The sequence below is a fragment of the ANME-2 cluster archaeon genome, from assembly GCA_014237145.1.
Taxonomy (GTDB): domain Archaea; phylum Halobacteriota; class Methanosarcinia; order Methanosarcinales; family Methanocomedenaceae; genus Methanocomedens_A.
Window position 1 is genome coordinate 57,672 of record JAAXOC010000100.1, and the last position, 41,495, is coordinate 99,166.

At 44.6% G+C, this 41,495-nt stretch carries 42 protein-coding genes (1 of these 42 only partly in view); 30 read left to right on the forward strand and 12 right to left on the reverse strand.

Annotated features, from left to right (window positions below; all coding sequences use genetic code 11):
- The 14 genes from HF974_13910 to HF974_13975 form a co-directional block, all read left to right on the forward strand.
- Nucleotides 1–1,645 carry the 3' portion of a type II/IV secretion system ATPase subunit gene (locus HF974_13910; GenBank protein ID MBC2699395.1) on the forward strand. 446 nt of this gene lie to the left of the window's left edge, so the window shows 1,645 of its 2,091 coding nt (coding positions 447–2,091); the start codon falls outside the window, past its left edge; its stop codon occupies nt 1,643–1,645.
- Nucleotides 1,635–2,561, forward strand: coding sequence for a secretion system protein (locus tag HF974_13915; protein ID MBC2699396.1), 927 nt, complete (start codon nt 1,635–1,637; stop codon nt 2,559–2,561). Before HF974_13910 ends, HF974_13915 begins: the two co-directional genes overlap by 11 nt.
- Nucleotides 2,562–2,565: 4 nt before the next feature.
- Nucleotides 2,566–3,882 (forward strand): type II secretion system F family protein, encoded by a 1,317-nt coding sequence (locus HF974_13920; GenBank protein ID MBC2699397.1) that lies wholly within the window; start codon nt 2,566–2,568, stop codon nt 3,880–3,882.
- 61 nt (nt 3,883–3,943) lie between these two features.
- Nucleotides 3,944–5,272 carry a signal recognition particle protein gene (gene ffh, locus HF974_13925; protein ID MBC2699398.1) on the forward strand — a complete coding sequence of 443 codons (1,329 nt, stop codon included), beginning with the start codon at nt 3,944–3,946 and terminating at the stop codon, nt 5,270–5,272.
- A gap of 236 nt (nt 5,273–5,508) precedes the next feature.
- On the forward strand, nt 5,509–6,117 hold the full coding sequence (locus tag HF974_13930) for a hypothetical protein (GenBank protein ID MBC2699399.1): 609 nt from the start codon (nt 5,509–5,511) through the stop codon (nt 6,115–6,117).
- A complete protein-coding gene (locus HF974_13935; protein MBC2699400.1) occupies nt 6,117–6,437 on the forward strand; it encodes a transcriptional regulator in 321 nt (106 codons plus the stop codon). The genes HF974_13930 and HF974_13935 overlap by 1 nt, the downstream gene beginning before the upstream one ends.
- 556 nt (nt 6,438–6,993) lie before the next feature.
- Nucleotides 6,994–9,048 carry a S9 family peptidase gene (locus HF974_13940; GenBank protein ID MBC2699401.1) on the forward strand — a complete coding sequence of 685 codons (2,055 nt, stop codon included), beginning with the start codon at nt 6,994–6,996 and terminating at the stop codon, nt 9,046–9,048.
- 257 nt (nt 9,049–9,305) lie between these two features.
- Entirely contained in the window at nt 9,306–10,103 is a 798-nt protein-coding gene (locus HF974_13945; protein MBC2699402.1) for a PhzF family phenazine biosynthesis protein, read from the forward strand.
- A gap of 284 nt (nt 10,104–10,387) precedes the next feature.
- Entirely contained in the window at nt 10,388–10,654 is a 267-nt protein-coding gene (locus HF974_13950; GenBank protein MBC2699403.1) for an AbrB/MazE/SpoVT family DNA-binding domain-containing protein, read from the forward strand.
- A 44-nt stretch (nt 10,655–10,698) separates the two neighbouring features.
- Nucleotides 10,699–11,544, forward strand: coding sequence for a class I SAM-dependent methyltransferase (locus tag HF974_13955; GenBank protein MBC2699404.1), 846 nt, complete (start codon nt 10,699–10,701; stop codon nt 11,542–11,544).
- Between the two features lie 142 nt (nt 11,545–11,686).
- Nucleotides 11,687–11,869, forward strand: coding sequence for a hypothetical protein (locus HF974_13960; protein MBC2699405.1), 183 nt, complete (start codon nt 11,687–11,689; stop codon nt 11,867–11,869).
- 6 nt (nt 11,870–11,875) lie between these two features.
- A complete protein-coding gene (locus tag HF974_13965) occupies nt 11,876–12,151 on the forward strand; it encodes a DUF4258 domain-containing protein (protein ID MBC2699406.1) in 276 nt (91 codons plus the stop codon).
- Complete coding sequence (locus HF974_13970) at nt 12,148–12,372, forward strand: hypothetical protein (GenBank protein ID MBC2699407.1); 225 nt, start codon at nt 12,148–12,150, stop codon at nt 12,370–12,372. The genes HF974_13965 and HF974_13970 overlap by 4 nt, the downstream gene beginning before the upstream one ends.
- Nucleotides 12,373–12,413: 41 nt before the next feature.
- Nucleotides 12,414–13,217: a class I SAM-dependent methyltransferase gene (locus HF974_13975; GenBank protein ID MBC2699408.1), complete on the forward strand. Its 804-nt coding sequence runs from the start codon at nt 12,414–12,416 to the stop codon at nt 13,215–13,217.
- Nucleotides 13,218–13,357: 140 nt separating this feature from the next.
- Here HF974_13975 and HF974_13980 read toward each other — a convergent pair whose 3' ends face one another.
- The gene (locus tag HF974_13980) at nt 13,358–13,873 is read right to left on the reverse strand and encodes an acylphosphatase (GenBank protein MBC2699409.1); all 516 of its coding nucleotides are present in this window, start codon (nt 13,871–13,873) and stop codon (nt 13,358–13,360) included.
- Nucleotides 13,874–14,197: 324 nt separating this feature from the next.
- Between HF974_13980 and HF974_13985 the strand changes: the two genes are divergently transcribed.
- The 4 genes from HF974_13985 to HF974_14000 all read left to right on the forward strand — a co-directional run bounded on the left by HF974_13985 (nt 14,198) and on the right by HF974_14000 (nt 16,896).
- Nucleotides 14,198–14,533, forward strand: a complete 336-nt coding sequence (locus tag HF974_13985) for a heat-shock protein (protein ID MBC2699410.1) — start codon at nt 14,198–14,200, stop codon at nt 14,531–14,533.
- Nucleotides 14,473–14,958 (forward strand): YjbQ family protein, encoded by a 486-nt coding sequence (locus HF974_13990; GenBank protein MBC2699411.1) that lies wholly within the window; start codon nt 14,473–14,475, stop codon nt 14,956–14,958. The genes HF974_13985 and HF974_13990 overlap by 61 nt, the downstream gene beginning before the upstream one ends.
- 261 nt (nt 14,959–15,219) lie before the next feature.
- Entirely contained in the window at nt 15,220–15,531 is a 312-nt protein-coding gene (locus HF974_13995) for a hypothetical protein (GenBank protein ID MBC2699412.1), read from the forward strand.
- Nucleotides 15,532–15,603: 72 nt separating this feature from the next.
- A complete protein-coding gene (locus HF974_14000) occupies nt 15,604–16,896 on the forward strand; it encodes a bifunctional hexulose-6-phosphate synthase/ribonuclease regulator (GenBank protein ID MBC2699413.1) in 1,293 nt (430 codons plus the stop codon).
- A 558-nt stretch (nt 16,897–17,454) separates the two neighbouring features.
- Here HF974_14000 and HF974_14005 read toward each other — a convergent pair.
- Entirely contained in the window at nt 17,455–18,780 is a 1,326-nt protein-coding gene (locus tag HF974_14005) for an ATP-binding protein (GenBank protein MBC2699414.1), read from the reverse strand.
- Between the two features lie 104 nt (nt 18,781–18,884).
- On the opposite strand from HF974_14005, the gene ade reads away from it, so the two are divergent.
- A complete protein-coding gene (gene ade / locus HF974_14010) occupies nt 18,885–20,636 on the forward strand; it encodes an adenine deaminase (protein ID MBC2699415.1) in 1,752 nt (583 codons plus the stop codon).
- A 119-nt stretch (nt 20,637–20,755) separates the two neighbouring features.
- Nucleotides 20,756–21,115 carry a hypothetical protein gene (locus HF974_14015; protein ID MBC2699416.1) on the forward strand — a complete coding sequence of 120 codons (360 nt, stop codon included), beginning with the start codon at nt 20,756–20,758 and terminating at the stop codon, nt 21,113–21,115.
- A gap of 132 nt (nt 21,116–21,247) precedes the next feature.
- On the opposite strand, the gene HF974_14020 is transcribed toward HF974_14015, so the two are convergent.
- Both HF974_14020 and HF974_14025 read right to left on the reverse strand, forming a co-directional pair.
- On the reverse strand, nt 21,248–22,594 hold the full coding sequence (locus HF974_14020) for an ATP-binding protein (GenBank protein MBC2699417.1): 1,347 nt from the start codon (nt 22,592–22,594) through the stop codon (nt 21,248–21,250).
- Nucleotides 22,595–22,689: 95 nt separating this feature from the next.
- The gene (locus HF974_14025; GenBank protein ID MBC2699418.1) at nt 22,690–22,863 is read right to left on the reverse strand and encodes a hypothetical protein; all 174 of its coding nucleotides are present in this window, start codon (nt 22,861–22,863) and stop codon (nt 22,690–22,692) included.
- A gap of 82 nt (nt 22,864–22,945) precedes the next feature.
- Here HF974_14025 and nadA point away from each other — a divergent pair, with 82 nt between their 5' ends.
- The 5 genes from nadA (at nt 22,946) to HF974_14050 (ending at nt 27,629) form a co-directional block, all read left to right on the forward strand.
- A complete protein-coding gene (gene nadA, locus HF974_14030) occupies nt 22,946–23,872 on the forward strand; it encodes a quinolinate synthase NadA (GenBank protein ID MBC2699419.1) in 927 nt (308 codons plus the stop codon).
- A complete protein-coding gene (locus tag HF974_14035; protein MBC2699420.1) occupies nt 23,872–24,747 on the forward strand; it encodes a geranylgeranylglycerol-phosphate geranylgeranyltransferase in 876 nt (291 codons plus the stop codon). Before nadA ends, HF974_14035 begins: the two co-directional genes overlap by 1 nt.
- A 128-nt stretch (nt 24,748–24,875) precedes the next feature.
- Nucleotides 24,876–25,091: a histone family protein gene (locus tag HF974_14040; GenBank protein ID MBC2699421.1), complete on the forward strand. Its 216-nt coding sequence runs from the start codon at nt 24,876–24,878 to the stop codon at nt 25,089–25,091.
- A gap of 380 nt (nt 25,092–25,471) precedes the next feature.
- Nucleotides 25,472–26,545, forward strand: coding sequence for a thiamine-phosphate kinase (thiL, locus tag HF974_14045; protein MBC2699422.1), 1,074 nt, complete (start codon nt 25,472–25,474; stop codon nt 26,543–26,545).
- Nucleotides 26,546–26,570: 25 nt separating this feature from the next.
- Nucleotides 26,571–27,629 (forward strand): hypothetical protein, encoded by a 1,059-nt coding sequence (locus HF974_14050; protein ID MBC2699423.1) that lies wholly within the window; start codon nt 26,571–26,573, stop codon nt 27,627–27,629.
- 337 nt (nt 27,630–27,966) lie between these two features.
- Here HF974_14050 and HF974_14055 read toward each other — a convergent pair whose 3' ends face one another.
- On the reverse strand, nt 27,967–29,097 hold the full coding sequence (locus HF974_14055; protein MBC2699424.1) for a cytochrome-c peroxidase: 1,131 nt from the start codon (nt 29,095–29,097) through the stop codon (nt 27,967–27,969).
- A 766-nt stretch (nt 29,098–29,863) separates the two neighbouring features.
- Between HF974_14055 and HF974_14060 the strand changes: the two genes are divergently transcribed.
- From HF974_14060 to HF974_14070, 3 genes are all read left to right on the forward strand, one after another.
- Complete coding sequence (locus tag HF974_14060) at nt 29,864–31,204, forward strand: MgtC/SapB family protein (GenBank protein ID MBC2699425.1); 1,341 nt, start codon at nt 29,864–29,866, stop codon at nt 31,202–31,204.
- Nucleotides 31,205–31,312: 108 nt separating this feature from the next.
- Complete coding sequence (locus tag HF974_14065; GenBank protein ID MBC2699426.1) at nt 31,313–31,474, forward strand: hypothetical protein; 162 nt, start codon at nt 31,313–31,315, stop codon at nt 31,472–31,474.
- A gap of 109 nt (nt 31,475–31,583) precedes the next feature.
- Entirely contained in the window at nt 31,584–32,171 is a 588-nt protein-coding gene (locus tag HF974_14070) for a DUF2284 domain-containing protein (protein ID MBC2699427.1), read from the forward strand.
- A 267-nt stretch (nt 32,172–32,438) separates the two neighbouring features.
- On the opposite strand, the gene HF974_14075 is transcribed toward HF974_14070, so the two are convergent.
- The 3 genes from HF974_14075 to HF974_14085 all read right to left on the reverse strand — a co-directional run bounded on the left by HF974_14075 (nt 32,439) and on the right by HF974_14085 (nt 35,296).
- On the reverse strand, nt 32,439–33,074 hold the full coding sequence (locus tag HF974_14075; protein MBC2699428.1) for a small multi-drug export protein: 636 nt from the start codon (nt 33,072–33,074) through the stop codon (nt 32,439–32,441).
- 188 nt (nt 33,075–33,262) lie between these two features.
- Entirely contained in the window at nt 33,263–33,943 is a 681-nt protein-coding gene (locus tag HF974_14080) for a 2,5-diamino-6-(ribosylamino)-4(3H)-pyrimidinone 5'-phosphate reductase (protein ID MBC2699429.1), read from the reverse strand.
- Nucleotides 33,944–34,090: 147 nt separating this feature from the next.
- On the reverse strand, nt 34,091–35,296 hold the full coding sequence (locus HF974_14085; protein ID MBC2699430.1) for a potassium channel protein: 1,206 nt from the start codon (nt 35,294–35,296) through the stop codon (nt 34,091–34,093).
- A 62-nt stretch (nt 35,297–35,358) separates the two neighbouring features.
- On the opposite strand from HF974_14085, the gene HF974_14090 reads away from it, so the two are divergent.
- Entirely contained in the window at nt 35,359–36,612 is a 1,254-nt protein-coding gene (locus HF974_14090; GenBank protein ID MBC2699431.1) for a divalent cation transporter, read from the forward strand.
- Nucleotides 36,613–36,659: 47 nt separating this feature from the next.
- A complete protein-coding gene (locus HF974_14095; GenBank protein MBC2699432.1) occupies nt 36,660–37,385 on the forward strand; it encodes a 1-(5-phosphoribosyl)-5-[(5-phosphoribosylamino)methylideneamino]imidazole-4-carboxamide isomerase in 726 nt (241 codons plus the stop codon).
- Nucleotides 37,386–37,536: 151 nt separating this feature from the next.
- On the opposite strand, the gene HF974_14100 is transcribed toward HF974_14095, so the two are convergent.
- The 4 genes from HF974_14100 to HF974_14115 all read right to left on the reverse strand — a co-directional run.
- The gene (locus HF974_14100; protein ID MBC2699433.1) at nt 37,537–37,884 is read right to left on the reverse strand and encodes a hypothetical protein; all 348 of its coding nucleotides are present in this window, start codon (nt 37,882–37,884) and stop codon (nt 37,537–37,539) included.
- 1 nt (nt 37,885) lies between these two features.
- A complete protein-coding gene (locus HF974_14105; GenBank protein MBC2699434.1) occupies nt 37,886–38,251 on the reverse strand; it encodes an ATP-binding protein in 366 nt (121 codons plus the stop codon).
- Nucleotides 38,252–38,970: 719 nt separating this feature from the next.
- The gene (locus tag HF974_14110; GenBank protein ID MBC2699435.1) at nt 38,971–39,636 is read right to left on the reverse strand and encodes a hypothetical protein; all 666 of its coding nucleotides are present in this window, start codon (nt 39,634–39,636) and stop codon (nt 38,971–38,973) included.
- Nucleotides 39,637–39,684: 48 nt separating this feature from the next.
- The coding region (locus HF974_14115) for a PGF-pre-PGF domain-containing protein (GenBank protein MBC2699436.1) at nt 39,685–41,495 on the reverse strand (1,811 nt) is incomplete at its 5' end.

The following is a 41,495-nucleotide window of genomic DNA, read 5'->3' on the forward strand; positions in this document are numbered from 1 at the left end:
AGAGGAAGAAGTGGTTGCCAAACCTGAGGTAGAAGAAGAAATTATTGAAAAACCAAAATTTATCCAGCGTATTATCAATCATTTCAAGCCAGAAAGAATCGTCCTTGAAGATTATGATCCTGAAAAACACGGTGCTCTGGTCGAACTCACATTAGATGATGATTATTCTCTCGAGGAAGTTGAACTTTATCCTGTAAATGAACCTTATTCATATGTCAGAATTTCATATAATCCAGGTACTCATACTTATCTTTATGAGGTACTTGAACCTGAAATGGAGCCGGGAGAAAAAGAACTGTTTGCAGAAATAAAAACAAGGCTCACGGAAACACTTGATGTTAGCTTAAATGAGCTTGAAGAAAACGGTGCAAAAAAATACCTGAAGGATAAAGTATATGATATTTTATGGGATTACCAGATAAAAATCGACACGGTGTCCTTTACAAAGATTTTATATCATATCTACAGAGAATTCATGGGATATGGAAATATAGATCCCATGATGCATGATCCATACCTTGAGGATGTTTCCTGTGATGGGCCTTATACACCATTGTACGTGTACCACAGGAAGTACGAATCAATAGAAACAAACACTACTTTTGATGATGAGAACAACCTTGATGCCTTTGTTGTGCGCATCGCGCAGATTTGCGGAAGGCACATCTCCATAGCAGATCCACTACTCGATGCTACAATGCCAGACGGTTCAAGGATACAACTGACCCTTGGAAGAGAAGTAACAACCAGGGGAAGTTCCTTTACTATAAGGAAATTCAAGGAAAGCCCGCTGACCCCGCCAGACCTCATCGACTACCATACCTACTCAACTTCAACAATAGCATACCTTTGGCTGGCTGCTGAAAATAACAAGAACATAATTTTTGCAGGAGGTACCGCATCCGGGAAGACCTCTTCCATGAATGCAATATCGTTGTTTATCCCACCCGAGACTAAGATCGTATCAATTGAAGATACCAGGGAGTTGAACCTTCCCCATCCCAACTGGATAGCAGGTGTGACCAGACAGACTTTTACCGGGGGTGAAACCGGGTCCATCGATATGTATGACCTGTTAAGGGCAGCCTTGAGGCAGAGGCCTGAATACATGCTTGTAGGCGAGGTAAGAGGTGCCGAGGCCTATGTCCTGTTCCAGGCTATGAGTACCGGTCATACCACATTTTCAACCTTACATGCGGATTCCGTACAGTCTGTTGTTCACCGGCTTGAAAATCCGCCCATAAATGTTCCCAGGATAATGCTGCAGGCCCTTGACATGATAATTATACAGGTCCAGGTCAGGATTGGTGAACAAAGAGTGCGAAGGGCCAAATCCATAACTGAGATTGTGGGTGTCGATCCCAGGACAGGTGAATTATTAACAAATGAGGTGTTTACATGGTTGGCCTCAAAGGACGAATTTACTTATTCAGGTAGGTCTTATGTACTGGAATCGGTGATGCATAGCCGTGGGTGGGATGATGCCCGCATCAAGGAAGAACTAAAGAAAAGGCAGGAAATCCTGGAATGGGCGCGTATGAAGAACGTGAAGCATTATGAGGATGTTGCCAAGATAGTCGTAACTTATTATCGTGAACCTGAGACCCTGATGGAAATCGTGAGGAAGGAATTATATGGTAGTTAGGTATCTTTCCTCGTATTCATACCGTTTATTCGGCAGCTATTTTAGTAAGAGACGTGCCCAGTATTTTGACCTCAGGCAGGAATTGCTAAAGACCAGATTCAATATCAGTTTTGATATGTATCTTTCCCTTGCGGTTTTATGTTCACTGTTAATGATGGTGGTAGGATTCTTATTTGCAATTTTAGTTGTATCTGCCTTCAGTACTCCTGATATTTTTGTGACCCGTTCGTTTTTCACTGATATTTTTGAAAGTTTCCAGGAATATAAAAACCTGGCATTTAATATTATTTCCGTTGTCGTTATCACGGGTATTTTCACTGTAGGTACATTTATTGCATTCCTGAACTATCCAAAGATGATTAACAGCAACAGGAAACGTAGTATTGATACGATACTTCCTTATGCTGTGCATTACATGTCTGCAATGTCAGGCGCAGGCGTCATTCCTGTGGATATATTTTCAAGTCTTGCCAAGAACAAGATATATGGGGAAGCTGCAGTAGAGGCTTCATATGTGGTAAGGGATATCAAAGTACTGGGCAATGATCTTGTCCAGGCCATGAAGAATGTGGCATCTACTACACCATCATATCGGCTGCAGGAATTCTTACAGGGCGCAGTAACCATCGTATCTTCCGGTGGTGACCTGGAATCATTTTTAAAGCTTAAGGCAGACCAGTTTGTTATAGAAAGCAAGCGGGAACAAAAGGAGTTCCTTGAAACGCTCGGATTAATAGCTGAGACCTATGTGACCGCATTTGTGGCAGGACCCTTGTTCCTGCTCGTCATGATGTCTGTCATGACTATCATGGGCGGTATGAACCTGATGATCATGTACCTGTTGATATACCTGGTAATCCCTGTGGGAAGCATTGTGTTTGTGGTGCTTGTCAGTAGTATGACCCCGGAGGTGTGATATTTTGGAGAACAGAGGACCCATTGACGAAAAGGAGGAACAACTCCCGGAGGATACTATTACAATTGACGAAAAAGGGGAAACACCTCCAGGGGATACTATTGCAATTGACGAAAAAGAGGAGACACCTCCAGAGGATACTATTGCAATTGACGAAAAAGAGGAGACACCTCCAGAGGATACTATTACAATTGACGAAAAAGGGGAAACACCTTTTGGGGACACTGTTCCAATTGATGAAAAAGAGGAGACACCTCCTGAGGATACTATTGCAATTGACGGAAAAGAGGAAACATCTCCTGAGGATACTATTGCAATTGACGAAAAAGAGGAAACACCTTTTGGGGACACTGTTCCAATTGATGAAAATAAAAAAATATTTACAGAAGATGACCTCCTACTTGAAAAAGATAAAGTACATCTCCAGATGGAAGCGGCAAGAAAATGGATCGATCTCCGCCATTTCATAAAATCACCCCAACAGGAAATTAAAAAAGAACCAGCTTACGCATTATTGATCAGTATACCTATTGCCCTGATCTTCCTGATACTTGGAGGTCTGAAGACAGGCTTTACACCTGCATTTGATGACGTATTGCTTTTCACGGTTCTCATGGCCATAGTCCCTCCCGGATTTCTTCATTATTTAAAAAGACGTAGAGTAAAAAGGATTGAACAGTATTTCCCAAATTTCCTAAGGGACGTTGCCGAGATGAACCGCTCAGGTATGACACTGACAAAATCGGTTGGCATGGTGTCTAAAGGTGAATATGGAGATCTCACTATTGAGATTGCCAAGATCAATGCTATGCTTTCATGGGGTATATCATTCGAAGATGCCCTTGACAGATTTGCAGACCGGGTTGCTACGCCGCTTATATATCGTTCAGTCGCATTGATCAACCAAGCCAGCCGGGCCGGCGGTAACGTACCAGATGTGCTGGAAGTAGCTGCCAAGGATGCCTATGTCCTTAAAATGATGGAAAAGGATCGTGCAAGTAACATGATCATCTACGTGATAATCAGTTACATGTCATTTGGGGTATTCCTGTTTGTAATTGGGATTCTTTCGTATTCCTTTATTCCGGTGATGGCAGAAGCCAGTATAACAGCCAATGCAGCTGGCGGTGGAGCAGAAGAGTTTATTGGTGTTTTCAATCCAGAGATGTTCAGGCGCCTGTTCTTCCATGCATCATTGATACAGGGTTTTTCATCCGGACTTGTGGCAGGACAGATGGGTGAAGGCGAGGTTATAGCCGGGTTGAAACATTCTGTGATCCTTACACTGATTGCCTGGTTCACCTTTACATTCTTCATCTAATAGTAGATATTTATCTATCTTGGGAACACTCTTTGAAGGCATTCACTATTGAGAGATAATCATGGTATTGGATAAACTTGGAAGCTCATTGCAGGATACCCTTAAAAAATTAGCCGGAGCAGGCAGGATCGATGAAAAAGTGGTCAACGCTGCCGTTAAAGAGATACAGCGTGCCCTGCTCCAGGCTGATGTAAATGTCAAACTGGTGATGGAACTATCTACACGGATCAAGGAACGTTCTTTAAAAGAAGACGTTCCCACTGGGTTGAGCGGTAAGGAACATGTGATCAATATCGTATATCATGAACTCATTAACATCATGGGTAAGGGGACCGATGTTAAACTTGCCGGACAAAAGATAATGATGGTGGGCCTGCAGGGAAGCGGTAAGACCACTACCACAGCAAAGCTTGCCAGGTTCTTCCAGCGAAAGGGCCTGAAACCTGCTGTGATCTGTGCTGATACATTCCGGCCCGGAGCTTATGAACAGTTGAGTACTCTTTGCAGCCGTTTGAATGTTACATTCTATGGCGAGAAAAACAATAAGGATGCTGTGGAGATCGTACGCCACGGACTGGAATCTGTTGAAAAGTACGATGTGTTGATAATCGATACTGCCGGTCGTCATGCTCTTGAAACTGACCTGATCAAGGAAATGGAAGATATCTTTGCCATGGCCAAACCTGACCAGAAACTGCTTGTCATCGATGCTGCTATTGGCCAGCAGGCAAGTGAACAGGCCAAGGTGTTCAACCAGTCCATTGGTATCACTGGTGTGGTTATTACTAAACTGGACGGTACGGCCAAAGGCGGCGGCGCGCTGTCTGCCGTGTCAGAGACCGCATCTTCGATCGCGTTCATCGGTACAGGGGAGAGACCAGAGGATTTTGAGAAATTTGAGGCTGACAGGTTCATATCCAGGCTGCTTGGAATGGGGGATATCAAAACCCTTATCGAGCGGGCCCAGGAAGTGATCGATGAGGATGAGTTCGATATAGATAGTATGATGCGGGGCAAATTCACGCTCAAGGATATGTATAAACAACTTGGGGCAATGAATAAGATGGGGCCGATAAAGCAGATCATGCAGATGCTTCCCAATATGCCCATGCTTCCAAAGGGAACTGACCTTTCTGATGAACAGTTCCAGACGACCCAGAGTACCCTTGAAAAATTTAAGATCATTATGGATAGTATGACAGAGAAGGAGCTGGAAGAGCCAAAGATAATAGGCAGCAGCCGTATCAAGAGGGTTGCCATTGGTTCCGGGACTTCACAGGAGGATGTCAGGCTTCTTATTAAGCAGCACAAAATGATGCAGCAGGCATTCAAGGGACTGCGGGGCGGCAAGTTCAATATCCAGAAAATGATGAAAAAAATGGGCGGATGAAACTTAATTTGTATTGCTTTTTTTCCAGTATGTCCGAATACCTTTACTGCTGATTGGCAAACATGAGTTGCCATGTACAGCCAGAGATGCAATAAATGGAGTAATTGAAATTTAGAGGTAGCATTAGCAACTGCCTGTCATCATTACAATCCACATGCTATTATCCAAAACAACTTTGTAGTGCAAAGTATTATATATTGCAAACACCTTTATGATAATATGCCGAGGTGATTACAATGACACAAAATATCAATCTAAAGGAAATAGAAAAAAAGGCATATTGTGATTCCCAGCAGGATGGCTTGATGGAAGTCATGATGGGGCTGATCCTCATGACATTCGGAGGGTTCTTCCATTCCCCAATCTTTGCGTTCTATATATTGCTAATAGTATTTGCCGGAAGGATTGTGGAGTTTATCCGTAGGCGGTACACCCATCCCAGAATCGGTTTTGTCAAATTCCATAAGGATGATTCAAAGGATGCCCTGACAGGTGTATTTCTCTTTGAGGTCACAGTTATCGTGATCATGTTCACTCTGATCTCTCTTTTTGGCAATGTAAAGGATTATTCCCAGTGGGTAGACTGGGCGCCATTGTTCTTCGGGATGATTTTGGTCGGACCCTTTGCTCATGCACAATCCAGATCAGGGAATGTCCGTTATACCGGATATGCGATACTTTCGGTGATTCTGGGTCTATTCTTTTCCCTGACAGAATTTGCTTCCGGGAGTACAGGGTTGATACTCTATCTGGTACTTATGGGGGGATTTCTTTTCATTAGCGGGCTTTTCATCTTCACCAGGTTCCTGCGCAGGTATCCGCTTGCCACTACAGGAGGCGCTTGATGCCAGTAAGTGATTCCGGTAGCAGTGAAGAGCTCCAGCAAATCGCGGGAATCGACCGCTTGATCCACGAACCTGCAAGGCTTATGATCATGGCATACCTCTACGTTGTCGAAAGCGCAGATTTCCTTTTCCTGATGCGCCAGACCGGGCTTACTCCCGGCAATCTCTCCTCACATACGAGCAAGCTTGAGGCTGCAGGGTATGTCGAGATTGTGAAGGAGTTTGTAGATCGAAAGCCGCATACAATGCTCCGGCTGACTGATGTGGGAAGGGAGGCTTTTCAGGAGTATCGGGAGCGTATGATGAAGGTGCTTGGGTGATCTGCCTGCTTGAACCAACAGCCACCCTTCGTCATATTTGTAATTATGTCGTGAAGTTCTGCATTATATAACCTTATAATTCGATATATCGAGACCGTCACATTACATGTTGGTATTATCAAACTAACCGCAAACGAACGCAGATAAACGCGGATACGCTACCTGAAAATCTGTGTTCATCTGTGTTTATCTGTGGTTTAATTAAATTCACCAACACGAATTGTAACGGTCTCGATATATCAAAATATTTAAGTACTAATACTTTGGAAGCATTATTAGACCGATCAACCAAAAGACCAGTCTGAACAAGAGGGGGTAACATCACTCCGACGACCACAATGATCTGCAGCAAAATGAAAATTTAAAGCTGCGGAGAATCGTGAACATCAGGAAGAGTTGCCGCTTCGGCGGATTGTAAGTGCCGAGATACACTAATGACACCGATCACCACCAAAAGGGGATTCGCATTTCAGGAAGGTTTGGGACCACACATTCCGATTTATGGTTATAGATTCCTAACTAAATAAAGGTTCAACATCCAGAGGAAGGACAAAAGATGAAAAAGCTACTAATATCAGTTCTGATAATCGCTGCGTTGCTGGCGTCCGGTTGCATCAGTGACAAGGATGCCACAACAGAAGAACCGACTGAAAATATGAGTCAGATAGACGCCGCCCCGCTCATCCCGCGTGAGGTCTTATTCGGCAATCCGGACAAGATCACAGTCCGTCTAAGCCCGGACGGAGACCGGATCAGCTACCTTGCCTCTGTAGACGGTGTACTGAACGTCTGGGTAGGACCTGCTGATGACCCTGATTCTGCCGTGCCGGTCACAAACGACACCGAACGTGGCATACGCAATTACTTCTGGGCTTACACAAACAAGCACATCCTGTATCTCCAGGACCAGGCTGGTGATGAGAACTGGCGGGTCTACAGCGTGAACCTGGAGACTGGCCAGACCACTGACTTAACCCCGCTTGAGGGCGTGCAAGCCAGAATCCAGGCAGTCAGCCAAAAGTTCCCTGGCGAGATATTAATCGCTCTCAATGACCGCGATCCCACACTTCACGACATTTACCGTGCCAACATCACAACTGCCGAGATGAGTCTTGTCATGGAGAATGAAGGTTTTGTTGGATTTACAACTGACGACGAGTATAACCTCCGCTTCGCAGAACAACTCACAACAGACGGCGGAAACAAGATATTCCAGGCAACACAAGATGGTGGCTGGGAGCTATTCATGGAGATCGCAATGGAGGATTTGCTCACAACAGGTATCGTAGGATTTGACAAGACCGGTACTGTTCTCTACATGATCGATAGCCGCAACCGTAACACTGCTGCGTTCTTTGCGCTGGACCTTGGAACAGGTGAGCAGACCTTGATCGCTGAGGACCCGCGTGCAGATACTAGTAATATCATGATACATCCGACTGAAAAGATTGTCCAGGCGGTTGCTTTCACCTACGAGCGCAAGCACTGGCAGATCATTGACGATACCATCGCTGGTGACCTTGCCTACCTGAAAACAGTTGCTAATGGCGATGTAGAGGTAGTTAGCCGAACACTTGACGATGAGTACTGGATGGTCGCCTACGTGTTGGATGATGGGCCGGTGCAGTATTATTGCTATGACCGCGGAGAAAAGAGTGCAGAGTTCCTGTTCACGCATCGCAAGGCACTGGAAGGTTTGTCTCTTGCAAAGATGCATCCTGTGGTCATCAAGTCGCGTGATGGACTGGACCTGGTCAGTTACTACACGCTGCCGGTTGGAAGCGACAGTGATTTCGATGGGCGTCCGGATGAGCCATTGCCGATGGTGTTGTTCGTCCATGGTGGACCATGGGCACGCGACAACTGGGGCTACAACTCCGTACATCAATGGCTTGCAAACCGAGACTATGTTGTTTTGAGCGTTAACTTCCGCAGTTCCACGGGATTTGGCAAAGCGTTTATCAACGCGGGCAACCTGGAATGGGGCGGCAAGATGCACGATGATCTCATCGACGCGGTCAACTGGACAGTTCAGGAAGGGATCGCGGACCCGGATCATGTGGCCATCATGGGGGGCAGCTACGGTGGATATGCAACACTCTGGGGCATGACGAATACATCAGATACGTTTGCCTGTGGCGTAGACATCGTGGGTATATCGAACCTGGTTACACTGCTTGAGACGATCCCACCGTACTGGGAACCACAGATCGAGTTATTTGCAACGCGTGTGGGGGATCATCGAACAGAAGATGGCAGAGCGTTCCTCACCAGGCGATCCCCGCTGACCTATGTGGACCAAATCGAAAAACCGCTCCTGATCGGTCAGGGCGCAAATGACCCGCGTGTCAACCAGGCAGAGTCAGACCAGATCGTCCAGGCGATGCAGGATGCAAACATCCCTGTTACATATCTACTGTACTCAGACGAAGGACACGGCTTTGCCAGACCTGAGAACAGACTCTCGTTTTACGCCGTAACCGATGCGTTCCTCGCCCGGCATCTGGGCGGGCGGTACGAGCCTATTGGCGATGATTTTGAGGGATCGAGCATCATGGTTAAGTCTGGCGCTGAAGAGGTGCCGGGACTCGCAGAGGCGATAGCTGATTAGCTACAAATGAATCGATTACCGCTGGCTGCACAGGGTGCTGTGTGTCCCTGGGTGGCTGGCGGATTGTTGGCTGGAATTGGGCATGGGTAGTGTGTTTAGGGAGTATCGGAAGAGCATTGTGCAGGTGCTTCACTGACCTGACCTGACCTTACTTTATCCCATATCACCCGGAGTAACATCTATTTACCAATTAGAACAGACAGGACAGTGGCGATACAATGGACGAGAAGAAGAGTATAGGAATGAGAAACAAACGCATGAAGATATTTCAGGTCGATTCATTCACAAGCAAGCCATTCACAGGAAATCCCGCTGGAGTATGCATCCTATCAGGGAATATTTTGGATTTTGATATGTTAAAGATCGCAAACGAAATGAACCTGCCTGAAACCGCATTTCTTAAGGAAAAGGACGGGGGCTATGACTTACGATGGTTCACCCCACAAGCCGAGGTTGAACTCTGCGGTCATGCAACTCTGGCTTCTGCTCATGTCCTGTGGGAGATTGGGGCGCTGGACCCGGATGAAGTAGCAAGTTTTGATACGCTAAGCGGCAGATTAACAGCGAAGAAGAATGGTGCGTGGATTGATCTGGACTTTCCGGCTGAATTCGAGACAAATGCTGATGCTCCTGTTGAACTTACACGGGCATTAGACGTAAAACTGAAATATGTGGGTAAGAACCGGTTTGATTATCTTGTGGAGGTTGAATCGGAAGAAAAAGTGCGGGATATGAAGCCGGACTTTGATCTGCTGAAGAAAGTTTCGTGCCGCGGTGTCATTGTGACCAGTAAGGCAGATGCCGGCAGATATGATTTTGTCTCTCGATTTTTTGCACCCGCAATCGGGATTGATGAAGACCCTGTGACAGGTTCGGCTCACTGTTGCCTGGGTCCTTACTGGGAATCCCGGCTGAATAAATCTGAGTTTGAGGCGTTCCAGTTGTCTGAAAGGGGCGGAGTTGTCCGGGTTAAAGTCGTGCCCGGGTCCGGTCGGGTTACCCTGAGCGGCAGGGCAGTTACAGTGATCAAAGGAGAGCTTGTATATGGATGTTAAGTGCGGGATTCGTAATCGAGAGCGCCGAGTATTGTGACGGATTCCAGGGAACATACGTCTGCATCAGGCGATAGGGTATGACCAGCAGGTAGAATGCTTACCCGACATGAACTCCTGCACTTGCAAACTGTATCTCCCCTGTTTATTGGGAAGGTTTGCCATTCGCTTGGAGATTATGCGCATGGGCGTCCCAGGCAAGCGGGGTACTTAACGTAGGCTGTGAGAGAAAACCCCTCGAAAGATTAAATATTCTGTAAGACCGATCTTACATGGTGCTATATATGATCAATATCGCAATAACAAAACTCAGTTTAAAAGGGCAGATAGTAATTCCTTCGGAAATGAGGGGTGATTTTAGTGTTGGGGAAAAACTTGTCATAATAAAGAACGAAGAGCAATTAATCTTGAAAAAAGCGAGCGATCTGGACAAAAATTTCGAAGAGGATCTTGCTTTTGCCAGAAGAACGGAAGAAGCTCTAAAGAGATATGAAAAAGGATTCTACAAAGAGATGAACACCAGAGAGTTTACTGATGAACTTGAAAAATGGTAATTGTTGTTTATGACCCTGCATTTAACAAAAAGGAGCGTGCAGGAATGGGAAACGAAAAGAATAGCACCGAAAGCACTGTACATGACACAGACACCTATCTACAGAGCCTAATTGTAACAAATCCCCTGCAAGAACCCATATTTCGCCGTGCAATCCGGGCGCTCAACCTCCCGCCGGGAAGCCGGGGACTCGACGTTGGATGCGGGATCGGCTTGCAGGCCATCATGCTCGGAGAGGCAGTGGGACCTGGCGGGCATGTTACAGGCGTTGATCTGTCCCCGGAATTCCTGGATTGTGCAAGAAGCTTTGCAGAGAAGGCAGGAATCTCTGAGCAGGTCTCCTTTCAGGAAGGGAACATGAACAACCTCCCCTTCGACGACGATACTTTCGACTGGGTGTGGAGTGCGAACTGCGCAGGATATGCACCCGGAGAGCCCTTGCCGCTACTAAAGGAGCTTGCACGGGTGGTAAAGCCTGGCGGAAGTGTGATCATCCTTGCATGGTCGTCTCAACAACTGCTCCCGGGCTATCCAGTGCTTGAGGCACATCTGAATGCGACATCTTCAGGGATCGCCCCGTTTGTAGAGGGGACGGCGCCTGAGCTGCATTTCCCGCGCATGATGGGGTGGTTTCGGCGTGCGGGCATGAAGGAGGTTACTGCCCGGACATTCGTGGGTGATGTCTGCGCCCCGCTATCTGAGGAGATACGGAGTGCACTTACTGCGCTTATCGAGATGCGGTGGGTGGATGTGGAGGCTGAGTTGTCAGAAGGAGACTGGGCGGAGTTCCAGCGGCTGTGTATGCCAGAGTCGCCGGAGTTTATTCTGGATATTCCGTATTACTACGCGTTCTATACGTATTCGATGTTTTGTGGGCGGGTGAGTGGGTGAGCCGTTTTAGGGGTATGACAGCCTAAAACTAATTCACGGAGGGCGCTAATCCGCTTCGGCGCACACGACCCAAGCCCGCAGACGCAAAGCCACGACGGCAACACCACCCCATGATCCGACATTTTGGCCGGGCGGCGGCGATATGCACATACCGCACGCCATGGTCGCCGTACTTGGCTGTGTTTCGCCCGGAAAACCCCGCCGCCGCCCACGAAATTGTGGCACCCACCCAACCGCCAGAGTCTGTGCCGCATCCGATGCCGCAGAAGACGAAAAAGCATGGAGCTTGAATAGAGAGGTTTATGTATCAATAATTCAGGAATGATCAACGATGAAAATTCGGTTTTACATAGACCCGAAGACAAATGATCCACACATCCATCGCCATAAAGTAACCGAACAGGAAGTAAAAGATGTCCTATCGCATCCCGGTGAAGACCGCTTTGGGCACGAGGGGACACGAGTTGCCATTGGTCAGACCAGGTCTGACAGGTACCTTCGTGTTGTTTATGTGCCAGAACCAGAGGGTATATTTGTAATAACAGCATACGATTTATCTGGAAAAGCACTGATAGCTCACCGAAGACGTATCAAAAAGAGAAAATGAGACAGAATAAACTCCCACCAGGATGGAATGAAGAGCGGGTACAGCGTGTCTTAACGCATTATGAGGGCCAGACTGACGAAGAAGCCGTTGCCGAAGACGAAGCTGCTTATGAAGATTCCGGAGATACGCTTATGGAAATTCCATACAAATTGGTCCCCATTGTCCGTGATCTGATTGCGCAGACGAGTTCTGTTGAACATGTGAAAAAGTTAGACATGTAGTAATTTGTGGTCTTACCCCCATTTCAAATCTCTTTTTATCTATGGATAGTTACCTGCAGAGCCTGATTGCAACAAATCCCCTGCAAGAACCCATATTTCGTAGTGCAATCCAGGCGCTCAACCTCCCGCCAGGAAGCGGGGGACTCGACGTTGGATGCGGAATCGGCTTGCAAGCCATCATGCTCGCAGAGGCAGTGGGGGTTGGCGGGCATGTCACAGGCGTTGATCTATCCCCGGAATTCCTGGTTTATGCGAGAGACATTGCAGAGAAGGCAGGCATCTCTGAGCAGGTCTCATTTCAGGAGGGGGACATGAACAACCTCCCATTCGACGACGATACTTTCGACTGGGTGTGGAGTGCGAACTGCGCAGGATATGCACCCGGAGATCCCCTGCCGCAGCTTATGGAACTTGCACGGGTGGTAAAGCCCGGCGGAAGTGTGATCATCCTTGCATGGTCATCTCAACGACTGCTCCCGGGCTATCCAGTGCTTGAGGCACATCTGAATGCGACATCTTCAGGGATCGCTCCGTTTGCCCGCGGGGCGGCGCCTGAGTTGCATTTCCCGCGCATGATTGGGTGGTTTCGGCGTGCGGGCATGGAGGAAGTTAGTGTCCGGACATTCGCAGGCGATGTCTGCGCCCCGTTATCCGAGGAGATACGGAGTGCACTTACTGCGCTTATCGAGATGCGGTGGGTGGATGTGGAGGCTGAGTTGTCAGAAGGAGACTGGGCGGAGTTCCAGCGGCTGTGTATGCCAGAGTCGCCGGAGTTTATTCTGGATATTCCGGATTACTACGCTTTTTTCACATATTCGATGTTTAGAGGGCGGGTGAGTAGGTGAACGCGTATCCACTTCAAATCTAAGGGTAATTTTAAAATTAGTAGACAAGATTAACAGGATCGACAGGATATACCGCAACGTCAATATCCTGTAAATCCGGTCAAAATACCATGCTTTTTGAAGTGGATACGAAAATACGGCTATTTCTCAGCTAGTTTTACAAGGATGTCCTCAAGGCGCTGGTTGCGTTTATCCATGCGCTGGTTATATTCTTTCATCCAATGGTTGTGTTCATCTTGCTTTATTACAAATGCTTCAAGCGTTGTATTTATATTCGTAAGAGATTCTTTCATATCCCCAGTATCTATTTTTATTCCATCAAGAAAATCGATACCAATATCGAATTTTTTTCTAAATTCATAATAATCATCGGTTGCTAACCTGCTGAATACAGACGGTAAATAAAGTTCATCATGGACTTTCTTTTTCTCAATACTATCAATATCCGACCTGGCAAATTCGCTAAGGCCATTTATGAAAACATCTATCGACTTCTGAAGACCTTCACATGCAATCTTAACGCTACCATCAACATCATTAAAAACATAACCTTTTAAATTTAACTTTCTTGCAGTGTCTTCAATAATTCCACGATAACCAATATGCTGAACATTTCCTCTTAATAAGATATTATATCGTTTTATCCTGGTTTGCATAATGAAATTATACATCCTTAGCAGTATTAACTTTGCCCTGATCCAAATTTTATATTCCCAGGCTGAACTAAATCCCCTATCCGGACATATCTCTGGAAGAGTGCATAGAAGCTATCAGGGACGATCCTCTTTTTACACCATAATAACCCAGGGAGAATAAATGATGGATATTGCATGATCCCTGGCAGTTTTCCAGGGAAATTAATAAATACTGCTTTGAATATAATTTAATGTTACATTAAATTGGAGGGATGGATCATTCAAATTAATCTTGAGAATTACTTTTTAAGGACACTGGTAACTGTGGTGGGAATGTCACTTGCCATGATCTCTGTGGCTCTGGGCATAATATATCTGTTCGAAACGGGTCTGCCAATGCCGGCACCTTTGATATTCCTTATTTTTGCAGTATTGTTCATAGTGAGTACGACATTCTTAGAAAGCAGGGGTGCTGTTCATCCATGGTCACTTATAGGCGGTGCCGTATCGTCCATAGCTATTACATTTATTATTACGTCCATTACCGGCGGTATACTCTATGCGGCGACAGGTGGCTTGTCAGCTATATCTCTTGGAACGGTCCTGTATTCACTTTCTGCATGTTTGATCGTAAGCATGGTTACACTAAATTTTGCTCACTACAAGCTTCAGTATATTTAAAGTCCCCTGGTATTTGCTCAATAAGAGGTATTACAGTGAACATCCGGACGAACGAGCGGATTGAACTGGTGAATATTACCAAAGAGGTTAAGAGTGAGGTACATAAAAGCGGTATTGACAATGGCATATGTGTTGTAAGTACCAGCCATACCACGACCGCGATTATTCTAAATGAGAATGAGACGGGCTTGCGTCATGATATCCTGGATTTTCTGGAAAAACTGATACCTCACTCAGCAGGTTACCAGCATGACCGGATAGATAACAATGCCGATGCTCACCTGAAAGCTGTGATGCTGGGTTCAAGCGAAACCATTCCTGTAATGGACGGTGAGCTTGTGCTGGGTACCTGGCAGCATATACTTTTTGTTGAACTGGACGGGCCAAGGCAGAGGACAGTGAATATTACGTTAGTCAACCAATGAAAATATCAATGATAGTAATTGTTAGACCGCTTCTATAGTAGACTTTTTATTTTATTCTGGTCAAGTACGATAAATGGATCATGATACATAAGTTCAACCACAGAGAACACAGAGAACACGGAGCGTTATTGTCTCCTCTGTGCTCTCTGTGCACTCTGTGGTTATAAATCGTTCCAGGATGTAATAAAAAGTCTCTTCTATAGCTACACAAATGTTAATATCCCATAAAACAAGATTCTTAAACCTAGAGGTAAAAATATCATGGCATTCTCTCTTACCATTATCATCATTCTGATCGGCATATCTTACGGTTTCTCCAAAAAAGGAACAGAAGACTATTTCCATATATTACTAAAAGGACTAAAGATCGGATTGGTCCTTGGCCTGATCCTGGGACTGGTGTCATTTTTTATCGTTGGACTGTCAGGAGGAATAGAATCAGCCATTGCAGGAGGACTTATCGGCGGATTTACCGGCTCGATTGTATTTATAGTAATCATGGGAATAGTGACAGTAGAATTCATTATCGGGGTCCTGATCGGAGACATTATTGAAAAAGTACTGCGTAAATGATGATTGTGATATAAACACACCGTCCCGGGTCAAACAAATAAAGTTTTGCCGCATTAGCAATATCTATCATCCATGAACTATGAGCACCCCATACTGCAAGTAGCCCTTGACATTCTTGAGCTTGACCGTGCAATCCAGATAGCCCGCGAGGCCGTAGAGGGCGGCGTAGACTGGATCGAGACAGGCACACCACTCATCAAGAGCGAGGGCATGAATGCTGTCAGGGCACTGAAAGATAATTTTCCCGGACACACCATCCTTGCCGACATGAAGACCATGGACACCGGTGCTCTTGAAGTGGAGATGGCAGTTAAGTCAGGTGCCGATATCGTTATTTTGCTGGGTAGTGCAGACGACTCCACCATTGCCGATGCCAAGCGTGCTGCCGACAAATACGGTGCAAAGCTCATGTGCGACCTCATCTCTGTACCCGATCCCGTTGCAAGGGCAAGGGAACTGGAAGATATGGGGATGGACATCATCAACATCCATGTGGGCATCGACATGCAGATGATGGGCATCACACCCATTGAGCTACTCAGGCAAATGAAAAATGAAATACACATCCCAATAGCAGTGGCATGCGGCCTGGACGCCAACTCATCAGGAGAGGCAGTTTTAGCCGGTGCCGATATTGTGATCGTTGGCGGTAACATCGTGCGCTCCCCTGATGTGACAGCCTCTGCTCGCAATATCCGCCAGAACATGGATGCACCCATGCCCGCTGCTGAGGATAGAGGCTCAATCGAAGCCGAAACCAGGCAGTTGCTGACCCGTGTATCCACACCCAACATCAGTGATGCCATGCACCGAAAAGGTGCCATGCACGGACTTTTTTCCCTGAACCCGGGCCATAAGATGGTGGGGCCTGCAGTTACTGTCCAGACATTTGAGGGTGACTGGGCCAAGACCGTGGAGGCAATTGACACGGCACAGCCCGGTGACGTCATCGTGATCTATAACGGCGGCAGTGACCAGGTGGCACCCTGGGGTGAACTGGCTACCTTGAGCTGCATCAACAAAGGAGTATCAGGAGTGGTTATCGATGGGGCAGTACGGGATATTGATGATATCAGGAAACTGGAATTCCCAGTCTATGCCAGGGCCGTTGTACCGAATGCCGGCGAACCAAAAGGTTTTGGCGAGATCAATGCCGAGATCAGTTGTGCGGGACAGACTGTGCGCCCCGGAGACTACATCGTGGGCGATGACAACGGTATTGTGGTAGTACCTAAGGAGCGGGCCTACGAAATTGCAAGGCGCAGCGTTGAGGTTGAAAAGAACGAGAGCAGGATACGCGATGAAATAACTAGAGGTTCCACTCTATCAAAGATATTGCGGCTTGAAAAATGGGAAAAAAGGTAGGTTTTCCCATTTAAGGGGATTATTTATCTACAAAAATCCCCTGGTTATTACCTTTACCATAAGTACGATTGCCAGCAAGGCGATAAAATAATTTTAGTATTGTATCTGTACTGTTATTTGCTGTATGGGTCATACTACATACCATAGCGTCAGGAATGGCTTGGATTTACAGTTATAAGCATCAGCAAACTGCTTCTACGCTCATTTCTGCCCCTAAAATGGCTTGAAGAGTAGAAATCAATTCACCCGATGGTTTAGTAGACTCTAAAACTTCAATAAAATCTCCCGAAACACATATTCGCTTGACATCAGCGATTGGTATAGCAGGTCACCTTCTTATTTCACGGTATTCTTTTCGGAATCCTGCAAGATACTTCACAAACGGGCTTAGAGAACGTCCAAGATCTTCTGTATCAAATAAAATTTTTTTCAGATAGGTCTCATTGTGTAGTATATATACACTACATGATGTATAACTTATTCTGTTTTGATCGTTAAGCAATTCTGGGGCGCAGGCTAAGCTTTTATAATAAAGAATGGGGTGGGTAATTTAGGAAGTTACAAGCCATTCCTGACGCTATGGCATTCTAATGTCATCCACATCCAAAGCGGTATAAACCTGATACTCTTTCCTTTATGCTCCTCCACTGAATCGTAATCCCCGGTAATAACAAGCAGGTCATCACATTCCAGCTGGTCACTTGCCTTAACCAGGGCCCTTACCTCCCGTTTTTTAACATCCAAATCCTCAACATCCCTGCACACCTGTATCAACTGCTCAACCCTGCCCCCTGTCTGCACTACAAAATCAACCTCTTCTTGCTGCGGGTTCTTCCAGTAGAAAATATCTGTCAACGCCCTCTTGCGCCGCTCAAGCTCCAGGAATACCACATTTTCCATCTTCCTGCCATAATCCCTGGAGATCTCTGTAAGTCTGGCAAACCCTACATCACATAAATATACCTTGTGGATGGACAAATCCCTTTTCCTGATAGAATAATCGAATCTGGGCACAAGAAACACGAACACTGAATCCTCAAGCATGGACAGGTATGAGTACAGGGTATTTTTACTTACCTTGATTCCCTTTGACTTCAGGGTCAGATACTGCTTATGTACGCTGAATTCTTTGGAGTATGAAACTGTCAGGGACTTTACAAGCCATTTGATCAACTGTGTATTTTTTATCTTATATCGCTCAACAACGTCCCTGTACACCACCAGGTTGAAATATTCACTTAATATCCTGAGCCTGGTTTCAGGATTCTCTTCCAATATGATCTCAGGGAAGCCGCCGAATTCCAAGTACTGGTCCAGCAATCCTTTCAGTAGCGATTTTTCCATTGAGCCTAATCTATTCGGGTCAAAACCCGGATGTTCCATTTCCAGGAATTCCTTAAAAGAGAAGGGCAGCAAGAGATAGGACAGCGTCCTGCCGCGAAGGGATGTGGATATCTCTCTACTTAATAACCGGGAACTGGAACCGGTAAGATATATTTCAAAACCTTCATCGTGCAGTGCGCGTACTGCAATCTCCCAGTTATCTATCATCTGTGGTTCGTCAAAGAAAATAATGCACTTTTTACTTATTGAAGCCGGATACAGCTGCCAGTGTATTTTTATGATATCCCTGATTTCCTTGAAATGCACATCCACAAGTCTCGGGTCTTCAAAGTTAAGATACAGGATACGTTCTTTTTCAACTCCGGATACAATCAGTTCACCAATCTTTTTTAACAGGAACGAGGTTTTCCCTGCCCGCCTTGGACCGATAATGGATTTGATCTTTTTGCTTTTGTTTACTTCCAGTTCTCTTTCTGCCAATTCGGGCAGTGCTCTTTTCTGGAAGTCAAGCAAATATTCCTGTATCTCTAAATGGTCCATGATCAATTAAGAGGGAAATAAATATATAAATATTTCCCTGTTAGTTGACCTTATTCCATAAAATATAGGTAAATTCTTACTTCATAAACTCCAATACCTAGTCCATGCAACTCACAGAAAGAATCTTCGCGGGCAAGGGAGATATCAAAGCCGACACTGTCCTTGAACACTGCAGAATAATCAATGTCAACACCAAAGAGATCCTCAACGCTGACATTGCCATCCAGTCAGGTTACATCGTCGGTATCGGCGACGTATCAGGCCTGAGAGATGCAAGTACCAGGATCATCGACGTAAACCACAGATACGTATCCCCTGGTCTGCTGGATGGGCATGTACATTTCGAATCCACCATGGTCACACTGTCCCGGTTTGCACGAAAAGCACTGGAGCACGGTACTACAGGCGTTGTTATCGACCCGCACGAGATCGCAAATGTACTTGGCAGGCAGGGCATCGAACTGGTAATGGAAGAGGCAAAGAGCCTGCCGTTGAACATCTTTGTTGCCGTATCCTCGTGCGTACCTGCCACACCATTTGAGACGTCTGGAGCTTCCCTTGACGACGTCGATGTGCAGGCACTGATCGATAATGAGATGGTAGTGGGCCTGGGCGAGGTAATGGATTTCCCTGCCATATTGAACGGCGATGCCGGCAAACTTGCCATGATACAGGCGGCCCGGAAGCGCAGGCTGGTAGTAGACGGACATGCACCAGGCTTAAGTGGGCCTGACCTGTGGGGCTATATGGCTGCCGGTATTTCCAGTGACCACGAATCCCTCACCTACGAGGAGGCACTGGAGAAACTGCGTCTGGGAATGAAGCTGATGCTAAGGGAAGGTTCGGCAGCAAAGTCCCTTGACTATTTTTTGCCTCGTTTACTTAAGGAGGGTGTGTCCCTGGAGAACGTGTTCTTTGTTACTGATGACAAGCACCCTGAGGATTTGCTGGCAGGCTACATGGATGCAATTGTGAGAAAAGCCATTGCTCTCGGCCTGGACCCCCTGGATGCAATATCCATGTGTACCATAAACACAGCCCGGCATTACCGTATCGACCACCTGGTGGGTTCCATCAGCATAGGCCGCAGGGCTGACCTTGTCATCCTTGACAACCTGGAAGGATTCAGTATACATTCAGTGATCGCCGGCGGTACTACTATTGCCCCAATTGAGACACAAACTCCTGTTTTAAATTACCCGGATCATGTGCTTGATACGATCAGGTACAGGGAGATTAAGCCACAAGACCTGAAGATAATTAATACCCCCGGTAGCAGCGTATCAGTAAATGTGATCAAGGTTTTTCCTGACCAGATATTTACAGAAAAGGACAATGCCGAACTTGTTACTGACGGGTCAGGCATCCTGCTGCCTGATCTGTACAGGGATATCCTGAGTACGGCCGTTATCGAGCGCCATGGTAAGAATGGTAACATCGGACTGGGGTTTGTCAGTGGGTTTGACCTGAAGTCGGGTGCTTTTGCACAGAGCATCGGGCATGACAGCCATAATGTGGTTGTGACCGGAACCAACCATGCCGATATGGCACTGGCAGCAAATGCTATTAAGGAGATGAAGGGGGGCATTGTGCTGGTGCAGGATGGAGAGGTGCTGGACAGCCTGTCGCTGCCCTTTGCCGGGTTGTTGAGCCCTGACCCAGTGGAAGAGGTGGCCCTGGAACTGGATGGATTGCATGGAACAATTAAGGAAATGGGGTGTACTCTGCCTGCGCCATTTATTACACACTCTTTCATTGCACTGCCTGTGATTCCTAAGCTGCGGCTGACAGACATGGGGCTGTTCGATGTAGAAAGATTTGAGATGATCGAGGTTATTATTGGGACTAAAAAATAGAGTACTATCTCATCCAGCCAATAATATGACATTAAGGTACAAATATTTGGATATTAAAATAAAATCAATATTTTTATTTACCAGTATCTGAATTTCACCCTCCTGAGGAGGCACTAAGCATGTCTAATAAATTCAATCTCATAATATTAATATTATTACTGTTCATCATACTGGCAACATCTGGTTGTACTACAAATGTGGGAAAATACGAGTTAGAATATAATGAACGGGAACTAACAGAAGAAAACTGGTGCCCGGAAGGGACAATTTTTAGTATCTCTAACGACCAGACCGATGAAGGATATTTAATGCGATATGCTGGAATTGAAAAAATAGATGGTATTGATATGTGCAATCTATGTAGCGAGATTACTAATGAGAACGGCACTATGCAAATAGATTGTCTTTCTGACTATTCTGGTGATTATTTTATATTCAGAATCCTGGACGAAGACGGTAAAGTCCTGATGGTCTTATAAGAATTTACTAATAGATACTTAAGTATGAATATAATGGTAGTTTTAACGATACATACCGCAATAACTACCATGCCGACATGGCACTTGCACCCAATATCACTGAGGAGATGAAGGGGGGGGCATTGATACTGGTTACGAAGCTATCAACAAGAACAGCCATGCCGGTATAAATAAAATATTCCCATCCTCTTTCAGTATATCCTTTGTCACCACAATCCCCTTCGCATCAAATTCCTCGCAGAACTTAACCATCCCCTTCAGGTCGCGTTTATCAATCTCATTTGAGTACTTGACTTCAATAGGAACAACCTCATTTTTTAATGTGGCCACCATATCCACTTCATTTCTCGACCTGTCCAGCCAGTAGAATATCTTTGGGAACAATTCCCGCTTTTTCAGGGAAAAAATATGTAAGAACACAAGGTTCTCCACGATCTTTGTTTTCTCAAGTTCATCAATTTCCTTCATTAAAAGAGAATTACGAAGACCACAATCCATAAAGAACAATTTTTTCTCCTTCCGTGTGGATGTTACCTGCTTTTTCGAATAAAAATAAGCAGTATAAACTAAGAAACATTCCTCCAAATACGAAATATAATTCTTCACAGTATCCACCTTCACACCCAGCACCTGTGCAAAAGTGGAATAATTCATTCTCCTGGACATAACATCAGAAAGCAGGTCTGTCAGGTCACTCAATACCCGCGGCTCTTTGATATCTTTCAGGTCCAGTATATCCCTGTTGATGGTCAGGGTCTTATACTGCTTCAGTACTTCATAGGCCCTTTCCACATCCTTGATGTAAAAAACTTCAGGGTACCCGCCCTTTATGATATATTCATCCAGTGTAATAAACAGCTCCTGTTTTTCCAGTATAAGACTGTCGTGTGCCTTCTTGATGTCATTATAATCCCTGAAGTCCGCTTGAACATCTATGCCGGTAAATTCCGAAAAATTCAGGGGCAATATCAGATGAAAATTAATCCTTCCAAGCAGACTCTCCCCACTGCCCTTTAGAATCCTCAGTGAAGAAGAGACGGAAACTATAAATTTTATATTGAGGCCCAGGTCCTGCCAGTACTTCAGCATATTTCCCCAATCGTCCAGCTTGTGGATCTCATCCAGGAAGATATACACTTTACTGCTCAACCGATCTATTGGTTCCTTGACAATGGTGTTGGAAAAATCCCTCATAGTATTGTCAAAATCATGCTGCATCTCCAGCCTGATCTTTGGGTTATCAAAGGAAATGAATAAAATGTTTTTCTCGCTGACCCTATTGTTGAGTAAATGGTCTATCAGGTCATACATCATCGTAGTTTTACCCGTCCTCCTGGGTCCCAGCAGGCATGTTAACTTGTCATCTTCAAGTTCTTCCAGCAGATTGCTAAATTCTGCTCGTTTGAGCCTGCCCAGTTTCGACCCGCTGACACTTTTTGTCTTCCACCATAAGTTCTGAATTATAATTTCTTCATACATAATTCCAGTATAAAGTATGTATTATACATCAATCTTTCCATTGTAGAGTATAAGTTTATAGTATTTTTTTCCGTTTTGAAGTAGAAGATACCGAACTACTGTCGCACCCCGGGAAAAAAGAGTGGTTTAACTTCCAGGATACTCTGGGGTGATACTATCCCCTGTGTCACTATCGCCAGTGTCACTATCCCCTGTGTCACTATCGCCAGTGTCACTATCACCAGCGTTACTATCGCCAGTGTCACTAACCCCAATATTACGACAGGCAAACGATAACCTCCATTGGAAAGTGTTTTATCTCATCTCAATAAAAAGGATTGAATGGTAATATTGAATTCACAGGTAATTTCAATGAGTCAACAAAATAAAGATGAGCTAATAACAAAGATCCATGAACTAAAAGAATCGCGTAATGCCGTCATCCTGGCCCATAATTACCAGAGGGGGGAAATCCAGGATATTGCAGATTTCGTTGGGGACAGCCTGGGATTGAGCCAGCAGGCTGCAAAACATGATGCCGATGTCATAGTATTTTGCGGCGTGGACTTCATGGCTGAAAGTGCTGCCATCCTTAGTCCGGACAAGACCGTCCTGATGCCTGAATTATCATCACAATGTCCCATGGCGGCCATGATCACACCTGAAGAACTGGTAAAAATCAAAAACGAATATCCAGGAGCTGCAGTAGTGACCTATGTGAATACCAGTGCAGCAGTGAAGGCAGAATCAGATATCTGCTGTACATCCTCTAATGCTGTCCAGATAGTGAACAGCCTGGATGAGGATGTGGTGATATTCACACCTGACAAGAACCTTGCCCTTTATGCGGCGCGCTACACTGATAAGACGATCATACCCTGGGACGGGTACTGCCCCACACACCACCAGATACTTTCAGGAGATGTATTGCTGTTGAAAGAACAACATCCGGATGCAGAGATCATAGTGCATCCTGAATGCAAACCCGATGTGATCGACATTGCAGACGCGGTATTAAGCACAGGTGGAATGGTGGATCATGTAAAAGAGTCCAGATATAAAGAATTTATCATAGGTACCGAAGTGGGTATGCTGCACAGGCTGAGAAAGGATAATCCGGATAAGATATTCTATCCGGTATCAGAGTATGCCGTATGCCCGAATATGAAGATGAACAGCCTGGAAAATATCATTACTGCACTGGAAGAGAACAAACATGTCGTTACTGTGCCCGCGCATGTGCGGATGAAGGCGAAAAAAGCGCTTGACCGCATGCTTGAGGCCGGACGTGGCGACTGATGCCGTCCAATTCTTTTCGTACCTTTGTTGAGCTGATCAGGTGGGCCAATTGTGCCATGGCAGGTATTGCAGCCCTGGTAGGCACACTGATAGCCTTCCTGGCATTGCCTGATTCCATGCAGGTGCAGCTTGTATATGAGCCGGTATTGGTTTTTTCTGTTGTGTTCCTTATCACCGGGGCAGGCAATGCAATAAATGATTATTTTGACCACGAGATCGACAGGATAAACCGCCCCAGTCGCCCCATTCCATCAGGAAGGGTAAACAGGAAGACAGCGTTGTACTTTTCATTGCTCCTTTTCGGGATAGGTATCGTACTGTCATACTGGCTGGGACCTGTATGCCTGTTACTGGCCGGATTCAATTCCTTAATGCTGTTCCTGTATGCCAGTACCCTGAAACGCATGGCACTGGCAGGTAATATAGTCGTGGGATACCTCACAGGTTCCACATTCCTGTTCGGGGGTGCACTGGAAATATTTGACGGTACAGGTATCCAGTCGACCATGATATTGTTCCTGCTGGCGGTCCTGGCTACTATGGCCAGGGAGATTGTGAAGGACATACAGGATATTGAAGGGGACAGTAGGGCCAAAGCCAGGACACTTCCCATTGTTATAGGTAAGATGAAAGCTTCACGTCTGGCGGCTGTACTGGGAATAACAGGAATTGTACTGAGCCCGATGCCCCTGGTCTTTAATGTGAACAATGCATTCGGCGCATCTTACATGGCTGTGATCTTTGTGGCAGATATACTTTTTTTGGTCTCAATTAACGAAATTCTACTGAGGGATAATGCAGAAAAAGCTTCAAAATTGCTAAAGATGGCTATGTTCGTGGCTTTAATAGCTTTTATAGTCGGTACAGTAATATGAAGCTGAATTTAAGGTGTTCAGATTAGTTTGTCGGGATAATCAAAACATAATTTTTAAATAGGCGTATCTATAAGATATATTCATATTTTACCTATGGTTTAATATTATATTTAAGGAGGAAATAAAATATGAATGATAAACTCTTACCAACAGCAGCAGTTGAACGCGTGATCAGGGCAGCGGGTGCACACAGGGTCAGTGCCACAGCTAGTGAAGAACTGGCAAAACTTCTTGAAGAATATGGCATTGAAATAGCAACCAGGGCCAACAGGCTGGCAATCCATGCCAAGAGAACCACGGTCAAGGGTGAGGATATTCTTGAAGCGCTAGAACAGATGGAGTGACTTTGGAAAAGATCAGATTAATCTGTTGATCTTTTTTGAAACATCATCCATCCGGGTTATTGCAAGGTCCATATCAGTACCAGGTTTCATCAGAACAAGGAACAACGCATTCTTATCAATCTTCTTAAAGGGCGATAATACCGTCTTTAGTGAATGTTAAGTTATGATCATACCCATTGAAACCAAGACGTTCGGAATGGTTCCGGGTATGGTTATGCACTATCGATGAAACTGCATGAGCCATGTTCGCATTGATATTACTACCAAAATGACTTGATATTCCAAAGTCCATTTGAATAAGAAATATCTGTATCCAATACTCCTTCTACTTTTAAGCTATTATAAATATTTCAGTGGATTGTCTAAATTAATCTATTATTATGACTGTAATAAATAAATTCCGGGAACGAGATATTATTTCACTTATCACTGAATTGCTTGAAGCTAAATCAAAAACCGGATCGATCCACCGTCCGGTGGTAGGACCGGGAAATGATGACTGTGCGGTCATCGATATAGGTGATTCAGGACTTCTGGTAGCTACAACTGATATGCTCCACAAGAAGGCCGATTTTCCTTTAGGAATGACACCGTACCAGATGGGATGGATGAGTATTGCAGTAAACCTGAGTGACATTGCGGCCATGGGGGCCAGGCCTATAGGTATCATGACAGCACTTGGACTGCCCTCTGGATTGGAAGTGAATTTTGTTAAGGAACTGGTGAGCGGGATGAGTGATTGTGCCTGCAGGTATGGTACACAAATTATTGGCGGGGACGTTGACAGGCACGATGAACTTACCATAGTGGGGTCTGCGCTGGGAATGGTTGATGCAGGACAACTGGTTATGAGGAAAGGAGCCAAACCCGGTGATCTGGTCTGCGTGACCGGTGAGTTAGGCACTGCCGGGGCCGCACTTGAGGCATTACAACAGGGAAGGGAACTTGACCCGGAAGTACTGGAAAAATTCTACATGCCAGTGCCCAGGATAGCAGAAGGTATGGCTTTGGCAGGTTCGGGCTGCCTGACATCTATGATGGATATCAGTGACGGGCTGGCACTGTCCGTGCACGACCTTGCCGCTGCCAGTGGTGTGGGGTTCCATATAAAAGCAAGTGATATACCGGTGCACAGGTCTGTGCGTTATATGGCTCCAGTTGGGGACATGGTCGTTAATGATAAGGTCGTCGACGATAAAGTCGTTGAGGTCATTGGTGATATGGTCATTGAAAATAAGGTCATTGATGACAAGGTTTTTGAATGGAGTGTATACACAGGCGGCGATTTTGAACTGCTGTTCACCCTCAATACTGACTGCCTGGAAAAGGCAGAGAAAGTTGCTCAATTCAGAGTCATAGGTAAAGTTACCGCCAGCAGTATAACCATTGAGCATAACGGGCACATTGCGGATATGGAGCCCAGGGGATTTCAGCAGTTCGGGGATAAAGTTTAATTATCTCCAATCAAAGGTTGATATCATGATAATATGCCCTAACTGCGGCGGTCCTGACTGTATAAGACCGGCTGAAGATGTGCTTGATTCTATTTACCGGATGTATATGGCCTGCCCGGGATGTCCGCCTGAACCCGGATGGGACAAGCAGGTCCCACTGGCGGCTCTACTGCACGGGGATACTGTTGATGAGAATACGTTGTTGTGCAGTTCATGCAAGCGCCGTGCCCTGGATGGAGTGATGGGGCATGTGCTTGCTGTTATGCTTAAACACGGGGACAGGGAAGATGGTGCAGGACTGGCACTGGTCGGGACCCCGCTAATCTCCTGTGGTTTTCCAATTATGTATCCTCCCAGACTGGGTCAGGGAGACTTGGTACTTATAGCAGATAATGTGCACCCAGATACGGCAAAAGATATTGTGGACAGGGTGCCTGAGGTCAGGGGGGTCGTGCTAAGGGTGGGTGACCAGGCACAAAGCGTGGGGATACTTGATCCTGATTCCCGGCCCCATGAATATACACTGCTTGCAGGTTGCGACATGAGATGCGATGTGGCACAGACCGCACTGGGAGAACTGGTGATATATAAGAGCCAGAGCAGGATCCATATCGAGTTTCCCCGGGAGAGCGGACACAAGATGGATGTGCTTGGGAAGCTGGACATGGAGGGGCTGCTGGCTGGCAGGGTGGTAGTGGACGGCATGTGTGGTCCGGGCACTCTGGGCCTGATGGCAGTGCTGATGGGTGCAAATAAAGTGATATTGAACGATGCCTGGCGCCCGGCTATTGAGAATGTGCTGCTAAACCTTGAAGTTAATAGAGAGCTGCTGGATGTGGAAGTTGAACGATTGATCCCTACTGGTGATATACCACTTATCGGGGATGAAACAGTACTTGTGGCAAAGGCGATCCGGGGCAGTAACACCATAGCAGAGGTTTATTTCGGTGATATCAGGCGGCTTGCTGGTGTGGTGGATGATTGTGATGTTTGCCTGATTGATACGTTCCCTACTGCAGACCCGTCGGAGTATGTTAAAATATGGAACGATAAAGTTTCTTGTGGAAAAGTTATAGTAATATAGAATTATTCAAAATTAAATGATTTTATCAATAAATAAATACAATTGAATTATTGAGATATTTTTTTAACGCATAGGAAATTATAAACACATTTCGACATAGATATAAGTAATTTTCTTAATTCCAATCAAATCTTTTGACAGGATTTACAGGATATACAGGATTGGATTGGATCGTATCCTGTCAATCCTGATTATTCTGTCTGAAATTTCCATTTTATTGTAGAAAAAGATTGAATTGCATACGATCCATGAAACCGCATGCAATCACCGTTTATTTAAATTATCGTCTTCACATCTGTCATCGCCATTTCACTCGTCTTCATTCTTCATATTACTCTTAATAGCCATCAGTCAGGGTTTCCATGAAGGCGACAATAGCATCCTCTTGACCATCAGTCAGCCCAAGGTCTCCTAATTCATCAGTATTTACGTTCTCGCCCACTTCAGGTGCTGGCCACACCTCTCCAGGAACATCTCTGGTGTTGTAGAAATGCACCACTTCCTTAAGAGTCGTGAATGCACCATTGTGCATGTACGGTGATGTGATCGCGACGTTTCTCAAGGTCGGAACTTTCACCTTCCCCGTCTCGCCCGGCACAATGCCACCAAGCCCGTAATCCACGAAATTCAGACCATTAGGATTAAAATTCGGGGCAAGAGGCTGGTAGTAGAACGGATAATAATTCATCAACTCAGGTGAATCGCCCAGCATTCCCAGATTGCTTGGTACACCGAGGTTGTCATAGGTGAAATCCGTGAAGAGAGGCTCATCTGCATAGGGTCCGGCCGTGCTCAGATGGCATGCTGCACAGTTACCCTTTTTCGGGTTATTGAAAAGCTTAAGGCCACGCTTCTCCTCCTTTGTCAGTGAAACTTCCCCTGCTAGATATTTATCATATTTAGAGGAAAATCTGTTGACCTCATCTGTCATTTCGAATGCTGCAATAGCATCTGCCACCTGGTCGTAAGCCATATCTACATCATCCAGTGCATCCTCACCATAGACCACTTCGAAAAGATCAACATAATCCGAATTACGGATCTTCTGGATGACGGCCTGTTTACTTGGATTGTTCATCTCCAGCGGGTTCAGGAATGGCCCTTTTGCCTGTTCTGCAAGGTTGGCTGCCCTGCCATCCCAGAACTGGCCGCCTATGTATATCCCTTCGTCCACATCATAATGGAAATCCGGACTGTAACCTGCATATGCGGCTGTTGGTGAGTTACGGTCTCCGAACCTTACATGAATCGCCCCCATGGAAACGGCCCTGCTTGAGTCAGGGTCTGCAAATCCAAAGTCAGGGTCATGGCAGCTTGCACAGGACTGGCCCTGTGGAACTGACAAGTCTGTATCGAAAAACAAAAGCTTTCCAAGTTCTTCCTGTGGAGTGAGATCATTTGCGGATGCTATTCCTGTTGTGGCGACAAAAAGGATAATTGCCGCATACATACAAATTCTTATATTCATTCTTGAATCCTCCTTCCTATTTGTTGACATTAGTGGTTTACGTTCTTTCTGGGTTTTCACTGGATTTCATTATATGATGCAAGGTCACACATTATGGACATACACTCTGGATTCCTGATTCCCAGTATTTTGCCGGGCACCTTCATTCTAAACCAACCCTATCCCATTGATTTATTGCGAAGATTGCTAGATATGAATGAATTTTTAGCCGAGCAGACTTTGATCGAAACGTAATATTCGACATCATATGCAGCATTGATGTGCTGACCCATCATGCTGTGCTAAAGGTAAACCATAATACATAACTGGCAAATATGATATAAAATCTTGCTTTATTATTTGGTTTTGGGATAAAAATGTTACACCATAGTGGTAGGTTTTCTTGAGAATGTTTTTAAAAAATGTCGCAGCTTATTAAATCCTAACATAACTTTTCAAAAAAATAGGCAGTGTACTGCTCAGCGTACTGCTATACATTTGATATTCCTGCTTTAAACTTCGCCAGTGGAATAACCCAACCTTTTTGTTGCTAAGGCTTGATTTCGTTTTTAAGAATACAGCGCACCGTTTCATTGGAAGTGCTGTCAATTTTATTGAGCTTATCCTGGAAAAGAAGGAGTTCCATAAATGTGAACTCAATGCCATGTGTACACTAATGCTACCACTACTTCTACCACTACTGATCTTTTATTTTTTTGAAAAATAGACTTAGGATACTCTTATTAATTCTAAAAACCAAATATACTGATCGGAGTGCGCATTGCACATGTACGACCTATCAGAACTTGCCACCTATTCCACTCAACAATGGCTGTCATATGTAGACCCGGTCACATACGATTTTTTAGAGAAATTCGTACTATCCCTGCTTATAGGTCTGCTAATAGGTATTGAAAGAGAACGTAAATCAAATACTGGTGACATCTTTGCCGGGATCAGGACATTTGCCATAGCTTCAATATCTGGAATGATAGCCACATATATCGCAATCCAGCAGGGAATGCCGAATATATTGTACCTGACCATGATATTCTTTATCATAGTAGCTACAGTTATAATCTACATCAAGAACGTGGTGTACCGCCAGGTAGGGATTACAGGCGGGATAGCCTTATTTTTTGTATTCCTCATGGGTGTGCTGGTTGCTTATGAATATTACCTGTTCGCTATAATGGGGGCAGTGGCTGTAACATTCCTGCTTATTGAGAAATATACACTAAAGAATTTTGCAGTTAACCTGAACCAGGATGAGATAACCAATGCAGTCCAGTTCTTTATAATAATATTCATACTATTTCCCATAACACCCAATACCACTATCATGGAAGTGATAAATCCCAGGTACATTTTGGGTATAGTGGTTATTGTTGCGTCCATGAGTTTTATTAGTTTCCTTCTCATGAAAAAAACCGGCCCCGAGCGGGGCATACATATTTCTGGCCTTATAGGAGGACTGGTCAACAGCGAAGCCACTACAGGTGCACTGGCAGCACTTGCAAAAAAGAAGCATATCCTGATGGATGTAAGTTACCATGGAATCATCCTGTCCAATGCAACCATGTTGATCAGGAATATGGTAATTGCCTTTATCGTGGACCCCTCAGGTCGCGTCTTGATCATGATGTTGCCCCCGCAATTGCTGCTTACTGCTGCAAACATAGGAATGGTTGTAAAGGATCAACGAATCGACCATATGAAGTATGAAACACTGGAGATTGAATCACCCTTTGCCCTTAAACCTGCATTCAAGTTTGCATTTGGGTTCACAGTACTGATCATACTGGCACATTATCTCAATATCTGGTTCGGGAGTGCCGGTGTCTTTGTATTAGCACTGGGCGGACTGGTGAGTTCGGCGGCTGTAACCGCATCGGTAGGGGCACTTGCCTTTGGTGGTAATCTGTCACCTACCACAGCAGCCCTTGTGGCAGTGCTTGCAAGTATTATCAGTACATCAAATAAAATTATCCTTGTAAGACTGGCTGGTTCAATGGAATTATACGTTAAGGTCAGGCGCAGTTTCCTTGTATTAATGAGTGTGGGAGCAGTTGCGTACCTGTTATGGATATTGGTTATCTATATTGGTGGGCTCTCAATAAAATTATAAAAACCGTGTGCGTACCACGCATGAGATTGCCGGGTGTGGGGTCAAAGGTTTTATAGGTGAATGAAATAGGATAGATAGCAGACCAATATGTCAAGGTGATATTGAAAAATGAGTGATGGTGTTTATGTAGGCTACCCAATACGTTTTGACGATTTACCTATTATGGTGGCTAGTGACTGTGTCGAAATAAAATCCTTCTTCCCTGTCCCATTCAAGGATATACCATCAATTTTCATGGAGTGCGGTGGTGGATTGATAATACGAAAATAATCAGGGATTATTTAATTTTTTTTTATAATATCAAGTATTCAGTAAATAATCTTTATGCGGGAAAACATTAAGAGACAAAAACTGTAAAATAATAGGGAGGATGGAACAAATGAAATTAGATACACTAATCCAGGAATTAGAAGGAATACATGATGATTTTAAACTTATTCCCGTTAAGGATATAGAAGTAGCCGAATGGGTGCGCTGGAAATGTGAATATGGATGTAAAGCATTTGGGAAGCATTTGACATGTCCGCCTTATGCACCAGGGCCAGAAGAGACAAGAAAGTTATTAAAATGCTATGAACAAGCGCTTATCACACGATTTAATAAAGTAGGGCCGAATTTGAAGGTACCACCTGCACATCTCCATCATTACCTCTGGGATGCTATATTAACAATACACAATACGATGTTTGATCTAGAAAGGCATGCTTTCCTTGCAGGCTATTACAAAGCGTTTGCAATGGCTGCACTACCTTGCTCTTTTTGCCGTGATTGTCTGCCAGAGAAAGAGGATTTTGCTTTAGACCACGCAGCTAAGCGATTCTGTAAGCATCAGGATAAAGCAAGACCATCTATGGAGGCATGTGGAATAGACGTATTTAAGACCGTGGGGGCAGCAGGATATGAATTAGAAGTTCGCACATCACATCAAGAGCAGATAACTTTCTTCGGATTGTTGTTGATTGATTGAGCAGTTGAAGTGAAAAACACAAGATTTGGTAGTGTCCTGAATTACGTGGCCTGCGAGTATCATTTAAGTGCGGAAGGTAAAGATATTCAAGATACTCCTTTGAATTGGGTAGATTTTTTAAAACCAAATTACCAGACATAAAGTAGTACACTACCGAAAAATGAGTGATGGCATTTATGTAGGCAACCCAATACGTTTTGACGATTTAGCTGTTATGGTGGTTAGTGTCATGTCAATCCTCATGTATTTCTTCGTTGGTCGAACGTTTTATCTATTCCTGTAATGCACAAAATTGTATATCAAAATTGATGCCACCACCAGCACGATGAAGTAGGGTACATAGTGCTGGACTGGCTCCAGGTATCGCATTACAGTATCGGCAGTCACAGCCCAGAACATGGAAGCAATCAGGGACGCAGACGCTATCACAGGTATGATCTCCCTAACAGAGAAACCCAGGAGTTTTGCAAAACATGCAGTTGCAAGCCCTCCTGTCATCTGGAACGGGATAAAACAAATAATGAAAAGTCCCACAAGGCCGAACTTATGCATCACACCGCTTTTATTGGAAGTGATCATCTCTGAGAAGTTCATGAAAGGTGCCATTAGCGGGAACTGCTTCAACTCTTTATGGAATAATACAAAAATAGGAAGACCTACTAACATGGCCCCGATATCAGATATAAAACTGACCAATATCAGCAAATGAATGGACATCTCCTTGGAGGCACCATGCAGCATAGCGAACTCCCGGCCGGACAGCATCTGGGTACTGAAGACCAGTAGTAACTCCCTCAGCAGTCCAAATTGGTAGAATATGAAAAGCACTATTGAGACCGATATCACTCCTGTTACGAATACTCCTATAAGAAAGCGGTCAGATTCTGTTTTTTCGATGCTCATATTATTTTAGCGATATATCTTTGGTCTGATTATCAGGATTATAGATAACTATTTTCAATTCACTTTCACTAACATCCCCGGCTGTACTCCCGGTATGATTTTGCAGAGCCATCCATTGACACCGCTATGGGTACTTGCTATCATTACTGATTTTGTCATGATGTATCACTATTGTTTGAATATTTTTTTCATGGATTTGCTATGCGCCATCGTATCAGTACACCGTTATCCATTTGTTCCAGTGATACAAGTTCCAGCCCGGCAGCATCCGTATTATCAGCAAACCCTGCGCCGTCGACCAGTGTAGGTGCGTCCTTGCCTCCGAGGAACAGGGCACCAATATAAGTAAAAACTTCATCCACCAGTCCCTGGGATATCAATGACCAGTTCAGGGTCGCCCCCCCTTCTACCATCAGTGTACCAATACCGAGTTCCTTCAACCTGGACATAAGTGCCACAAGATCCACCCGGTACCTGCCAGCGATGATGATCCTGGCTTTTTTCTTGAGTTTTTCGACCCTGTCAGCAGGTGCCGTTTCACTTACTGCGATTATCCTCTCGCCCTCACCCTTCTTGAAAATATCGGCATCAATCGGGGTCCTTGCCATACTGTCCACAACAATCCTTGCAGGATTCTCACACCTGTTACGCTCCTTGCGATTACGTCTTAAGTCTCTTGATTTGACTGTAAGGCTGGGGTCGTCTGCCAGTACCGTGCCTATGCCAACCATTACGGCATCGGCACCTGCACGTAAATGGTCCACCCTCTCAAGATCATTTGCTCCCGAAATCCTGACCTGTTTGCGCTTGTATGTTGAAATCTTACCGTCTGCTGACATGGCCGCATTAATAAATGTATAAGGACGCATCGTTCCTGAATAGACTTTTAGGGTATATATCATTGATTGTTTGGTGAGTATGTAGGTGAACCTCACAGAACTAACTCATATAGAAGTATTAACATCCCCTTCATGCCCAGAGTGTCAGGCAGCAGTTAACATGGTACAATAGATATACTATTCACTTGGTTCAACATGACAGGCCGTCATCTCGAATAGCTGGGTCTCACAGTCATGCGAACCCCTGGCAATCAGTATATCATCACCTTTTATCTTCGTTCTTGAACCAGGCCTGTAAATCCACCGGCTACCTCTTTTTATTGCCATTACATGCATACCGGTCTCGGTCTCAAGTTTCAGTTCACCAAGGGTCATATTGACAATGGGAGAACAGTCAGCCACATTGATCTTGGTCATTACTTCATCAGACTCCCTGACAGCCATCATGAATATAGGGTGCAGTTCGATATCCCGAAGCACAATATCAGCGATCTCATATGCAGCATCCGAGATGAACTCAGAGGCATTGGCCAGGTGGAGCAGGCCCCTTAGAATGTCAACGTCCTCCACATGCCTGGCACTCTCAAGTACCCAGTGCTGGAGTTCGTATTTCATTTGGTCCATCTCTTCTTCCAGTATTTCTACCTCATTAGCAAGGTCCTTATTATAGAATAAAACAGCAGAATATGCAAGCCCCACAGAAAGTTCAGACTTGTTCTTCATCTCCACAACAATGTCCACTGCCCTTTCAAGGTCTTCAATAGGTTCAGTGGGTTTATATTCACGCTTTACAAAGGGTTTACCTGTAACAAATTCTGTAAAAATTGGCAGTCCTTCATCATGACCCCTTGCAAACAGTATGTCACCGTCCAGGATCGTCGTGTCCTTTTCCACATCATATATCCAGGAAGAACCCTGGCGTATGGCTATCACACCCATCCCTGTTTCTGTCTCAAGTTTCAGTTCACCCAGTGTCTTTCCGATCACAGGGCTGTCCGGTTCGATAGTTACTCTTGTAACCGTTTCCTCGGCTTCCCTTATATCAGCCTTCAGTTCAGTGGGAATACCCATCTTAAGCCGTACAATATTGGCAATATCACCTGCGGCATTGGCAATGTTCTCTGCTGCTGATGCGGCTTTCAACACGCCGGAAAGCTGGTGTGCTTCATCTATACGGCGGGCGGCCTGCATGGCAGTGATCTTCATATGGTATTCAAGAGTATCCATCTTCTCTTCCAGACGGATCACTTCTTCTGCTATATCCTCATCATCATAGATAACAGCAGAATAAGCCAAATCCAGCATCAGTTCAGAAGTATCTTTCATTCCCACAAGCAGTTCTTTCATGTTCTGGGAACAATGTTTGATCTTCGTTGGCATAATAAATCTACCTAAACAGCAGTCTATTTATGTTAACGATACATAAAACCACCGATGAGGGATAAATGTTGCAAGATTTTGAGGAAGAGACTATAAATGAAATATCATTTGCACAATCTCTCAGATATCATATCACTCCCTCCACACTAAAGGAGGGTTTTTCAGGTCTTTTACTCATGAGTCTCATGAGCCTGGCAGCAGGGATGGTACTGGGCAAGATGACAGGAATGCTGGAATCGCTGCCCGGCCTGATACTTCTGATTACACCTGCCATAGGTATGAGGGGAAATATATTCGGGGCCATGGGGTCACGGCTTGGTACGGCGCTGCATACAGGTATGTTCAGCACATCTCTAAAACCTTACAGCATCCTGAGCCAGAATATCTATGCCTCAATAATCAATACCACTTTAATCTCCTTTGCACTGGGTGTCATGGCATGGGGTTTTGCCCTCCTGCTGAAAATAGAAAGTATCGGCCTGGTAGAGTTCGTGCTGATCTCCATGATAGGTGGGATCATCTCAAGTTTTTTCGTACTCCTTATCACGGTGGGAGTTGCGGTGACCGGCCATAAGCGGGGCTGGGATATCGATAATATGAGTGCGCCAATAATTACGGCAGCAGGGGATATGGTGACCCTTCCGGCACTGTTCCTGGCCGTGATATTGATAGGCAGTAATTCTTCAGGATACCATACTATCCTGTTCATACTGTTCGGCGTACTGGCCGCTGCGTGCCTGTTGTTGACAATAAGGTCAGGCTTTGACATCATGCGGGGTATAATCTACGAAAGTATCCCCATGCTGCTGATTGCCGGGTTCATGAGCACTCTTGCCGGATTGATAATAAATTCAAGACTTGAGGGCTTCCTGATGCTGCCTGCCCTGCTTGTGATGGTACCCCTGTTTTTGGAGGATAATAATGCACTTGGAGGGATACTTACATCCAGGCTGTCCTCGATGCTGCATACTGGTATGTTCGATCCTGGTATCTTTCCTGGCAAACAGATAATTCCCAACTTCCTGCTGATCTACATCTATTCCCTAGTTGTGTTCCCCCTGGTAGGGGTATCGGCTTATGCGGCCAGTATCTTGATTGGGATTGACTCCCCTGACCTTGTAAGCATGATCTTTATCAGCACTTCGGCGGGCCTGATCGCAGTTACAATCGTGAACCTGGTGGGATATTATGTTGCCATTACTGCCCATAAGCTCAGGCTGGACCCTGATAACCACAGCATTCCCATGATGTCCAGTATTGTAGATGCATCGGGTGCAATGTGCCTGGTGGCTGTGTTGATGTTAGTGGGCATGGTGTGAACAGGGGAATCGCAACTTTTAATTTATTGCAGTGGAAATACAGGGCAATGAAATTCGAAGTAATACCGGCAGTGGATCTTAGAGGTGGAAGATGTGTGCAACTGGTGCAGGGTATACCAGGGACCGAAATGGTCTCACTGGATGACCCCATTGCAGAGGCGCTCAAGTGGATCGATGAAGGGGCACAGACACTGCATCTCATTGACCTGGACGGTGCCATAGAGGGTGAAAGGGTCAATGCTCAGGTGGTTGAAAGGATAGTAGATGCCACTGATGTAAGGGTAGAAGTTGGCGGTGGTATACGCACTTCCCAGGATGTGGAGGCCCTGGTGAGTGTAGGTGTGGACAGGGTGATCATCGGCACTGCCGCTGTGAACGATCCCGATTTTGTCAGGGAGATGTCTGACCTTCACGGGAAGGGGCATATCATGGTCTCGCTTGATGCTAAAAACGGCAGGGTGACCACCCACGGCTGGGCAAAGACGTCCAATTTCTCACCCCCCGGACTGGGGCGGCAGCTGGAGATGGCGGGAGCGGGTAGTATCCTGTTCACTAATATCGATACCGAAGGACTGCTGCAGGGTGTGGATCCAATACCCACCCAGGAACTGGTTGAGGCTGTGAGCATACCAGTGGTGGCAGCGGGTGGGATCACGACAGTTGACGATGTCAGGATGATAAAGGAAACGGGTGCTGAGGCCGCAGTGGTTGGCAGCGCTCTGTACACAGGCCGGCTGAGCCTGCCAGAGGCTATTGCAGCGGCACATGGATAGGAGATGTGCGGCTTGGACCTGCGGCTTTATACTTAAAGAGTGATATTGTTATTGTTAAACTTGACTTTCAAAGAAGTGGTAAAAAACACTGCCAAGCAACCTAATCAATGTAGTCCCTATCAAAACATTAATCCGCAAGCAACCGATTTACCTACTTCCCCATAAATTTCCCCAAATCCAGCAAAGAGAACAACCTGGCTTGTTTTGCATCCATCTCCTCAACAACCAGATCAACCTTGCCACCTGTCTTCCCCTGCAGAAGAGCAACACGTATCCCCTCCAACTCCTCCACAAGCTGTCTGAGACTCAATCGGAGATATTTGCACTTCCATGCCAAATATCTGTAGAAAATCATCCCAATAATACACAAATCGTACTTCATGGATTGCATTGATTCTGGAAACTCCAATATACCGGTCATTGCAGCAGCCACTTCCATACAGGCATTACTATTATTTAGCATGAAAGTACCCTTGGGTTCTTTCATCTTTTTGTGCATGTTATTCGAAGAATTTCATGTAAGTTTTCTTGTTCTCAAATGAGTCTTCAAATTCTTCATCTGCTGTTAATATCAAACCTTCATCAAGACCATATCTGGTTAATGCTTCATACAATCCCTTATATTCCCTGTCCTTGTTGCTATTAAGGCTGGCAGTAACCTGGATTGCACCTGTTATCCGGTTATTCTCCAGGACTATGAAATCACATTCATGCCTGTCTTTATGGTAATAGATGTCCCTGTTCCTTCTCTTTAGTTCGATAAAAACCAGATTTTCCAGTATTTTACCATAATCTCTTGAAAACTTAAATGATATGAGATTTATCAGGGACGTGTCAATTACATATATTTTCTTGCGCGAATATATCTGCTTTTTAACAGAATAGGTATCCCCTTCAAATTAAATGGTAATTTATCATAGTGCTCAGAACTTTGAGACACAGATTGATAGTGGTTGTGAAAATCAGTGTAATCGGTGAAATCTGTGTCTACATTGATTTTACATTTGACCATACTTTTTGAAATGGATACGTTGCATTTGTATTTCATGTTCAATTTCAGGTAATACCTGGTAGACTATTCCATTTTGTACTTCTTTTGCTATTTCTCGATTAATTGCAATATTACCACGTGGCACTTAAATCACATCTAAAAATCACTATAAAATTATACTTTTTATGTCATAAAACATTCAATTGTATATAAATATGTATATTCATAACGATTTATTGAGAAAAATAGTCAAATAGTAATGTTATTCAGTAATGACAATAATTTTGAAATTGCCAATGGTTTTATAGAAATACAAGCCCTATAGTGATTATAATATAAATTAAAATATCTAATTAAACTGATTTATATTGGCCATTATCAGAAAACGTACATGAAATTCTTCGAATGACATGCTCAAAAAATGAAAGAACCCAAGGGTACTTTCATGCTAAATAATAAAAAGTCTCTTAGTAGGTATCACAATACTAATAACATGGATATCAGAGACTTCACGATTCAAAATCCCTGGTGGAAGAGAAAAAGCCACATAAAAGATGATAATCACATCCTGTGTGATATGTACCCCGCCAGGATTCAGATCGGCGCTTTTATTGTCACCTTCTCATTGTAATCACTCAAAAGAATGACATTTTCCAACCTTACAGGTGTTCGCATCCCCATAAAATTTATTTCAACATCAACCAAGGTCTCTATTTTCCTGATATGAAACGTGTCCGACTCTATCCGGTATCTTATAATATAACTTTTAAAATCAGTTTCAGATGTTTCAAGACCTATACTTTGCATCTGGTCCAATATCTCTTCCTTTTCAGGGATGATCTCCAATATATATTCATCCCCATCCCTGTACATTGTCGGATTTTCAGCATTGTACAATATCGAGCTCTGCTGGGATATCGAATCCTTCCATGTTTCCATTCCCTCAAACTGCCGAACCTGCCAGGAGCCATTAGCTTCCCGAAGATATAATTGATCCCCGACAATCACCACCTCAGCAGACCCGTTGGCATATTCCATTGACTGACAGATTCTGTTGTTGACCGGGTCCATCTGTCCTTCCACCTTCATTACCTGTAGATCTTCATTCAATATTGAAAGGTTGGAAGTAATAACAAATCGATATGATTTTGCGCTTTCCAGGCTTCCTGCAGCTTTCAAGCTCAGTGTCGTTGCATCCTTAATATCTGCATGAATATGTGAATAGAAGAGAAAAACAGATAAGAGTACTATCAATACCAAAAATATTTTTATAAATCTATCAATGACCATATGCAATCTTCACAGTTATTATAATCTTTTTCTCGTTGATAAGTAATATGCAAATCCCAGAGCGATCAGTAACGCAAATATCAGTATAATTAATTCAAATCGTACTGGCGGCTTTCCAGGTATAGCTTCAGATGTTGGCTCCTGTGTCCCCTCACGAGAAATAGTTGGTTCTTCCAGAATACTTGCCTCGCCTGGCTCTGCAGTCGTCAACGTTATCGCAAATATACTGAATGAAGTGACCTCAGCCATGTAGTAATAACTTTCCCCATCCTCGCCGGTTACCTCGGTCTCAACCCGGTTCCATCCGTTTTCATAGTGCATCAAAGTTATCCTTTCTTTATCAGTGGCAAAATCTTTTGGAACTTTGAAGTATATCTGGGTAACAGGATATACCTTGATATTGGTCTTTGTTTTTGTGAACAGCATTTCAAAGTAGCTGTAGACATCCCCAGGCGCTTCAGGAACATCCGATGGAAGATATTTGATCTCAGAAAGATACAACATCAGACTAATCATCTCAGGATACTTGAGAGATAATTCATATATGCCAGGGATATTCGTAATGGAAACATTTTGGACTTCACCGGCTGAAAGTTGTATTATTTTATAGAATGTCACTTGCGGGACAGCAGAGAACATCGGGAGAACATTAATACCATCTTCCTCCTCCGGTGGCTGTGTCATTTCCTGGCCAGACATACCATATACACTAAGATGGGAAACATTAGCCCAGACATAACCTTCATAATACGTACCGTAAATTATGGCATCAGTAGTCTGTACTCCGGTTTCGTACACCCAGTCCATATCAGATGAAAGCTTCTCCCATTTGTTGACAGATGGATTGTACCAGATAAGTCCCAATGTGTTCTCATCGATATCTCCCACATCATTCGCATCCATATCTCCGGTACGATCAAGATCTGAAGCCGTGTAATACATTACGATAATAGCATGATCTATGATTTCAGACGTTTCATTCTGGACATTTTCACTCACATTTATCTCCAGGTATTTCCCGACAACTTTTTCATCTGCCGACAAACCATAGGATAATGGATATGGAACAGTCGTTGTATTGTATATCGTCATTTCAATTGTCGGTGTCACAGCATTTGCCATATCAACCCTGATAAATGAGTCTGTCTCCTTAATTGCTTCAACACTGAATGTGGTTCGCGGAGTCTGGAATTGTACAATGACCGCCCCGTCATGTACAATTTTTATGAAACTCTTTAATATGCTCAGTACTTTGAAGTGATCTAATGGATAAGGATGTGAGAGCATCACAACAGTCTGGGTCGAGTTCCAGATACCATAATCCGTAAATAATCTATTGGCATCCGAATCCCACATCATTGCAAGAATATCACTGGATTCTTTCAATATCGTATAGGTAATATTACCAGCAGTTCCATCTCCTGCATATGGTCTGCCTACCACTACAATATGTGACTTATTGGTAAGAGTATGATTATTCATGAACTCATCAGGAGAGACAGTAGTAACATTGGTATATTGTGCGAGTTTGCTAATGAAATCGTACGTATCTGGGTCAGAGTCATAAACAAGAACTACACTATCAACATGTGGTGCATAAGAATCCTGGTCGTCATAGTCATTAGTCCCGTCATCATCAGTATCCTCGTTGGTGGGATCGGTACCCCACTGGTAGATCTCCTTAAAATCAGTCAGTCTATCGCCATCAGTCTCATTGTTGGACGCATTCGTCCCTATGTCTAATTCTTCTTTATCCAGAAGACCATCGCCATCACTATCATTGTTCAGCGGATTTGTGCCGATACTGACTTCATATCCATCTGTTAACT

Coding starts and splice junctions, on each gene's coding strand:
- HF974_13915 (MBC2699396.1), top strand. CDS start 1,635: ATGGTAGTTAGGTATCTTTCCTCGTATTCATACCGTTTATTCGGCAGC.
- ffh (MBC2699398.1), top strand. CDS start 3,944: ATGGTATTGGATAAACTTGGAAGCTCATTGCAGGATACCCTTAAAAAA.
- HF974_13930 (MBC2699399.1), top strand. CDS start 5,509: ATGACACAAAATATCAATCTAAAGGAAATAGAAAAAAAGGCATATTGT.
- HF974_13935 (MBC2699400.1), top strand. CDS start 6,117: ATGCCAGTAAGTGATTCCGGTAGCAGTGAAGAGCTCCAGCAAATCGCG.
- HF974_13940 (MBC2699401.1), top strand. CDS start 6,994: ATGAAAAAGCTACTAATATCAGTTCTGATAATCGCTGCGTTGCTGGCG.
- HF974_13945 (MBC2699402.1), top strand. CDS start 9,306: ATGAAGATATTTCAGGTCGATTCATTCACAAGCAAGCCATTCACAGGA.
- HF974_13955 (MBC2699404.1), top strand. CDS start 10,699: ATGGGAAACGAAAAGAATAGCACCGAAAGCACTGTACATGACACAGAC.
- HF974_13960 (MBC2699405.1), top strand. CDS start 11,687: ATGCACATACCGCACGCCATGGTCGCCGTACTTGGCTGTGTTTCGCCC.
- HF974_13965 (MBC2699406.1), top strand. CDS start 11,876: ATGAAAATTCGGTTTTACATAGACCCGAAGACAAATGATCCACACATC.
- HF974_13970 (MBC2699407.1), top strand. CDS start 12,148: ATGAGACAGAATAAACTCCCACCAGGATGGAATGAAGAGCGGGTACAG.
- HF974_13975 (MBC2699408.1), top strand. CDS start 12,414: ATGGATAGTTACCTGCAGAGCCTGATTGCAACAAATCCCCTGCAAGAA.
- HF974_13980 (MBC2699409.1), bottom strand. CDS start 13,873: ATGCAAACCAGGATAAAACGATATAATATCTTATTAAGAGGAAATGTT.
- HF974_13985 (MBC2699410.1), top strand. CDS start 14,198: ATGATCTCTGTGGCTCTGGGCATAATATATCTGTTCGAAACGGGTCTG.
- HF974_13990 (MBC2699411.1), top strand. CDS start 14,473: ATGTTTGATCGTAAGCATGGTTACACTAAATTTTGCTCACTACAAGCT.
- HF974_13995 (MBC2699412.1), top strand. CDS start 15,220: ATGGCATTCTCTCTTACCATTATCATCATTCTGATCGGCATATCTTAC.
- HF974_14000 (MBC2699413.1), top strand. CDS start 15,604: ATGAACTATGAGCACCCCATACTGCAAGTAGCCCTTGACATTCTTGAG.
- HF974_14005 (MBC2699414.1), bottom strand. CDS start 18,780: ATGGACCATTTAGAGATACAGGAATATTTGCTTGACTTCCAGAAAAGA.
- ade (MBC2699415.1), top strand. CDS start 18,885: ATGCAACTCACAGAAAGAATCTTCGCGGGCAAGGGAGATATCAAAGCC.
- HF974_14015 (MBC2699416.1), top strand. CDS start 20,756: ATGTCTAATAAATTCAATCTCATAATATTAATATTATTACTGTTCATC.
- HF974_14020 (MBC2699417.1), bottom strand. CDS start 22,594: ATGTATGAAGAAATTATAATTCAGAACTTATGGTGGAAGACAAAAAGT.
- nadA (MBC2699419.1), top strand. CDS start 22,946: ATGAGTCAACAAAATAAAGATGAGCTAATAACAAAGATCCATGAACTA.
- HF974_14035 (MBC2699420.1), top strand. CDS start 23,872: ATGCCGTCCAATTCTTTTCGTACCTTTGTTGAGCTGATCAGGTGGGCC.
- HF974_14040 (MBC2699421.1), top strand. CDS start 24,876: ATGAATGATAAACTCTTACCAACAGCAGCAGTTGAACGCGTGATCAGG.
- thiL (MBC2699422.1), top strand. CDS start 25,472: ATGACTGTAATAAATAAATTCCGGGAACGAGATATTATTTCACTTATC.
- HF974_14050 (MBC2699423.1), top strand. CDS start 26,571: ATGATAATATGCCCTAACTGCGGCGGTCCTGACTGTATAAGACCGGCT.
- HF974_14055 (MBC2699424.1), bottom strand. CDS start 29,097: ATGAATATAAGAATTTGTATGTATGCGGCAATTATCCTTTTTGTCGCC.
- HF974_14060 (MBC2699425.1), top strand. CDS start 29,864: ATGTACGACCTATCAGAACTTGCCACCTATTCCACTCAACAATGGCTG.
- HF974_14065 (MBC2699426.1), top strand. CDS start 31,313: ATGAGTGATGGTGTTTATGTAGGCTACCCAATACGTTTTGACGATTTA.
- HF974_14070 (MBC2699427.1), top strand. CDS start 31,584: ATGAAATTAGATACACTAATCCAGGAATTAGAAGGAATACATGATGAT.
- HF974_14075 (MBC2699428.1), bottom strand. CDS start 33,074: ATGAGCATCGAAAAAACAGAATCTGACCGCTTTCTTATAGGAGTATTC.
- HF974_14080 (MBC2699429.1), bottom strand. CDS start 33,943: ATGCGTCCTTATACATTTATTAATGCGGCCATGTCAGCAGACGGTAAG.
- HF974_14090 (MBC2699431.1), top strand. CDS start 35,359: ATGTTGCAAGATTTTGAGGAAGAGACTATAAATGAAATATCATTTGCA.
- HF974_14095 (MBC2699432.1), top strand. CDS start 36,660: ATGAAATTCGAAGTAATACCGGCAGTGGATCTTAGAGGTGGAAGATGT.
- HF974_14100 (MBC2699433.1), bottom strand. CDS start 37,884: ATGCACAAAAAGATGAAAGAACCCAAGGGTACTTTCATGCTAAATAAT.